The sequence below is a fragment of the Streptomyces lasiicapitis genome (assembly GCF_014646335.1).
Classification (GTDB): domain Bacteria; phylum Actinomycetota; class Actinomycetes; order Streptomycetales; family Streptomycetaceae; genus Streptomyces; species Streptomyces lasiicapitis.
This window is the reverse complement of sequence record NZ_BMNG01000001.1, coordinates 1-57,671: the sequence shown is the minus strand read 5'-3', so window position 1 is coordinate 57,671 and position 57,671 is coordinate 1. Positions and strand designations below refer to the sequence as shown.

Here is a 57,671-nt window from a genome sequence, read left to right as displayed (position 1 = left end):
GGCGGCCAAGGGCTCCACGTCCACGATCCGCAAGGGCGACACGACGATGTACACCGAGCGGATCTCCGGAAACCTCTTCGGTCTGATCCCGATCACGTTCGACCCGGAGCACCCGCCGCCGCTCAACCTGCCGTTGATCTACTTCACCAACGTGAAGGTCCAGCAGGCGGGCCAGTTCGGCGGCGAACTCACCATCCCCGGCCTGCACCAGTCGATCACCGACTGAGACCGGAGACCCGAAGACCCGTTCCGGGAGCCGCACACCATTGAGGGCGCCCCCTTGCACAGGGGGCGCCCTCAATGTCGTACCGGTACGGAGCCGGACCGGCTCCGTACCGGATCAGTCGCGGTCGCCGCCGCCCAGGTGGTGGACCCGGACCATGTTGGTGGTGCCGGGGATGCCGGGGGGCGATCCTGCGGTGATGACCATCGTGTCGCCGTCGTTGTAGCGCTGGAGCTTGAGGACCTCGGCGTCGACCAGCTCGACCATGGCGTCCGTGTTGTCCACGTGCGGCACGACGTAGGTCTCCACGCCCCAGCTCAGGGCGAGCTGGTTGCGGGTGCTGGCGTCCGTGGTGAAGGCCAGGATCGGCTGCGCCGCGCGGTAGCGGGACAGACGGCGGGCCGTGTCACCGGACTTGGTGAAGGCGACGAGGGCCTTGCCGTCGAGGAAGTCGGCGATCTCGCAGGCCGCGCGGGCCACCGAACCGCCCTGCGTGCGCGGCTTCTTGCCGGGCACCAGCGGCTGCAGGCCCTTGGAGAGCAGCTCGCCCTCCGCGGCGGTGACGATCTTCGACATGGTCTTGACCGTCTCGATGGGGTACGCGCCCACGCTCGACTCGGCGGACAGCATCACCGCGTCCGCGCCGTCCAGGATCGCGTTGGCGACGTCGGACGCCTCGGCGCGCGTGGGGCGGGAGTTGGTGATCATCGACTCCATCATCTGGGTCGCGACGATCACCGGCTTGGCGTTGCGGCGGCACATCTCCACGAGGCGCTTCTGCACCATCGGGACCTTCTCCAGGGGGTACTCGACGGCCAGGTCGCCGCGGGCGACCATCACGCCGTCGAAGGCCGCCACGACGGCCTCCATGTTCGCCACCGCCTGCGGCTTCTCCACCTTGGCGATGACGGGGACCCGGCGGCCCTCCTCGTCCATCACCTTGTGGACGTCCTTGACGTCGCCCGCGTCCCGCACGAAGGACAGCGCCACCAGGTCGCAGCCCATCTTCAGCGCGAAGCGCAGGTCCTCGATGTCCTTCTCGGACAGCGCGGGCACGTTCACGGCCGCGCCGGGCAGGTTGATGCCCTTGTGGTCCGAGATGACGCCGCCCTCGATGACGATCGTCTTCACGCGCGGTCCTTCGACCTCGGTGACCTTCAGCTCGACGTTGCCGTCGTTGATGAGGACCGGGTCGCCCTTGGCCACGTCGCCGGGCAGACCCTTGTAGGTCGTGCCGCAGATCGACTTGTCGCCGGGCACGTCCTCGGTGGTGATGGTGAACTCGTCACCGCGCACCAGCTCGACGGGTCCCTCGGCGAAGGTTTCCAGACGGATCTTCGGGCCCTGCAGGTCGGCGAGGACACCGACCGCGCGGCCCGTCCGCTCGGCCGCGGCACGGACACGGTCGTACCGGCCCTGGTGCTCGGCGTGCGTGCCGTGGCTGAAATTGAAGCGGGCCACATTCATGCCGGCCTCGATCAGCGAGACGAGCTGCTCTTCGGTGTCGACGGCGGGGCCCAGCGTGCAGACGATTTTGGAACGGCGCATGGGGCGATCCTATCGGTTTGTTTCGCTACGGAATATTCCGTCTGGTGGAATCTACAAATGGGCGTACCGGTGCTCAGCTGTTCTTTCCTGCCAGTGCATAAGTCTGCGTCGCGATTTCCAGTTCTTCGTCGGTCGGCACGACGGCGACCTTGACCCGGGCGTACTCCGGCGAGATCAGCCGCGGCTCGTCACTTCGTACGGCGTTGAGCCCGCCGTCGACCGCGAGGCCCAGCTCCTCCAGGCCCGCGACGGCGGCCTCGCGCACCGGCGCCGCGTTCTCGCCGACACCCGCCGTGAACGCGATGGCGTCCACGCGGCCGAGCACGGCGTAATAGGCGCCGATGTACTTCTTCAGACGGTGAATGTAGATGTCGAAGGCCAGCAGCGCACTTGAGTCGCCCTCGTCGATGCGGCGGCGGATCTCCCGCATGTCGTTGTCGCCGCACAGGCCGACAAGGCCGCTCTTCTTGTTGAGGAGAGTGTCGATCTCGTCGATGGACAGACCGCCGACGCGCGCCAAATGGAAGATGACGGCCGGATCCAGATCACCGGAGCGCGTGCCCATCACGAGCCCCTCCAGCGGGGTGAGGCCCATGGAGGTGTCCACGCAACGGCCGCCGCGCACGGCGGACGCGGACGCGCCGTTGCCGAGGTGAAGGACGATGACGTTGACGTCCTCGGGAGCCTTGCCGAGCAGCTTCGCGGTGGCACGCGAGACGTACGCGTGCGAGGTGCCGTGGAAGCCGTAGCGCCGCACGCGGTGCTCATCGGCGGTGGACACGTCGATCGCGTAGCGGGCGGCCGCCTCCGGCATCGTCGTGTGGAAGGCGGTGTCGAAGACGGCGACCTGGGGCAGGTCGGGGCGCAGCGCCTGAGCCGTGCGGATGCCCGTCAGGTTGGCCGGGTTGTGCAGCGGGGCCACCGGGATGAGGCGCTCGATCTCGGCGAGCACGGCGTCGTCGATGACGGTCGGTTCGGTGAAGTGCTTGCCGCCGTGCACGACGCGGTGGCCGATCGCGGCCAGCTCCGGCGAGTCCAGGCCGAGCCCGTCGGCGGCCAGCTCGTCGGCGACGGCCTTCAGCGCGGCCTCGTGGTCGGCGATCGGTCCGGTGCGCTCGCGCTCCGCGCCGCCGCCCGTCAGCGGGGTGTGCTTCAGGCGGGAGGTCTCCTCGCCGATGCGCTCGACGAGGCCCATCGCGAGCCGGCTGCTGTCGCTCATGTCGAGCAGCTGGTACTTCACCGACGAGGAGCCGGAGTTGAGGACGAGGACGCGGGACGAGCTCACTGGGGGATTGCCTTCTCGGTGGGGGACTGTGCGGGGGTCTGGGACTGGATCGCCGTGATGGCGACGGTGTTCACGATGTCCTGGACGAGCGCGCCCCGGGACAGGTCGTTCACGGGCTTGCGCAGGCCCTGCAGGACCGGGCCGACGGCGATCGCGCCGGCCGAGCGCTGCACGGCCTTGTAGGTGTTGTTGCCGGTGTTGAGGTCCGGGAAGATCAGCACGCTGGCCTGGCCCGCGACGTCGGAGCCCGGCAGCTTGGTGGCCGCGACGGACGGCTCGACGGCGGCGTCGTACTGGATCGGGCCCTCGATCTTCAGGTCCGGGCGCTGGCCGCGCACCAGCTCGGTGGCCTCGCGGACCTTGTCGACGTCGGCGCCCGATCCTGAGGTGCCGGTCGAGTACGACAGCATCGCGATGCGCGGCTCGACGCCGAACTGGTCGGCGGTGGCGGCCGACTGGACGGCGATGTCCGCGAGCTGCACGGCGTTCGGGTCCGGGTTGACCGCGCAGTCGCCGTACACGAGGACCTTGTCGGCCAGGCACATGAAGAAGACGGACGACACGATCGACGCGTCCGGCTTCGTCTTGATGATCTCGAAGGCGGGACGGATGGTGGCGGCGGTCGAGTGCACGGAACCGGACACCATGCCGTCGGCCATGCCGCCCTGCACCATCAGCGTGCCGAAGTAGTTCACGTCCGCCACCACGTCGTACGCCAGCTCCACGGTCACGCCCTTGTGGGCGCGCAGGCGCGCGTACTCCTCGGCGAAGCCCTGGCGCAGCTCGGAGGTGGCCGGGTCGACGAGCTGGGAGTCCGCGAGGTCGACGCCGAGGTCGGCGGCCTTCTTGCGGATGGTCTCCACCGGGCCGAGCAGCGTCAGGTCGCACACGCGGCGGCGCAGGAGCACGTCGGCGGCGCGCAGCACGCGCTCCTCGGTGCCCTCGGGAAGCACGACGCGGCGGCGGTCGGAGCGGGCCCGTTCGAGGAGCTTGTGCTCGAACATCATCGGCGTGAGGCGGTCGCTGCCGGAGACCGAGAGGCGCTTGAGGAGGTCGGCGGTGTCGGTGTACCGCTCGAAGAGGCCGAGCGCGGTCTCCGCCTTGCGCGGCGTCGCCGCGTTCAGCTTGCCCTCCAGGGCGAACAGTTCCTGCGCCGTCGGGAAGGAGCCGCCGGTCACGGCGACCACGGGCGTGCCGGGCGCGAGCCGGTCGGCCAGGCGCAGGATCTCCTGGCCCGGCTGCTCGTTCAGGGTCAGCAGGACGCCCGCGATGGGCGGGGTGCCCGCGCTGTGTGCGGCCAGCGAGCCCACGACCAGGTCGGCGCGGTCGCCGGGGGTCACGACGAGGCAGCCCGGGGTCAGGGCGTTCAGGAAGTTCGGCAGCATGGCGCCGCCGAAGACGAAGTCGATGGCGTCGCGGGCCAGGCCCGAGTCGTCGCCGAGCAGCACCTTGCCGCCGAGGGCGTGGGTGATCTGCGCGACGGTCGGCGCCGAGAGGGCGGCTTCGTCGGGGAGCACGTAGCAGGGCACCGGGAGGTGGGCCTCCAGGCGCTGGTGTATCTCGTCGCGGTCGGCCGGGGCGACGCGGTTGGTGACCATCGCGAGGACGTCGCAGCCGAGGGTCTCGTACGCGCGGTAGGCGTTGCGGGTCTCGGCGCGCACCGACTCGGCGGTCTGGTCCTTGCCGCCGACCACGGGGAGCACGGAGGCGCCGAACTCGTTCGCGAGCCGGGCGTTCAGCGCCAGCTCGTCCGGGAGCTGGGTGGCGGCGAAGTCGGTGCCGAGGACCAGGACCACGTCGTACTCACGGGCGACGGCGTGAAAGCGGTCGACGAGCTGGGAGACCAGCTCGTCGGTGCCCTTCTCGGCCTGCAGCGCGGACGCCTCGTGGTAGTCCATGCCGTACACGGACGCGGGGTCCTGGGCGAGCCGGTAGCGGGCGCGGAGCAGCTCGAAGAGGCGGTCGGGTCCGTCGTGGACGAGCGGGCGGAAGACGCCCACGCGGTCGACCTGACGGGTCAGGAGCTCCATGACTCCCAGCTCGACGACCTGACGGCCGTCGCCCCGGTCGATCCCGGTCACGTACACGCTGCGCGTCACGCGTGCTCTCCTTCTCTGTCTTCGCTGGTGAGGAGGGGGGAGGGCAGCTCCGGCAGCGCCGAAATACACCCGATATTGTTGGCTGTGCCCTCTTGACAATACCTCTGTGGCTGGCTAGGCCGCAGGCCGGACGAAAGACGGCGGCCCCTCCGGGACCGTGGAACAATCGGATCGGCTCACAAGGAACAGCAGCGAGCAGGAGACTCAGCGCGATGCGTATCGGAATTCTCACCGCGGGCGGCGACTGCCCGGGCCTCAACGCAGTGATCCGGTCGGTCGTGCACCGAGCGGTCACCAACTACGGCGACGAGGTCATCGGCTTCGAGGACGGGTACGCGGGCCTGCTCGACGGCCGCTACCGGACCCTGGACCTGAACGCGGTCAGCGGCATCCTGGCCCGCGGCGGAACGATTCTCGGCTCGTCCCGCCTGGAGCGCGCCCGCTTCCGCGCGGCCTGCGACAACGCCAAGGAACTGATCGAGAAGAGCGGCTTCGACGCGCTCATCCCGATCGGCGGCGAGGGCACCCTGACGGCCGCGAAGATGCTGTCGGACGCGGGCGTCCCCGTCGTCGGCGTACCGAAGACCATCGACAACGACATCTCGTCCACGGACCGGACCTTCGGCTTCGACACCGCCGTCGGCGTCGCCACCGAGGCGATGGACCGCCTGAAGACCACCGCCGAGTCCCACCAGCGCGTCATGGTCGTCGAGGTCATGGGCCGGCACGCGGGGTGGATCGCCCTGGAGTCCGGCATGGCCGGCGGCGCCCACGGCATCTGCCTGCCCGAGCGCCCGTTCGACCCCGCTGACCTGGTCAAACTGGTCGAGGAGCGGTTCTCGCGCGGCAAGAAGTTCGCGGTGATCTGCGTGGCCGAGGGCGCGCACCCGCAGGAGGGCACCATGAATTACGGCGTGGGCGCCATCGACCAGTTCGGCCACGAGCGCTTCCAGGGCATCGGCACCGCCCTCGCCTTCGAGCTGGAGAGCCGCCTCGGCAAGGAGGCCAAGCCGGTCATCCTCGGCCACGTCCAGCGCGGCGGCACCCCCACCGCGTACGACCGGGTGCTCGCCACCCGCTTCGGCTGGCACGCCGTGGAGGCCGCGCACCGCGGTGACTTCGGCCACATGACCGCGCTGCGGGGCACGGACGTCCAGATGGTGCCCCTCGCCGAGGCGGTCACGGAGCTGAAGACGGTCCCGAAGGACCGGATGGACGAGGCGGAGTCGGTCTTCTAGGGCAACTGTGCGTCCGACCGTGCCGGTCGGTGGGTGGTTGTCGCCCTTCGGGCTCGTCCTCAAACGCCGGACGGGCTGATATTCGGCACCGTGGGCCAGAAGTGGTCCAGGATCCGGTCCAGGAAGTCGCGGCCCGCGTGCCCCGACGCGTCCGCGCCCGCCCCGCTGCCCCAGCTCAGGGTGCGCACCATCCGCGCCTGGTACTCGTCGTGGAGCTTGCGCAGCGGGCCCTCGATGTCACGCTTCTCCACGGCGAGCAGCTTGCTGACCGGGCGTACGTAGCCCTGCCAGCGGGTCGTCACCGCGCTGCGGAGGAGTTCGGCGAGCTCGTCCGCGCGGCCCGTCACCGTGACGAACTCGGGCAGGGAGAGCCGCAGCGTGCGCGCGAGGCCCGCGGACTGGCGCTCGGTGCCGCGCCACTGGTCGGTCTCCTCCATGCGCAGATACGTCTGGATCTCCACGCCCGCCCCGCGCGCCACGTCCTCCGGGGCGAGGCCGCGGGCCAGGCGGTGCTCGCGCAGCGTCGTGGCGGCGCCCATCAGATCGCCCGGCGAGCACCACAACGTCGCGGCGAGCGCGGCCAGTTCGGCGGACGTCGGAGAGGAGAGGCCGCGCTCCCACGCCATGATCGTGTCCGGAGTGATGTGGGCGAGGCCGTAACTGGCCCGCATGCCGTACGCGACATGGCCCGGCGCCATCCCCAGTGCTTCACGGAGGCGGCGCGCTGCGGGGAAGTTGAACGGAGGCGTGGGCTGGCTCGGTTGCACGGGCACACGCTATGGGCGCGTGGGTGCGGCGACTACGGTTTGTTCACACAGGGTTGCGCCTCGTACGAAGCTACGGCTGGCGGGGCGCCCTCCATGTGCTTCTCGCGCCCCCCCGGTGAGGAACCTACGCCGCCGCGGCCCGGCGGCAGACCGGGCAGACCATGCGGCGGCCGGGAACCGGCCCGGTGGACCGGCCCATGCCCGCCGCGCGGTGCACCAGGCGCGGGACCGCGGTCACGTGCTCAGCGCAGGCCGCCGCGCCGCAGTCGGTGCAGACGGCCGACGCGGGGGCGTCGCGGCCGAGTTCGGAACAGTCGAAGCAGCGCATCAGCACACTCCCGGTACGCGTGGACGGCTCATGCGGCTGTCTCCGCACGCTCGCCCTTGAAGAGGAAGTTGGGGCCCTGGGCGTAGGAGTCGACCAGATCGTAGAAGCCCTTGATGGTCTCCGCCCGGCAGTGCGCGTCGAACGCCTCGCGGCTCTCGTACACCTCGTCGAGGTAGAAGCGGTTCGGGTTGTTCTCGTCGCGGATGACCTCGAAGCGCAGGGTTCCCGGCTCGTTGGCGAGTGAGCCCCGGGCGTCGAAGAGCGCGGCGGCGACGAATTCCTCGCGCTTGGCGGGCGGGACGTCGAACTGGACGAGTACGTGGTACGTCATGGGAATTCCTCCGGTGGTCTCTGTTTCTTCCTTGCGGATGAAGACCACCGTGCCGGATCCTTTTCATGCCGCACAGGTCCGCTGTGAACCAGGAATGCCATTCCTGGTAATGCCATGACCACCCTCGCCGCCGGGGAAGCGGCGCTCAGCCCTTGGTGGCGAGCAGCCGCAGCTCGCTAGCGGCCCTGGAACCGGGAGCGGCGAGGTAGACGACGACCGCCTGATCCGGTTCGTCGGGGAGGCCGAGGGTCTCGAAGGAGACGTCCAGGGTGCCGACCAAGGGGTGGTAGAGCGGCTTGTCGCCGTAGGTCTTGTCGCGGACGTTGTGGTCGTTCCACAGGCGGCGGAAGTCCTCGCTCTGCTCGGTCAGTTCCTCGATCAGCGAGGCGAGCCGGGCGTCGTCCGGGTGGCGTCCGGCATCCAGGCGCAGGAAGGCGACGGTGTCGTCGGCCTTCTGCTGCCAGTGGACGTACCGCTGACGGGCGGATCCGTCCAGGAAGGTGAGGCGGGCGAGGTTGCGGTCCTCGGGTGCCAAGGCCGGGAAGTCGGCGATCAGGATCCGGGCGAGGTCGTTCCAGGCCAGGATCTCCAGGCGGCGGCCGACCACGTAGGCGGGCGCGTACGCGAGCGTGTCCAGGAGGCGGCGCACCCCGGGACGCACCTCCTGAGGGTGCCCCGCCAGGGGGCGGCTGTCCTCGCCGCGTACCAGTGAGTACAGGTGTGCCCGTTCGTGCTCGTCGAGGCGCAGTACGCGCGCGATCGCGTCCAGGACCTCGGCGGAGGCGCTGCCGCCCCGGCCTTGTTCCAGGCGTACGTAGTAGTCGACGCTGACTCCGGAGAGCTGGGCGAGTTCCTCGCGCCGCAGGCCCGGAACCCGGCGACGGCCGGTGAATCCGGTGTCCCGGGCGACGCCGGCCTCTTCCGGGCTCACCCGGGCCCGTCGTGACCTGAGGAATTCACGTAGTTCTTCGCGCCGGTCCATTGCTCTCGCCCTCATTACCGCGTTCAGCCGCTTCGCATTCCGATACGCCTGAAGAGCCTATGCTCCTTGGCGCTCGTTTCCGTGACGCTGAATACGGCTGATCCGGGCCGGGCGCGGTTCGGATCAGCCGGAGCTCAGCCCTTGACGGCACCCCCCAGCGCGAACCCGCCGCCAAGGCGCCGTGCGATCAGGACGTACAGCAGGATCACCGGCGTCGAGTAGATGAGTGAGAACGCCGCGAGCTGGCCGTAGACGATCGCGCCCTTGCTGCCGAAGAAGTCGTTGATGCTCACCGCGGCCGGCATCTGGTCGGGGGAGAGCAGCAGCATGAAGGGGACGAAGAAGTTGCCCCACATCATGACGAAGGAGAAGACCGTCACGACGGCCACGCCCGGACCCATCAGGGGCAGCACGATGCGGATCAGGGACTGGAAGGGCGAGGCGCCGTCCGTCCAGGCGGCCTCCTCCAGTTCCTTGGGGACGCCGTCCATGAAGTTCTTCATCAGCCAGATGGCGAACGGGAGTTGGGAGGCGGCGAAGAAGAAGATGGTGCCCTGCATCGTGTCGATGAGGTCGACGCGTACGAACAGCGCGTACACCGGAACCATGATGGCGGTGATGGGCAGGCTCGTCGCGAACAGGATCGTCAGCATGAACGGGCGGTTCAGGCGGGACTTGTAGCGGGAGAGCGGATAGGCCGCGAGGGCCGCGCTCACCACGGTCAGGAGGGTGCCGCCTCCGCACAGCAGCAGGCTGTTGAGCATCGGCGTGAACGTGATCTCGTCGGTCAGGACCGCGTCGAAGTTGTCGAGCGTGATGCCGTCGGGGGCCTTCACGCCCACGTCGGCCTTGGGGTCGAGGGCGGAAAGGACCACCCAGGCGAGCGGCACCGCGAAGGTCGCGGCGACGGTCAACAGGCCGATGTCCGCGGCCAGTTTGCGGCTTCTCGTACGGCGTGCGGACACCTCAGACCTCCGTACGCAACAGGCGCATGTAGACGAGCGAGAACAGGGATCCGACCAGGAGCAGGAGCAGGGCCACCGCGGTGCCGTAGCCGATCATGCTCTTCTGGAAGGCCTGTTCGTACATGAAGAGTGGGAGCGTCTGGCTGCGGTTTCCCGGGCCGCCGCGCGTCATCACCCAGATCAGGCCGAAGACCGACAGGGTCTGCAGGGTGTTGAGCATCAGGTTGGTGCCGATGGAGCGGCGGATCATCGGCAGCGTGATGTGCCACATGCGGCGCCAGCCGCTCGCGCCGTCCACCTGGGCCGCCTCGGTGATCTCCTTGGGGATCTCGTTGAGGGCGGCGGAGTACACCAGCATCGAGAACGCGGTGCCGCGCCAGACGTTCGCGAAGGACACCGCGAGGATCGGCAGCGTGTACAGCCAGTTCTGGGACGGGAGATGGAGGAAGTCCAGGACGGAGTTGAGCGTGCCGTCGCGCCGGAAGAAGGCGTACAGCAGGAAGCCCGCCACCACCTCCGGCAGCACCCACGCCGTGATCACCACGGCGCCCGTGATCGTACGGACCGGCTTCGACGCGCGCTGCATCAGGCTCGCGAGCGCCAGGCCCAGCGTGTTCTGCCCGACGATCGACGACAGGAACGTGAAGACCAGCGTCAGCCAGACCGCGTTGATGAAGTCCTCGTCGCCGAAGGCCGTGCGGAAGTTCTCGAAGCCCACGAACGACTCGTGGGCCTGGCCGGTGAGTTGGAGGTCTGTGAAGGCGATGTACGCGCAGTAGCCGATCGGGCCCGCGAGGAAGAGCAGCAGCAGGACGACCGCGGGCGACACCGGCAGGGCCCGGGCCAGCGAGCGGGCGAGCCGCCGGTGGCCCGGGGGAGCCGTCACTTCTCGATCACCTTGCCGTCGGTGGCCGACTCGACCTCTTCGTCATAGCCGCTCGCCGCCTTGTCCACCGAGCCGTCCCCCGTCGTGACCAGCTCCATCGACTCCTGCATCGCGGTGGACACCTTCGGATACGCGGGGAAGGCGGGGCGATAGTGCGTCGAGGCGACCAGGTCGGTGAAGAACTTGATGCCGGGCTGCGCCTGCACGTACGCGGGGTCCTTGGCGACGTCCTCACGCACCGAGATGCCGGAGTTGGCGATGTACCACTTCTTCGCGTTCTCCTTCGTCTGCATCGTCTCGATGAACTTGAACGCGAGGTCGGGGTTGCCCGCCTTCGACGGGATGGCCCAGGTCCAGCCGCCGGACATGCTCACCTTGCCGGGCGCCTGGCCGTGCTGCGTGGGCATCGCGGCCAGCCCCAACTCCTTTGACCACTCGGGCCATTCGTGCCCCGAGCCCGGCAGCCAGTCCTGCGGCAGCCACGACCCGTCGAGGTTGATGCCGAGCTTGCCCTTGGGCAGGAACTCGCCGCGCACCCGCGTGGCCATGTTCGGGTCGAGGGCGTCCTCGACGTCCGGGCCGAGCTTCTCCTTGTAGACGGTCTCCACGAACTTCAGGGAGTCCTTGAAGCCCTGGCTGCCCACGACCCACTTCTTCGCCTTCGGGTCGTACAGCGGGTTCTCGCCCGTGCCGTACAGCAGCATCTCCAGGCCCTGCATGGAGGAGGTCTCACCGCCGGGTTTGCCCGTGTACACGTTCAGCGGGACGACGTCCGGCACCTTCTCCTTGATGGTGCGGGCCGCGTCCAGGATCTCGTCCCAGTTCTTCGGCTGCCAGTTCGCGGGCAGGCCCGCCTTCTTGAAGATGTCCTTGTCGAACCAGAGCCCGCGCGTGTCCGTGCCGTCCGGCACGCCGTACGTCTTGCCGTTCTCCGCCTTCGCCGCCGCCTTGGCCGTCCCGATGAACTTCGGCCACTCCTTCCACTTGTCCAGATAGGGGTCGAGCGGCTTCAAGTACCCGCTGGTGATGTCGGAGTTGATGAGGAAGGTGTCCTCGTACACCAGGTCGGGCGCGGTCTTCGGGGAGCGCAGCATCTGCTGCACCTTCGTGTAGTACTCCGCGTCCGGCGCCTTGATCGGCACCAGTTTGACCTTCTTGCCGGGGTTCGCCTTCTCGAACTGCTTCTTCATGGACTCCAGGTAGTCGTCCATCACCTGGATCTGGTTGTCCATGGACTGCTTGTACGAGACCTTCACGGTGTCCGGGTCGTCACCGGAGCCGCCGCCGCACGCGGTCAGGGTGGAGGCGGCGAGCACGGCTGCCAGGATCAGAGGGGCGGGAGCGGTGGGGCGCACGGGCACGACCTCCTACGGTCCGACGCGGCACGCGCGGCGGTGCGGAGGCGCTGCCGCGCGGGGCTGCTGCCGGTGAACGTAAGCGCGTGCTCGGACCAAGGTCAATGCCCTTGCAACGGGCTTGCCGCCGCTGTGCGTTGACGCTTGTCGGTAACGTGACAACGTTGTTATGGGGTGGGGGTTTGGGGGTCCCGGGGCGTCGGTCAGGACGGCTGCAGCCAGCGGTAGATCAGCTCCGGGCGGCCCACGTGGCCGTACTGCGGGCTGCGGGCGGCGCGGCCCGTCGTCACCAGGTGCTCCAGGTAGCGGCGGGCCGTGATGCGGGACAGGCCCGTGGTGTCCGCCGTGGCCGCGGCGGTGAGGCCGTCGGGGGCGGCGTCCTGGAGCGTGCGGGTCACCCGCTCCAGGGTGGGGCCGCTGAGCCCTTTGGGCAGGGCGGCCGGGGCGGGGGAGCGGAGGGTGGCCAGGGCGCGGTCCACCTCGTCCTGGCCCGTCGCCTCGCCCGCGGCGGTGCGGAACTCCGCGTAGCGGGTGAGGCGGTCGCGCAGCGTCGCGAACGTGAAGGGTTTCAGTACGTACTGGACCACGCCGAGGGAGACGCCCTCGCGGACCACCGCCAGGTCCCGGGCCGACGTCACCGCGATGACGTCCGCGCGGTGGCCCGCGGCGCGCAGGCTGCGGGCGAGGGCCAGGCCGTGGCCGTCGGGGAGGTTCAGGTCCAGGAGGATCAGGTCGACGGGGGTGCGGTCGAGGGCGCGGCGGGCCTCCGCGGCGGTGTGGGCGGTGGCGGTGGCCTCGAAGCCCCGCACCCGGTTCACGTAGAGGACGTGGGCGTCGGCCGCGACGGGGTCGTCCTCGACGACGAGGACCCGGATGGGCTGGGGGTCGGTCATCTGTCGGCCTCGTCTTCTGTACGTACGCCTCGTTGCGCGCCTGCATTATCGGTGCCCTCGGCCCGGGACACGGCGCTCGCGGCCAACGGCAGCGTCGCCGTGAACTCTGCCCCGCCCTCCTCCGGTTCCGTCAAGGTCAGCGTGCCGCCGTGGCGCGTCACCGTCTGGTGGACCAGGGAGAGGCCGAGGCCCCGGCCCGAGGGGGCCTTCGTGCTCCAGCCGTGCTGGAAGACGGACTCCCGCTGGGAGGGGTCGACGCCGGGGCCGGTGTCCGTGACGCGCAGGAGGAGGCCGCCGGAGCCCGCGCGGGCCGTCACCGTGACGCGGGCGGCGGGGGAGCCCTGGGCCGCGTCCACGGCGTTGTCGATGAGGTTGCCGAGGATGGTGACCAGGTCGCGCGGGGGCAGCCCTGCGGGGAGCATGCCGTCGTCGATGCTGGTGTCGTCCGAGACGACGAGCTCCACGCCGTGCTCGTTGGCCTGGGCGGCCTTGCCGAGGAGCAGGGCGGCGAGGACGGGTTCGTTGACGGCGGCGACGACCTGGTCGGTGAGGGCCTGCGCCAGCTCCAGCTCGGCGGTGGCGAACTCCACGGCCTCGTCGGCGCGGCCGAGCTCGATGAGGGACACCACGGTGTGCAGCCGGTTCGCGGCCTCGTGGGCCTGCGAGCGCAGCGCCCGCGTGAAGCCGCGTTCGGAGCTCAACTCGCCTGCCAGGGCCTGGAGTTCGGTGTGGTCGCGCAGGGTCACGACGGTGCCCCTGCGGTCGCCGCCCGACACCGGCGAGGTGTTCACGACGAGCACCCGGTCGGCCGTCAGATGCACCTCGTCCATCCGCGGCTCGGCGTCGAGCAGCGCGCCGGTGAGCGGCGCGGGAAGCCCGAGGTCGGTGACGTACCGACCGACGACGCCCTCGGGCACGCCGAGCAGCTCGCGCGCGCCGTCGTTCATGAGGGCGACGCGCCGCCGCCCGTCCAGCATGAGCAGCCCCTCGCGCACGGCGTGCAGCGCGGCCTCGTGGTAGTCGTGCATGCGGCTCAGCTCGGCGGCGTTCATGCCGTGGGTGCTGCGGCGCAGGCGTGCGTTGATCACGTACGTACCCACCGCGCCGAGCACGAGTGCGCCCGCGGCGACACCGAGCAGCGCCACGAGCTGGCCGCGCGCCTTCTCGCTGATCGCCTCGATGGTGATGCCCGCGCTGACCAGGCCCACGATGCGGCCGTTCTCGCCGCGCCGGTCGTCGCCTCCGTCGTAGACGGGCGTGACGACGCGCGCGGACGCGCCGAGGGTGCCGGTGTAGATCTCGGTGAAGGTCTGGCCGCGCAGGGCCTCCGCGGTGTGGCCGAGGAAGCGCTCGCCGATGCGGTCGGGGTCGGGGTGGGTCCAGCGGATACCTCGCGGATCCATGATCGTCACAAAGTCGACGCCGGTGTGCCGCTGCACGTCGGTGGCGTACGGCTGGAGCCTGCGGGACGGGTCCTCGCCGCGGATCGCCTCCCGCACCGAGGGCGCGTCCGCCACCGCGCGGGCCGCCGCCGTGGCCTGCCGGAGCGCGGCCTCCTCCGCCTGATGCCGGTCACTGAGGTACGTGAAAAGGGCGCACCCCGCGACCACGACCGCCACCAGGACCACCTGCATCGCGAAGAGCTGCCCGGCGAGGCTGCGGGGGCCGCGGGGCCGGCGGGGCGGTCGGGGGACCTGGGGCATGGTCCCAGTCTGCCTTGACGGGTTGTGTACGAACTAAATGAACGTAACCGTGACGGCCGTCACAGGCCGGGAGATAGTCACCCGGAATCGCCAGGACGTGAGCCGCACGACTAGCGAGACGCAGACACCGGACGCAGACGCCAGTCGTACGCAGGTACGTAGCCCCAGGAGGCACCCGTGGCACAGGGACAGACGGCGGCCGACACCGCCGGAACGGGCAAACCGCCCGCGAAGCGGGACCGGACGCACTATCTCTACATCGCCGTCATCGTCGCCGTACTGATCGGTATCGCCGTCGGCTTCATCGCGCCGGACTTCGCCAAGGAGCTCAAGCCGATCGGCACCGGCTTCGTGAACCTGATCAAGATGATGATCTCGCCGATCATCTTCTGCACGATCGTCCTCGGCGTGGGCTCGGTCCGGCAGGCGGCGAAGGTCGGCAAGGTCGGCGGGCTCGCGCTCGCCTACTTCGTCGCGATGTCCGTGGTCGCGCTCGCCATCGGCCTGATCGTCGGCAACATCCTGCACCCCGGCGACGGCATGGACCTGTCCAAGTCGGACAAGGACGCGGGCCACACCGCCGCCGACGAGGCGGACAAGGGCCTGGTCGACTTCGCGCTCGGCATCATCCCCAAGACGATGGTCTCCGCCTTCACCGAGGGCGAGGTGCTCCAGACCCTCCTCGTGGCCCTCCTCGTCGGCTTCGCCCTGCAGGCCATGGGCAAGACGGGCGAGCCGGTCCTGCGCGGGGTGCAGCACATCCAGAAGCTGGTCTTCCGCGTGCTCGGCATGATCATGTGGGCGGCGCCGATCGGGGCGTTCGGCGCGATGGCCGCGGTGATCGGCGAGACCGGTACGGACGCCTTGCGGGCGCTCGCCACCATCATGATCGGCTTCTACATCACCTGCGCCCTGTTCATCCTGGTGGTGCTCGGCACGCTGCTGCGCCTCGCCACCGGCGTGAACCTCTTCAAGCTGCTGCGCTACCTGGGCCGCGAGTTCCTGCTGATCCTCTCCACGTCCTCGTCCGAGTCCGCGCTGCCGCGTCTCATCGCGAAGATGGAGCACCTGGGCGTGAGCCGCCCCGTCGTCGGCATCACCGTGCCGACCGGCTACTCCTTCAACCTCGACGGCACGATGATCTATCTGACGATGGCCTCGCTGTTCATCGCCGACGCGATGGACCAGCCGCTGGGCATCGGCGAGCAGATCTCGCTGCTGCTGTTCATGATGATCGCGTCCAAGGGCGCGGCGGGTGTCTCCGGTTCGGGCATCGCGGTCCTGGCGAGTGGCCTTCAGTCCCACAAGCCCGCCCTAGTCGACGGCGTCGGCCTGATCATCGGCGTCGACCGCTTCATGAGCGAGGCTCGTGCGCTGACGAACTTCGCGGGTAACGCGGTGGCTACGTTGCTGATCGGTACGTGGACCAAGGAAGTTGACCGGGAGCGGGTCGCGCTTGTCCTGGAGGGGAAGTTGCCCTTCGACGAGCGGACGTTGCTGGACGACGACCACGATGCCCCCGCCGCGTCGGCGGATACGGTGCCCGCGCCGGCACCGGTGCCGCTGGAGAAGGCGGACGCGAAGGTGTAGGTACCCGACGCCGACAAGTGGCCCGCCCCGCCGGCCGCCCGGTCGCCGGAGGATGCCTTTCGAGCCGAAGTTCCCTGCGGGCAACCACTGCTGGTCTGGGAGCAACCAGGCATCCACACGCGTCGGGCGGCCGGCCACTTGTCGCTTTATCGGCAAGGACTTGTCGCTTTCGCGGTAATGATCAGGGCCGAAATGCCGCGCAACCAAGGTGAAAGTCTGTGCGATTCCTGTGGGGTGCTGCATAGCGTGCGAGCACCCAGTGACCGTAGGGGTCACCGGGGTGCCTTCCTGAGGGAGAAGCATGTCTTCACGCACCACAGGAACACCGCACAGACATAGGCAGATTCGCGCGAGACGCACCATCGTGGCGGCTTCGGCAGCCGTGGCGCTCATGGCCGGAGCCATTCCGGCGGCCTTCGCCCAGGCCGGGCCGGACGGCCCGTCCTCGGCCTGGGGCAAGCGCGGCGCCAAGGCCGAGATGCCCCCCGTGAAGGTCGGCGAGACCAAGGCGCCGGGCTCGGTCCGTGAGCGTGAGCCGTCGCCGGAGTTGGCGGCGTGGCGGGCGGCGCAGAAGGAACGGGCCGGTACGCCGACCGGGAAGCGGGAGCGCGTCGCGAAGGCAGTCGCGGCAGTCGTGCCCAAGGGGCAGGGAGACGTGCCCTGGCACCAGATCTCCGATGTCCGGGTCACCGATTCCCTGGTGGCCCGGATCAATTACTCCACCGGCAACCTGATGCTCGCCGCGACCGACTTCCAGGTCGCCGGGGTCGGCAAGTCCCTGCAGCTGACCCGCACCTACAACTCCCTCGACGCGCCGTGGGGCAAGGTGTCGCAGCGCTGGTGGCAGAACTACGAGCGCCATCTGCAGATCGAGGACAGCCAGGTGGTGCTGTACGACGCCACCGGCGGGGCCGTCACCTTCACCAAGAAGGCGGACGGCACCTACAGCACCCCCAAGGGCTACCGCTTGGACCTGAAGAAGTCCTCGAACGGCGAGTACACGGTGACCGAGCGCGGCTCCGGCAGCCAGGACACCTACAGCGCCTCCGGCACGCTGGTGAAGGTCTCCGACCGCAACGGCGGCCACATCCTCGTCGACCAGCACGACGAGGGCAGTGAGCACAAGGGTCTCAAGCTCACCGATTCCCGTTCGGGCCGCTTCGTCGATCTGGTCAAGACCGACGCCTCGCAGTGGCAGGCCAAGGACAATGCGGGCCGCACCGTCGTCCACGACCTCAATGCGGCCGGCGACCTGGCGAAGGTCACCGACACCGAGGGCAAGGCCACCCAGTTCGGCTACGACTCCTCCCGCCGCCTGACGAAGATCACCACGCCCGAGGGGCGGGTGACGGTCTTCACCTACGACAGCGACAACCGCGTCACCTCCATGAAGCGGGCCACGCACTTCGACGGCTCGGGTGAGACCGGACCGACGTACAACTACGTCTACACCGCCGGTGAGGGCAGGGCGGGAACCACCAAGGTCACCGACCCGGCCGGGAACACGTCGACCTACGCGCATGCCGCCGACGGCGAGATCACGAAGGTCACCGACGCGCTGGGCCGCAATCGTGCGAGCACCTACGACGCCAACCTCAACCTCGAGACGGCCGTGGACGCGATGGGCGTGGGCGGCACCCCCGGCAACGTCACCGCCTACGGCTGGGACACCCGGTCCAACCCCACCTCCGCCAAGCTGCCCACCGGCGCCACCTCCACCCTCACCGGCTACAAGACCATCGCCGGCGCGGATGTCCCCGGCAAGATCACGTCCGCCGACGGCATGGCCGTCACGTACGACTACGACACCGCGGGCAACACCACCAAGGAGACCGTCGCCGGAGCCGAGGGCGGCACCCGCACCTTCACCTACAACCCCACCGATCCCACCTGCGGCGGCTTCAAGGGCCAGCGGTGCGAGGTGACCGACGCCAACGGCAAGACCACCAAGGTCACTTACGACGCCAAGGGCAATCTCTCCAAGGTCACCCCGCCGAACCCGCTGGGCGCGAGCACCTACACCTACGACGGCCTGGGCCGTGCGGAGACCAGCGTCGACAGCCGCGGCATCAAGACCGTGTACGTGTACGACAACCGCGACCGGATCAAGAAGGTCTCCAGCACGAACATGACCGTCACCTACGAGTACGACGGTGACGGCAACCTCAAGCAGCGCTCGGACGCCACCGGTGTCACCAAGTACGACTTCGACCCGCTGAGCCGGGAGACGATCCGTACCTTGCAGGACGGCTCGCAGACCGTCCTCACCTACTACCCCGAGGGCAACGTCGAGACGTACAAGGACCCGTCGGGCACGGTGAAGTACACCTATAACAAGGTCAACAACCTCGAATCCCTCACGGATGCGCAGGGCAAGAAGACCGGCTACGAGTACAACGCGAACGACTTCCGCACCAAGACCAGCTTCCCCGGCGGCACCGTCGAGACCATCACGCCGGACAAGGCCAACCGTGCGGAGCGCATCAAGGCGACCTCACCGGCGGGCACGCTGGTCGACCTCGCCTACGACTACGCGTACACCAGCGGCGGCACCACCAAGGACGGCACCCAGATCCGCACCGAGACCGATGTCGTCGCCGGACTCAAGCGTGCCTACACCTACGACTCGGCAGGCCGTCTCACCTTCACCAACGAGACCAAGGGGTCGACGGTCAACGAGAGTTGGCTGTACTGCTACGACAAGGCGGGCAACCTCACCTCGCAGGGCCGCAAGGCGGGCTGCCCCGGCGGCACCACCTACAGCTACAACGACGCCTCCCAGCTCACCGGCAAGGACGGCGTCACCGACGGCTGGTCCTACGACAAGGCCGGCAACGAGACCGCGGCCGCGCCCACCCCGGAATCCGCACGCACCGGTGGCCAGTGGAACGACTTCTCCCAGCAGACCTCCCTCACCCAGGGCGGCCAGGAGTTCAAGGGGCGCTACGCCTCCACCGACCAGTCCGAGCGCCTGCAGTTCGGCGACACCACGTTCCACCACGGTCCGGTCGGCCTGTCCTCCAGGACCACGGCCGGGGTGGACATGAATTTCACCCGTGAGCCGAGCGGCAACCTCAACTCCTTCCGCACGGAAGGCCCGTCGAGGTCGCAGAGCACGTACTACTACCTCACCGACGCCCTCGGATCCACCCGGGTCGTCGTCGACGGCCAGGGCGCGAAGGTCAACACCTACGATTACAGCCCGCGCGGCGTCACCCGGAACATCAGCGAGAAGGTTCCTCAGCCATACCGCTTCGTAGGCGGCTACCAGGACCCGACCGGGCTCTACCACAACGAGGCCCGGTACATGGACCCGCGCACCGGCCGCTTCACCCAGCCCGACCCCTCGGGCCTGGAAGCCAACCCCTACCTGTACGCCTCCGGTGACCCCACCAACATGATCGACCCCAATGGACTCTGGGGCATACCCGGGTGGGGGAAGGTGAAGAAGGTCTGGAAGAAGCACAGCGGCGCCATCCTCGGAATCGGGGTCGCCGCCGGGTGCAGCTTCGCCACCGGCATGACCGCGACAGCCGGTTGCGTCATCGTCGGAGCGGGTGTGGCCGGTGCGGTGTCCAACCGCTTCTCGGGGCAGGACCGGAGCCTCGGCGGGTATTGGTCGGCCACCTGGCAGCCCATGGCGTGGGGGGTCGCTGGTAGCTTCGCGGGGAAGCTCGGCCCCGCGGTCAACCGGTGGAGGGCTGACCGGAACCTCCCCAACTGAGTGGAGGGGACGAGCTGATGGGATCTCCGAACCCGAGGAGCTGGATGGCTCGCATCGCTGACGCCTACTGGCGCTTCGAAAAACGCTTCAGCCGTCCGCCCACCAGAAGCCAGAGATTCTCCGCGAGGCACCCCGTGCTGATCGGGACATACGCAGGGGTGGCCATGTCTGCGGTCTTGCTTCCTGCATCCCTGGGTGCGGGGAATGGAGTCGCCTACAGCATTCTGGTCTCTCTCCTGGGGGGAGTCCCCCTGGGCGCGGTCTTCTGCGGCTTCTGCTTCCTGGAAAGAAAGCGCCAGCAGAAGCTGTTCGGAGATCGCTGACCTCGATCGACCATGAGGGTCCGCCGACGGAGCCGGCGGACCCTCATGCGCGGTCGCTACACCAGCACAGGGGGACACGACCGCTGGCCACCGGCAGGGCCTCGGGTTTTCAGGAGGGGTACAGGTCGACCTTTTGGCCTTCTGGGACCTTGTAGCAGCCGGAGATGAGGTCCAGGCTCAGCTTTGGGGTGTCGTTTTTTGACATTTTGATGATATTTACGCTGACCTTCTTCTTGTCATTGTCGGCGGTCAGGTTCAGATTCTTGTTCCTGCTGGTGTCCGGCCCGTATTCGACAATCTTCCATCCGTGCTTCGGAAGTGCCCGCTTGAGTCGCTCCTCACGTTCGCGTATGGCTCGGGCGGCGGCTTCAACTTCACGTCATCCTCCTGCCCGACCACCACCAGGCCTTGGTTCAGCAGACTTCTGGAGCCTTCATCCCAGTAACCGCTGTGGCCGTGAGTATCCGTGGTCATTTGATTGGCGCCGAAATTCTCATCGCTGGGAATGATCCACATGTCACCGCCGTGTCCGTAGCGGCCAAGGTCCGGGACCGGGTCTGTCGTGGCCTGCCTTGGCCCAAGCTGCCTTGTTCGACACCAGAGTTCCGGTGTCGACACCGGAGTCGGGCTCCGCCTGGTTCAGTTGCATTCGTGCGGTGGTACGGCGTCCTCGGGTTTGCCCGCTGGGTTTCAGTCACTGCGGCCTCAGAGGCCGTTGCCGGCTGCTCGCTGCTGCGCGACGACTTGGATCAGGGCTTCTCGGGGGCGAGTTCGGGTGCGTTGTCATGTGTGGTCATTGGATAGAGCGTTCGTTCTAGCTGGGGGATGAATCGTGGAGTGGGCTCGGAGGGAGCACCTCGTTCACCACGGTCCCTCGTCGTGCTGAATCGGTGGTCCGGAGATCGGGTGCTCGGCATGCTTTGAGCCATGGATGCGGGGATGCGGGGTGGCGGCGGGCTGCGGTGGCTGTTCGGGGGTGGGGTCGCGGTTCTGGTTGTCGGGTGCGGGTGGGCTGCCGTGGTCGTGCGGCGTGACGTGCTTGAACCGCAGGACGTGGCCGGGGTGTTGGGGCTGCCGCTCGGGATCTTTGGGATTCTGGTCGGTGCTGCCGTCAGCCTTCGCGCGCTCCGGCTTCAGCAGGCCACCGACGCCCGTGCGGTCGCGCTCGAGCGGCTTGCCCGTGCCGTCCAGGACGTGGAGGTCGCCGAGCGCACCCACATGCTGGGGACCGGCGGGCACCTCATCGACCTTCCCGTGGACGTGACCCCGCGGCAGGGCGGCGCCGAGCCCGCCGGGCGGCAGCGGCTCTCCGATGTGGCCCGGTGGTACTCCGCCGACCCGGGGCGCCTCGTCGTGACCGGTGAACCCGGCGCCGGGAAGACCGTGTTCGCGGTGCACCTCGTGGTGCGGCTGCTCCACGCGCGTGCGGCGACCGATCCCGTGCCGGTCCGGCTCGCCATCCGCGATCTGCCCCCGGCGCGCACCCGTCGCCGCTGGTGGGGCGGCCTGCGGACCGTCGGCGGCTTCGAGCACTGGCTGAAGGACAGCTTGGTCAAGGCGTACGAGGTGCCGGAGGCGGCTGCGGCGGATCTGGTCGCGCGACGCCTCGTCGTACCCGTACTGGACGGCCTCGACGAGATGGACCCCGACGACGAGGAGCCGACCCGCGCGAGCCAGGCCCTCGCTGAGCTCAACGCCCACCAGGGGGTGGGCGGCAGTGCGCCCCTCGTACTCACCTGCCGAGGGGCGCGGTACGAGGAGTTGTCCGCGCGCCATGCTTGGTTGCGCGAGGCGACGCTGCTTTGTGTCGGGGGCGTCGACGCCGAGCAGGCTCGGTGTTACGTCAACCTCCGCTCCGACGGGCGGACTTCGCCGATGGACGCTGTGGTCGACGCCATGCGGGACGGGACAGCGGGCGGGGCTGTGGCCGAGGCGTTCAGTTCTCCGTTCTATTTGGGGCTTGCCTTCGCTGTGTACGGGGAGTCTGCGGACGTGGCGCCGCCCGCCGATGGTGCGACAGCCGGGGAGATCCGCGAGCAGTTGCTCGCGCGTTATGTACCGGCGGCTACCCGGTCCGCCAACGCGGCGGTGCGGCGGGCTCGGCGGAGTTTGAGCGGGGACCGGACTGTGTGGGGGCGGTTGCGGGAGTACGAGGCTGAGCGGGTGCACGGGTGGTTGGAGCGGATGGCGTGGGCGGCGGAGGCCGACGGCGTGACGCTCGGGCGCGTGGTCGGCCGGCCCCTGACCGCTGTCGCGTCGGTGATCGTCGCCCTGGCTGCTGCCGCCTGTGCGCTGTGGGTGGTGCCGGATGCCATCAGGGGCCTGGTGCCCGACCACTGGTGGGTGCACCGGGAGAACCTGGCCACGAGCCTGTGGATTGCGGTCCTTGTGGCGTTCGGCATGGGCCGCGCGCACGAGGCCGCGCTGTGTGAGTGGACTCCGTTGGCGTCGTCGGAGCGGGTGCGCCAGCCGTACCCCGGGTGGCCGGGACGGCTGCGCAAGGCATTGCTGCGTGCCGTGTCGCGGAACGCCGTGGCGGTGGCGGGCATGGGTGTCCTCGTGCTGGGCGCGGCGGCCCCGTTCACCGCCGCGTACGAGGCCGTGCCGCAGCCGGGCTGGTATGTGCTGGGAATGGTGCTCGTGCTGTCGGGGTGCGTGATCTACGCAGAGAACACGCGGTTCGTCGCGTACACCGACAGGCGGGGCCTGATCGCCTGCGTGCTGGTGCCGTTGTTCTTCTGGCCCGTGGCGTGGGCCTTCGCGGAGGTCCACCCCCTGCTGCGGGCGGTCTGCCTCCTCCCGTTCGTGACCGTCGTACTGCTGCTGTGGCATCGCGGCGTCGTGCCGGGAATCGCCCTGCTGAGCGGGGGCGGTGCGGTCGTCCTCGGCTGGTCGCGCGCGAGCCTCGCCCCGAGCGGGGGCTTCGAATCCGGGGCCGAGGTCGGGCTCCTCGCCTTCTACGTCTTTGCGTGCGGCTTCCTCACCCCGGGTTCCGGGCCGCGCGTTCTGGACGCCGTGGGCCGCTTGCGCCGACGCACCGCGTGGCTGACACGGCCGGTCGGCTTCGGCCTCGCGTTCCTCGCGGGCGTGGCGGGCGAGGCGTGGCTCGGCTTCGCCGGAGTTGTGTACGTCGCCGTCGTCGCGACCGCCGCGGAGCTGGCCGTGGGCCTTGCCACCGCGCTCACCGTCCTGGCGGGCGCCGCGCTGGGCCGCGTGCCCCCGAGTCCCGGTGCCTTCCTCGCCTGGGCGTACCACGCGGGCCTGCTGCGAGTGGTGGGCGGCGAATATCAGTTCCGGCACCGGGAGCTTCAGGAGTGGCTGGCGCGTGGTCCCCGCTAGCGGAGGCCAGCTAGGAATGCCTTCCAGGCGGGGAGGCCCAGGGTCAGGGCGGGGCCCTGGGGGTTCTTGGAGTCACGTATCCCGACGTCGTCGCCTCCGGCGTGGTGTGGGGTGAGGTCGGCGACCTCGACGCAGCTCTGGCCCTGACCGTCGCTGTACGACGACTTGAACCAGGCCTTCTCGGGGGCGAGTTCGTATGCGTTGGCGTGTGTGGTCATGGGATCAGAGCTCTCGTTGTAGTTGGGCCATGAATTGGGGCGTGTCCTCGGGAGGCAGGGCGGAGGCGGCCATGGCGTCGTACCGGCGGGTGAAGCGGTCGACTTCACGGCGCTTGTCCGAGGTGTGCACCGCGCCCCAGGCGCTGTCGATCTGCACCCGGGGCGGTAGCCGGTCGCCGAGGTCGAGAATCCCGAAGTCGTTCGTCGAGCGGTAGGCGTTGCGGAAGGGCAGTACCTGGAGCGTGATGTGCTCCCACGCCGCCAGCTTGGCGAGCTTCTCGTACTGTTCGCGCATCACTTCTGCCCCGCCGACCGGGTAGCGCAGAGCGGCTTCGCCGAGGATGGCGCGCAGCTCGACCGGGTTGTCCCGGGTGAAGCATTCCTGGCGCTTCATCCGCAGCTCCACGCTGTTGCGGATGAACTCCGACGTGGTCTCCTCCACTGGCTTGTTCAGGTCGTGGAGCGCCTGCGCGTACCGCCGCGTCTGGAGCAGGCCGTGGATCAGCGTCGGGTGGTAGATCCGCATGCTCCGGGCCTCTGGTTCGAGGCCGACGAAGCCCGGCATTCCGGCTGGCATCAGCCCGCGGAACTGCGTCAGCCAGTCCTGGCGGGACGACTCCCGGTTGAGGCCTACGAACGACTCGACGACGTCCTCGTCGGTAACGCCGTACTTGGTCAGCACCTTTCGGAGGTCGCCCACGTTGCGGAAGTTCAGATACCCGCTCTCGATCCGCAGCAGCGATGCCTCGGAGATGCGCAGCCCTTGAACCGCTTGCCTGCGTGTCATGCCGTACTCCTCCCTCAACTGTCGTAGCTGAAGGCCGAGTTCAAGCCTCTGTCCGGTCCGTCCACGCTTGGCTGCCATGTGCACCGCCTGCGTTCCCTAGTGCGTGTCACCTGCCCTTGCGTTCGGAGTGTGACACCTCATGCTCGGCCCGCGCAGACGGTTGTGCAGATTCCTGCATAGTCCAATCCTCGCTTCCCTGAAATTTCAGGGAAGTTCGATTGCGGCTGAACGGGCCAGCCCGCAACCGTAGTTGCATGACAAGCAGCCCCCTCGCACTCCCCTCCCCACCGCTCCCCACCCACGACTGGTCCTCCAGCTACCCCATGACCCCCGCGTCCGCCCGCCTCGCACGCACCCACACGCGCCGCAGGCTCACCTCCTGGCAATGGCAGGGCGACATCGACGACGCGCTACTCGTCGTCTCGGAACTCGTCGCCAACGCCGCACGCCACGGCAAGGTGGCCGGCCACCACCTCTGGCTACGCCTCGCCCTCGCCGAGGACGGCGGGCTCATCGTCGACGTGTCGGACCCCGTCCCGGAGTTTCCCGGGTTCGGGACCGGGGTGTGGGCGGGAGTCGCCCCCGGCGAGGGCGGCCGCGGCCTCCTCGTCGTACGTCAACTATCCCGCCACGTCGGGTGGTTCCCGCGGCACGAGCGGGGCAAGACCGTGCGCGCCCGGCTCGCGGGACCGTGACACCCCGTCCCCCCGCAGCAGCGCCGAGCCGAGCGGCGTCAGCGCATGCCGTACCGCGTTGCTCTGCCGGACGCTGGACACCAGGCCCGCGCGGCGCAGGACGGCGGCGTGTTCGCTCGCCGAGGAGAGCGAGACACCGGCGCGGTCGGCCAGTTCGGTGGTGGTCGGGTCGCCGCCGAGGGCCTGGAGGACCGCGGCCCGGGTGTGGCCGAGCAGCGGGGCCAGGCACCGCGGCGGACGCGAGGCGTCGTCGGACCCGCGTGCGCGGGCCGGATAGACGAGCGTCGGCGGCAGCGCGGCGTCCGCGAGGGCGACCGGGCTGCGGGCGAAGTACGACGGGACCAGGAGCAGCCCACGGCCGTCGAGGTGCAGGTCGCGGTCGACGGGGTACGCGACTTCGAGCACCGGCGCGTGCCATCGCATGGCCGGTCCGTACGTCCGCAGCATCGCCTCCGCGCCGCCGTGCCACAGCGCGTGCAGGCGCAGGGCCCGGTCGCTGTGCGTCCGGCGGCTGACGTGGGGCCAGTTGGGGCCGAGCGTCTCGTGGTGGTACGTCCGTACGCAGCGGGCGAGCCGGCGCAGCACCGCGGGCTCGCCGTCCGCCAGGGAACGGGTCCAGGGCGGCAGTGGGTTGCGGCCGCCCAGGACGGTGAGTTCGGCGCGCAGCCGGGTGCGCGACGTGGACATCAGCGCCTCCAGGCCGTGCTCGATCCCCGCCGCCGACTCCGGTGGGGTGAGGAAGTCCGGGAAGTACCCGCGCGGCGGTACGAGCGGCAGGAGCATCCCGAGCGATCGCCCGTGCCGGGCGCCGACCCCCGTGCGACGCCCGGCGGCGGCCAGGACCGGGTCGGGCCTGCTGTCCCGCAGGCGGTGCAGGCTCAGGACGGTCTCCCAGAGCGGATCGGCTCCGTCCGAGACCCGGGTGCGGACGAGGTCCGCGGCGGTGAAATGGACACGCAGCACTTGTGTTTCCCCCGATGCGTCGAGCGGTCGCCGATCCCCCGAACGGCGACACGGACGACGATCTCGACGCGGCGTGTCCCTGGCAAGCGGGGACGTGTCCCGCTGGGACGATGGGACGCCCGAATACGCCCTGCCTGCTATGTTCTGCCGCTGTGGGACGGACACCGGGGGCGAATTGATGAGTGAACGTCACCAACTGGGTGAACTCTTACAGGAGTTGAAGGAGCGCAGCGGCCGCAGCTACACCGCGCTCGCGAGCCGCACGGGCCTGAGCCGCTCCTCCGTACACCGCTACTGCCAGGGCCTGACCGTGCCCGCCAGCTTCGGCACGGTCGAGCGGATCGCGCGGGTGTGCGGGGCGGGGCAGGAGGAATTGGACAGCCTGTACGAGGCGTGGGCGCGGGCGGACGCGGCGGCGGGGGTGGGGGAGCGGGACGAGCGCGAGGAGGGTGAGCAGGGTGCGGAGGGCGAGCAGGGTGCGGAGGGTGAGGTCGCGGCTCCGCAACAGCCCGTACACGTGCGGAAGTTGAGCAGATTCGGTCTGCCGGGGCGACTACCCCGCCCGCGCCTGCGCACCATCCTCGTAGCCGCCCTCGTCATCGTGACAGCGCTGGTGAGCACCCTCACCCTCACCCTCGACCCGTTCTCGGGCTCGGACCCGGACCCCGCCCCGGGCGGAAGCGGAAAGGGCAGTGGCGGCCCACGCGGCGGCGGCACTTCGGGTCAGCGGGTCGAAGGACCGTACTGGGCCCTGGCGCCCAAGCCGCTCGACCGCGAGTTCTTCGGCGTCACGATGAACACCAACACCGGCCTCATGCCGGATTTCGACGTCAGCAGTGTCCGGCTCTGGGAGTCGGAAACGCGCTGGGCCCAAGTCGAGCCGGAAAAGGGAGAGTTCGACTGGGGGATCCTGGAGCGTTCGGTGCGTGGCGCCGAGCGCAAGCGCCTGCCCGTTCTGTTCGTCTTCGGCGGCACTCCCGGATGGGCGGCGCCCGGCGGCCCGAAGACCCCCTACTCGGACGACTCGCGCGCCGCGCCACCCGACGACCTGGCCGACTGGGACCGCTTCGTGGAGAAGGTCGCCACCCGCTACCGCTCCCGGATCGGGGCGTACGAACTCTGGGACCACGTGGGTGCCACCTCCCACTACGACGGGAACATGGCCACGCTGGCCAAGATGGTGCGCAGGGCCGCGGCCATCATCAAGCGCGCCGACCCGGAAGCGAAGGTGGCGTGCCCCTCCTTCGGGAATCTCTGGGAGCCCGCGGGCAGGGAGCTCCTTGAGGAGTTCGTACGCACCGGCGCCTACGAGTTCTGCGATGTCGCGGCGCTCAAGCTGCACCCGCGCAGGGCCGACGGCCCACCCGAGGAGATCATCGAGCTCGCTGCCAAGGCCGAGGGGATCTTCCGCAAGTACAGCGAGGGCTGGCGCATGTGGAACACCGGTCCCGGTGCGGAGATCGACGACGGGGCCAAACTCTCCGACCGACGCGCCAACGACTATGCCGTGCGCTTCTATCTGGTCGGTCTCTACAGCCGGAAGTCGTTCGTCGACCGGATGTACTTCTACGCCTGGGGCGGCAGGAACATTCCGCTGGTCGTCCAGCCCGTGGGCGGCCCGCCCACGGAGGCGGGCCGCCGTATCGGGCGGCTGCACGGGTGGCTCGCGGGTCGGCGGATCACCTCCTGCGGGCAAGGGCGCGGAGTCGGCCTCCCGGACGGCGTCTACGAGTGCGTGTTCCGGCGCGACAGGGACCGCGACCCCGGCACGGCGGGCCCCTGGTTCGCCGTCCGCTGGACCCAACACGGCCGGGCGAGCGGCGAGTTGGGCGAGGAGGCCCGCCTGCTGCGCCGGATGGACGGCAGCAGCGAGCGGGTTCGGCCGGGGGAACGGGTGGCGTACGGGGAGACGCCGGTGCTCGTGGAGTACCGGGCGTAGGCGGGGTGCGGAGCCGGGTGTGAACAGCCGGGTGCCCGGCCCCCGACGATCGAGGGCCGGGCATCCGGCTTGGCCGACCGGGTCACCCGGTCAACCGGTCAGGCCTTGGGGTTCTTGTGCCACTTGCCGTTCTTGCAGGTGTCCCAGCCCCAGTCGGACTGGCACACCACGACGCGGCCGTGGGTGATGTTGAAGTTGTCGCTGAACTTGGGGCCGTTGCGCGTCTGGCCCTTGCCCCTGCAGCGGCTGTCGCTGTTCCAGTAGTAGTTGTCCCCGTCGACGATCTGCCCAGTGGCGCGCTTGAACTGCATCTTGGCGTAGACGCTGTATCCGTTGCAGTCCTGGTCGTCGACGTACACCTTGACCTTGCCGGTCGAGCCCGCACCCTTCCACTTCCACGTGGCCTTCGCATAGCCCCACGAGGCGTTGGCCTTGGAGGTCGCCTTGACGCCGCGGGCATCCTGCCCGCCGAGGCCGTCCTGCGCCACCGCAGTCGCCATGCCGCCGGTCGTGAGCAGTACGGCGGTACCGATCCCCACAAGGGCCTTCTTGGCCACCAACATTTCTCTCCCCGATCCGCACCGAGTTGGTCGGGTCCGGTGCACCCCGCTGACTCACCCAAGGTCGCCGAGGTGGACGGGGGCGCACGAGGTGTTCCGGGCGTGCCCGAAACATGAGGGAGGGGCTTCTCAGGCGCCCCGCGCCGCGTCGACCTCCGCCACCAGCGCCGCCGCCTCCGCCGGAGGCATCCCCGCCGCGCACAGGAAGCTGACCGCCGCGGCCCGGCCGCCCTCCTCCGCCTCCAGGACGCCCTCGTTCACCGCCTCCATGAGGCCGAACATGGTGTTCTCCAGGACGTAGACGAGAGCCCGCGCGGGGAGCGGGGAGACGAACCTGCCCGAGTCCAGGGCGCGTTGGAGCATCTCCGTGCCCGCCGCGTGCACGGGGGCGAGGCGTTCGCGGATGCCCTCCATCGTGACGGCGCGCTGCGCGAGCGAGAGCAGCAGGCGGTAGCGGTCGGTGACGTGCCAGATGCTGAGCATCGCCGAGGCGACCGCCCGCGGCGGATCCTCGGCCGCGCTCGCGTACGCGGCGGAGTGCGCGGCCGTCACCGCGGCTACGGCCTCGTCGAGGATCGCGCCCACCAGGGCCTCGCGGCTCGGGAAGTGGCCGTACACGGTCCGGCGCACGACGCCCGCGGCGCGCGCGATCTGGTCCATCGTCGCGTCCGGGTCCCGGGTCAGCTCCGTGAAGGCGACGTCGAGGATGCGGCGGCGGTTGGCGTCGGCGCGGGCGGTCGCGGCGGTCGCGGGTGCGGCGGCCGCGGGTGCGGAGGGCGAGGGCGCGTCGGTCGCAGGCGGCGGCGTCGGCTTCGTACGGCTCATGAGGGCATTCTGCCGCGCGCACCCGCACTTGCACATCGGTGTGCAAGATGGCTCGTCGTCGCGTACATTGCACAGTGGCGTGCAATTGCACAGCGATGTGCAAGATCCTGAAACGAGGGGTGGACCCGATGCCTTTGCTGATCAAGGAGCCGGTCGAACGGATGGACCGGCCCTATGCCCGCCGCTGGTGGGCGCTGGCCGTCCTGTGTCTGAGCCTGCTGATCGCCGTCATGGCGAACACGGCGCTCACCGTGGCGGCCCCCGACATGACCCGTGACCTGGACCTGTCCAGCTCCGACCTGCAGTGGGTCATCGACGCGTACACCGTTCCGTACGCCGCGCTGATGCTGCTGCTCGGCGCGATCGGCGACAAGTACAGCCGCCGGGGCGCGCTCGTGCTCGGGCTCGTCGTGCTCAGCGCGGGCGCGGGGGCGGGCGCGCTGTCCGACAGCTCGACTGCCGTCATCGTGTCGCGCGCGGTCATGGGCGTCGGCGCGGCCATGATCATGCCCGCGACGCTCTCGCTGCTCGCGTCGACCTTCCCGCGCGAGGAGCGGGCCAAGGCGATCACCCTGTGGGCGGCGACGTCCGGCATCGCCATCGCGGCCGGGCCGCTGATCGCGGGCGCGCTCCTGGAGGACTACGGCTGGGCGTCGACGTTCCTCATCGACATCCCCGTGGCGGTCCTTGCCATCATCGGCGCGTTCGTCCTCGTACCGCCGTCGAAGGCCGCCGATCCCGGGCGGATCGACTATGTCGGCGGGCTGCTGTCCGTCGTCTGGATCGGTGCGCTCATCTACATGATCATCGAGGGTCCCGGCTTCGGCTGGGGCGCGAGCGCGGTGGCCGCCGCGGTGATCGCCGGGGTGGGGCTCGTGCTGTTCGTCGTGTGGGAGCTGCGGCATCCGCGGCCCGTTCTGGATGTACGGAAGTTCGCGCAGCGCGGCTTCTCGGGGTCGAACCTCGCCGTGGCGCTGTTCTTCGTCGCCGTCTTCGGCGCCTTCTACTACCTGACCCAGCACCTCCAATTCGTCCTGGACTACGACCCGTTGGAGACGGGTGTGCGGATGCTGCCGCTGGCGGGAGCGGTGTTCGTCGGCTCGGCGCTCACCGGTGTGCTCACTCCCCGCCTCGGCGCGAAGGTCATGGTGACGGCGGGCATGGTGGGCGGCACGACGTCGCTCGCGCTGCTGACGGCGACCTCCGCCACCTCCACGTACGCGGACTTCGTCGCGCCCCTCGTCATCCTCGGCCTCTCCCTCGGCTTCGCCGTCTCGCCGTGCACGGACGCGATCATGGGGGCGTTCCCCGAGTCGGAGCTGGGCGTCGGCGGCGCCGTCAACGACACCTCCCTCGAACTCGGCGGCTCCCTCGGCATCGCGGTCCTCGGCTCGCTCCTCGCCAGTTCGTACGCCAACGGGCTCGCGGACGAGACGAAGGGCTCCAAGCTGCCCGCGTCCGCCCTCGAACAGGCACAGGACTCCGTCGGCGCGGGCGGCGGCGTGGCCCAGGCGATCGGCACGCAGGCGCGACAGCTCGCCGAGAAGGCCGGGGCTCCCGGCACCTCGCCCGAGAAGGCGGCCCAACTGAAGGCGCAGGCGAGCGAACTCGCCCAGGGTGCCGAGCAGATGAAGCACGCGGTCAGCTCGTCCTTCTCGGACGCGGTGGCCCACACGAGCCTGGTGGGCGCGGTGATCCTCGGGGTGGGGACGGTGGTGGTGGCGCTGCTCCTGCCGAGGAAGGGCGAGGCGACGAAGCCGGACCGGGGCGCGGCGCCGACACCGGACGAGGCCGACTCCGCGACCGACCTTGCGAAGGAGCCGGTGGGCCGGGTCAGTTAGGCTCGAAGGAGTCATATTCGGCGCCTGACCTGCGCCGATGTCAGGAAGTCCGAGGGGGGAGTCCGCTATGGCGGCCAAGCCGGTGCGCGCGGCGGGCGGGGGCGCGTCGCCCCCGCCCCCGTGCCTGGCCTGCGGGCTCACGGACGGCTCCGTACCGCTGCCGGGCGGGGCCGTGCTGCGCACCGCGCACTGGGCTGTCGAGCACTGCGTGGGCCCGCTGGGCGTCGGCACGTTCGTCGTCAAGCCGCTGCGGCACGTGACCGGCGTGCACGAGCTGTCCGCCGAGGAGGCGGCCGGGTTGGGGCCACTGCTCGTGCGGGTCGCCGACGCCGTTCGTGCCGTCGTCGGCGACTGCGAGCAGGTGTACGTCTGCCTGTGGTCGCACGCCGGGCGCGTGCCCGGACACATCCACTTCGTGGTCCAGCCCGCCCGCACCGGCGACCTGGACCGGCATGCCGCGCACGGCCCCGCGCTGCAGGTGGCGATGTTCGCCGAGGGGGCGGGGCCGGACGCGGACGCGGTGGTCGAGGTCTGTGGGCGGATGCGGCGGGAGTTGGGGGAGGGTGATTCGTAGGTGACTCCGGGTCGGCGGTGGCTCCGGGGTGGCTCGGGGCGTCACGGGCCGTAGATCAGTGTCCAGCGCTGGTTCGGCCGTCCGTCGTAGTCGTTGGTCACGACGGGGGACTCGTTGGCGCCGCCCCAGCCGCGGTCGGGCTCCAGGGCGCGGCCGAAGAGGTTCGCGATCCGCTCGGGGTCGGCCGAGTGGGCCGGGTCGACGTACCAGAGCTGGTCCACGTTGGTGAAGGTGCGGTCGCAGTCCGACAGCCAGGTGGCCCAGCCTGCCGGGCCGTTCGCGTGGCCCGCGAGGCAGCGGCCGTCCCTGCGGGTCGCCATGTGATAGCGACCTCGGCCGTCCGCGATCAGGTCCCAGAGTTGGTAAGGCTCCGAGGTGCAGTTCCACACCCGCATCCGGTCGTCCCCGGGCGGCATGCCCATGCAGCGGCCGATGCCGTGGTTCCTGACCTGGAAGGGGCCGACCGCCGGTGCCGCGGGAGGTGCGGCGAGCTTCGGCTTCGGGGCTTCCGGCCGCGCGGCCTCCCCGCCCGGTGCGGCCGCCGCCGACGATGCGGGCAGTGCGGCCGCCACCAGGGCCACCAGGGCTGCGAGGGCCACGAGCGGTGCCCGGCGCGAGTGCGGAGTTGCCGGACGTGTGCGTGGAGATGTCATGGGGTCTCCCTGAGTGGTCCGAGTCATGAGCGTCCCCCGAAGTCACGACCGGGTGCCATGCTCGCCGGGACGGGACCGTTCCAGACAGGGGTTCGGTGTCAAACACCCCGTTCGGGTGCTGCGGGAGCCGCCGGTGTGATCTGGGTCAGCACGCACTCCCAGCGGCCGGACCGCCGCACGAAGACGTCCGTCGTCCACTCGTCCGCGTCGAAGCGCTGCCCCTGGTAGTGGGCGGTGTTCGTCACCCGGGCCGTGAACAGGGCGGTGTCGCCGTGGACGCGGATGCGGGCGGGGCCCACCCGGTCCATGGCCGAGTGGGTGAGTTCGCCGGATGCCACCACGGAGAGGAAGTCGGCCTTGGGGGAGACGCCCGACTCGGACACCATCACCCACTCGTCCGCCATGAAGCCGGCGATCCCGTCGGCGTCGTTCGCCACGATCGCCGCCGCCCAGCCCTCGGCGACGGCGATCAGTTCGGCGTGCGCGCGGTCGGTGTCGTTCACCGCACCAACGTAACCGCGGGGTACCGCTACCGCGCGGCGCCCGAGCTGTACGGGATCCGGACGACCGACTGGTTGCCCGTGCCGACCGTGCTGGACGCGTTCCCGATCGCGTTCCACACCTCGACCCGCACCGTGCCGCCCGCCATCGTCCCGTGCGCGCCCGTCGCCGACTTCAGGCCCTTGGCCTGCGTGTAATGCTCATAGCCGGGCACGGGATCGGTGGCGAAGTACTGATACGTCTCCGTACGCTCCCACGACCCGTCGCCCGTACGGTCGTAACTCACCCGCACCTGCTGCCCGTTGGCGACCGAAGAGCCCGCGTCGACGAACAGGTCGAAGTCCGTGGACCCGCCGTTGTACGTGCCGTTCACACCCGTCGCGGTGAAGGTCTGGGCCGCGTGCGGCGTGCCGTCGTGGTTGGCGCCGCCCGCCGAGGCGAGCGTGGTGGCCGCCGCGGAGCCCGCGGGCGCGCCGAGCGTGCCGCCGGGGCGCAGGTGCAGCGACGACGGCGTACCGGGGTCGGGGTCGCCGCCCCCGCCGCCCCGCGTCCACACCGCGACGTAGTCGACGGCCATCGCCCGCCCCGGCACGGTGGCCGGGACCGGCGTGGCACGCCCGGCGACCCCGTCCGGGAACGCGCCGCCCATCGCCACGTTCAGGAGGATGAAGTAGCCCGCGTGGTTCGTCATGTTGTTCCACGCCTCGGCGCCCACCCGGTTCTGGTCCACGCTGTGGTAGAGCTGCCCGTCGACGTACCAGCGCAGGACGTTGGGGCTGGCGGACCGGTCCCACTCGAAGCGGTACGTGTGGAAGGCGGACTGGCACGAGGCCCCGGGGCAGGCGCGGTTGGCGCCGATGCCGTTGGTCTCGTTGCAGGGGCCCCCGGGGTTCACGCCGCAATGCAGCACGCCCCAGACCGAGTTGATGCCGTTGACGTTCTCCATGACGTCGAACTCGCCGATGGACGGCCAGTTCCAGTAGTTGCCGCGGTAGGGCGCGCCGAGCGCCCAGAAGGCGGGCCAGTAGCCGAGCGCCTGCTCGCCGGTGACGTTCGGCATCTGGATGCGGCCCTCGATGGCGAGGGTGCCGCCCGTCGGCGCCTTGAAGTCGGCGCGCTTCGTCTCGATGCGGCCCGAGGTCCAGTTCCCGGAGCCGTCCCGCAGGGGCGTGATGCGCAGGTTCCCGTTGCCGTCCAGGCTCAGGTTGTCGGGGGACGAGGTGTAGTTCTGGATCTCGCCGGTGCCCCAGTTCCCGGGCCCGCCCGGGTAGTTGTGGCCGGTGTCGATCTGCCAGTTCGCGGCGGAGGGCAGCGAGCGGGCGGGGCCGTTGAAGTCGTCGCTCCACTGCAGGGTCCAGCCGGGGGCGGGGGGTACGTCACCCCGGGCCTGGCCCGGCGTCATCAGGGCGGCCATCAGGCCGACGGCGGCGAGTCCGGCGAGGAGGGGGGTGCGGTGTCTGTACCTGAAGAGGGCGTCGCGGAAGGTGGTGCTCATGGTGCACCTCCGGGCAGGGGACGGGGGTGAATTCCTGAGAGCGCTCTCAGGGTTTTGTAGTTGTGGACGGGGGTGCCGTCAATGGCTGTACGTCGTCAAGTTCCCGAAGCCACGGGGGAGTTGGCCGCGAGCCGTTCAGGGGGCGGCAATACGGTTGCACGGCACCCCCGCCGCCGCCCACGCTGAGAGACCGGAAATACCGGCGCCGCATGACCAGCGGCAAGCGTTGCGCGGAGAGGACGACCATGGACCAGGGGGACAAGGTGACGGAGATCGCGAAGGCGGGACCGTCCGACGGCGGAGGTGCCGACCTGACGCGCGTGAGCCAGCTCTTCGAGGAGTTCCTGGAGGCGGTCGCCCGCCCGCCCCGGACCAACGGCTCGGACCGCGACCTCACCGCCCGCCTCCGCGACCACCTCGGCATCGAGCCCGGCGACGCCCCCGTGGTCAAGGCCACGTACGCGGCGTACGACCACCCGAACGTCCACCTCGCCCTGGAGCACTGGTTCACCGCCGACTCACGCACGTACGAACTGATCGGCATGACGGGCTCCGACCACCGCAACCACTACGCGCTCTCGGAGATCATCGAATCCGCAGACCGCTACGACAAGTTCGTCATCGGCGCCGTCGACTACACCCACCTGCCGATCTCGCCGGACGACGAACTCGCCTGCGTGTCCTTCGGGTTCTACCTCGGCTCGGAGCGCACCGCCGACGGCGCCGAGGAGCGCTGCGTCGTCCTCCTTCGCGGCACGAGCGAGGACTACGGCCGCGAGAAGATCCAGCTCGAAGTCCTCGCCGCGTCCCGCGACACCGCCCGGCGGCTCATCGCGGGCATCGACGCGTTCCTGCGGGAGCACAACATCTACCGCGGCCAGGTCCTGTCCTTCGAGGGCGACGCCTTCGGCGAAGGCCTCGGCCCGTTCCGCTTCCACCGCCGCGCGGGCCTGACCCGCGACGGCATCGTGCTGCCCGACGGACTGCTCGACCGGGTGGAGCGGCAGGTCGTCGGCGTCGCCCGGCAGCGCGAGCGGCTGCGCGCGGCGGGCCAGCACCTGCGCCGCGGACTGCTCCTGTACGGCCCGCCCGGCACCGGCAAGACGCACACGATCCGCTATCTCCTCTCGGACCTGCCGGACTTCACCGTCGTCCTGCTGTCCGGCACCACCATCGGCGCCATCGGCCCGGCCTGCGCCCTCGCCCGCATGCTCCAGCCCGCCCTCGTCATCCTGGAGGACTGCGACCTCATCGCCGAGTCGCGGGACTACGGCGGCGGCGAACAGCCCCTGCTCTTCCAGGTGTTGAACGAGATGGACGGCCTCGGCGACGACGCCGACGTGGCCTTCCTGCTCACCACCAACCGCGCCGACCTCCTGGAGCCCGCCCTCGCCCAGCGCCCCGGCCGCGTCGACCTCGCCGTCGAGATCCCGCTGCCGGACGCCGTCGGCCGACGTCGTCTCCTCGATCTGTACGGCGGCGGGCTCGGCCTCGGCGACGAGGTCACGGAGGAGATCGTCGAGCGCACGGAGGGCACGACGGCGTCGTTCGCGAAGGAACTGGTGCGGCGCGCCGTCCTCATCGCGGCGGAGCGCGACGCGGACACGGCCGCTGAGGACATCCGTGCGGCGGTCGATGAACTCCTGTCGGACCAGGACCAGTTGACGCGGCGGCTGCTCGGCGTCGCGGGCGACGAGGACCCCGATGACCTGGAGGACGGGTTCGACGACGACGATGACGATAGCGACGGCGACGGTGGTGGCCGTCCACGCGGCCCGCGCCCCGGCCGCCTCGGTGAGAACGGCGGCGGGTTCTTCACGGCGGGGTCGTACCGTCCGATGCGGTGAGGTGACGGCAGGGCGGAGCGTCGGTCGCTCACCGCACCACCGGCCCCGCAGGGCCGTCGCGCCGCAGCAGCCGCGCGATCGCGGGCACGGGGAACAGCAGCAGCGCCAGGTTCGGGATCCACCACGTCGGGGACCAGTCGCCGCGCAGCGCCCAGAAGACGACCGCCTGCAGGCCCGCGGTGCTGGTGAGGGTGAGGGAGACCAGCATGAGGGGGCGCCAGGCGATCCGGTGCGGGCGGCCGTCGCGGCGCTCGCGGCGGCACAGGTACAGGGAGGCGAGCCCGGTCGCGCTCGCGGCGACGTCCAGCGGCAGGAACGAGTAGTTCCAGTCGCTCATCACCGGGTCGCCGTAGTCCTTGTACGCGTACTCGGCGGGGATCAGGGCGAGCAGCGCGGCGCTCCAGTACGCGAGGAAGCCGAGGTCGGTGACCAGCATGGCGATCTTGACGGCGGCGAGCCCATGAGTGTGCGGAAGGTCGGTGCGGGGCTTCGGTGGTGCCTGGGCCATCAGTGCTCCAGGCCCCCGCCCACGTACATGACCGCTACTCCCGCCACTATGAGCAGCGCGCCCGCGACCGTCGCCAGCCGCACGTTCTCGTCGAACAGGAGCACGCCGCCGGCCAGGGCGCCGACCGTGCCGAGCCCGGACCACACCGCGTACACGGGCCCGACGTGCAGGGTCTTGAGGGCCTGCGCGAGCATCACGAACGCGGCCGCGTAGCCCACGACCACCAGGATGCTCGGGCCGAGGCGGGTCAGGCCGTGCGAGGCGCGCAGCGAGAGGGTGGCGGCGATCTCGGAGACGATGGCCCCGGCCACCAGGACGATGCCCATCAGGCCGACTCCTTCGCGTTCGTCGTCGAGTTCGGTTTCGTCATCGCGTTCGATTTCGTCTGTCCGTCCGCGTACTGCTCGGTCAAGTCATGGACCAGGCGCCGTAGTTGGACGTGCTGTTCGCCCTTGGGGTCGGCGAGGCCGAGGAGGCGGGCGGTCCACCAGCCGTCGACGGCCATGCGGACGAGGGTGGCGACGCCGGGCGGCAGGCCGTCCCGCTCCAGGCGTTCCTGCCAGACCTGGTAGCGCCCCTGGAGGATGCCGAGCACCTCCGGGCCGTTGGCCGCCGCGAGGAGGGCGACGGGGACCGAGTCGGAAGGGGTGGACTCGCCCTCGGGGGCCTCGGGTGGGATCGAGGCGTCGAGCCACGCGCGGGCGTACGCGCCCGGTGGTGCGTCCGGTCCCGGCAGCACCTCCTCGAAGCGGTCCGCCAGGCGCTCGACCACGCCCTGCACGAGGGCCAGCTTCGTCGGGAAGTGGTAGAGCAGGCCGCCCTTGCTCACCCCGGCCTCGGCCGCCACCGCTTCCAGGCGGATGGCGTCCACGCCCTGCTTGACCAGGAGTCTCTCCGCCGCGTTCAGGAGCCGGTTGCGCACGCTTCACACCGTCTTTCGGTCGTCGCCGGGGCTTGAGCCGTAATTGATCTCTATTAGCGATCTTTACGTTTCCGAGTTTCCGACCGTCCGGACGGTCGAATGCAGGCTAGCATGGCGCATGACGTGGTGCGACGGGCATTCAGGGGGGGGCGCACGGAAAACGGAACGGTTAATTCTGGATTTCGTCACACCGGTTACGTCAAGAGATTGGTTGACGCTTTCGACGAAAGTTGTCTAAAGTCGCTGCCTGGCTGATTCGGTCGACGAATCCCGGCCAGAACTGATCATCAATCGGGGGCCTCATGTTCGAGTCATCTGCGTATTAACTCTCTGTGTTCACCGGTCGGCGGGCCCTGCGCGCCCGCTGCCCGCGGGGCTTCACGCTGCCCGCAGGGGCCGGTATCCGTCCAGGTCAAAGGCGACCTTTCCCGGTCCGCGGCGGCAGCGGCGGGCTCATGCACCGGTTCGCTCCCATGCTCCCGACACCCTCCGGCGGCGCTTGCGCCTGCCCGTTCCCAGGGGAATCCGGCGGCATGCAAAGTCCTGCGCGCATCCCTGAATCCCGGGCCGCTCGAACGCGCCCAATTCTTCACGGGAAGCGCCTGAATTCACAGAGGGAAATAAATGTTCAATGCATCGGAACCACCCGACCTCTTTTCTCGCTTCGCGGGCTATACCGCGGCATCCGACCTGATGAAGGCCGGTCTCTACCCCTACTTCCTGCCCCTGGCCGGGCAGGAGGGCGCGACCGTACGCAGGAGCGGACGGGAACTGATCATGTGCGGCTCGAACAACTACCTGGGCCTCACCGCCGACCCCCGCGTCCACGCCGCCGCCCGCGGCGCCCTAGAGCGGTACGGCAGCTCCAGCACCGGCTCCCGCTTCCTGAACGGCAACACCGATCTGCACGAGGAACTGGAGGCCGAGCTCGCCGACTTCCTCGGCAAGCCCGCCGCCGTCGTCCTGTCCACCGGCTACCAGGCCAACCTCGGCGCCCTCGCCGGACTGCTCACCGCCCGCGACTACGCCGTAGTCGACCGGGACGCGCACGCCTCCCTCGTCGACGGCGTCCGGCTCAGCGGCGCCAAGCTGCGCAGGTTCCCGCACAACGACGCCGAAGGCCTGCGCCGGACCCTGGAGCAACTGCCCGACGACGCCGCCCGGCTCGTCATCGTCGACGGCGTCTACTCGATGGAAGGAGACATCTGCGACCTGCCCGCCCTCACCGCGGTCTGCGCCCAGTACGGCGCGCGGATCCTGGTGGACGACGCGCACGGGCTCGGCGTCCTCGCGGGCGGCCGCGGCACCGCCGCCCACTTCGGCCTCACCGACCAGGTCGACCTGATAACCGTCACCTTCAGCAAGTCCCTCGCCTCGCTCGGCGGCGCGGTCGCCGGCAGCGAGGAGGCCGTCCACTACCTCAAGCACAAGGCCCGCAGCCTGATGTTCAGCGCCTCCATGACCCCGGCGAGCACCGCCGCGGCCCTCACCGCGCTGCGCATACTGCGCGCCGAACCGCACCTCACCACGGCCGTGCGGGCCAAGGCCGACCGCGTACGGCGCGGGCTCGCCGAAGCAGGCGTCGGCACCGGCGACAGCACCACGCCGATCATCCCCGTCCCGGTGCCCGACGCCCAGGGCACCCTCGCCATCTGGGAACGCCTGATCCGCGCGGGCGTCTACGTCAACCCGGTCCTGCCGCCCGCCGCCACGCCCCGGCTGCGCACCAGCTACATGGCCACCCACACCCACGACCAGCTCGACCGCGTCGTCGAAGTCCTCGGCGCTGAGCCGGAGTTGCGGCGCGCCGCCGAGCGGGTCGCCTCCTCGGCGAGCGCGGCGTGAACCTCTCGGCCGCCGGGGGGCGTTCGGGCCGTCCGGGCCGCTCGGTCCGTTCGGGACACGTCGATGCCGCCCGGCCCGCGGACGCCGACCCCGCGGGCCCGGCACTCGCCCTCGTCGCGGCTGCGGGCGCGGGCGGGGTGTCCGCCGTGGCCTGCCTCGCCCCGGCGGGCGGGGTCGACTTGCCCCGGGGCACTCTGCTCGCCTGGGGCCTCTCGCTCGCCGTGGGCGCGGTTCTCGCGCGCCGCGGTGGCCGCGGGTGGCGTGGCGGTGACCCTCGCCCCGGGGTCGCCGCCGCGTTGCTCGTTCTCGGTACGGCTTTGCTGTGCAGCGGCGCCGGGGGAGTGGCCGTGGGGGCCGTGGTGGCGCTTTGTGGGTGCGCCGGGGCGGCCGCGTTCGCGGCGGTCCGGGGTGTGTACGCCGCCTCGGCCGCCGTCGGTCTGCCCTCGGCCGCCCTGGCCGTGGCCTCCCTCGCGACGGGCGGTCTTGCCGCCGCCTGTTGGCTGCCGCAGGCGCGCGGGGCGGTGGGGGCGTTCGCCTGTGCGGCGGGGCTGTTGTGCCTTGCCCGCACGGTGCGTACTTCCCTGCCGGTCGGGTGAGTTCTCACGGGGGCTTCGCCCCCTTGCCCCCCTTTTCGCCGCTTCGCGGCTCGTCCTCAATCGCCGGACGGGCTCATACCTGCCGGCTGAACGCGGCTCGGTACGCGCCGAGCGGCTGAACGCGGCTCGGCACGCGCCGACCACCGAACACCGACCTGTTAGCCGCGACCACCCAAGGAGCCGCCACATGTCCCGTATACGCCTCGCCGCCCGTGCCCTGCGTCTCGCGCTCAATCGGGCGCACGCCGATCCGACTGCGGACTACGACGCGGCCAGTTCTGACTACGACACGTTCTTCAGCCCCGTCATGGGGGGACACTCCACCGCCGCGCTCGACGAGGTACCCATCGCGCCCGGTGACAGCGTCGTCGAACTCGCCTGTGGTACCGGGCACTTGACGGCTGAGATCATACGAAGGCTCGACGGCCGGGGCGTCGTGCGGGCCGTCGACAAGTCGCCCGGCATGCTGGACGTCGCCAAGAGGAAGGTGCACGCGCTCACCGCGGGCACGCCCGGGGTCGGCGTCGAGCTGTCCGTGGGGGACATGGACTCGTTCATCCGCGGGCTTCCCGACCGCAGCGCCGACCTGGTCGTCGTCGGCTGGGCGATCTGCTACACCAAGCCGCCCAAGCTGCTCGCGGAGATCGTGCGGGTGCTGCGGCCCGGCGGGCGCGTCATGGTCATCGAGACGCGGGCCGACGCCCACCAGGCGCTCACCGAGGGCCTGGAGAAGGTCTTCGCCGACGACCCCTCGCTGCTCACCAGCCTCATCAGGGTGGCGCTGCCGAAGAACGCGGCGACGGTGGCCCGCTGGTTCGGCAAGGCGGGCCTGACCGTCACCGGGCAGCGGGACGGCGCCCAGGTCATCCCGGCCCACACGCCCGCGGCCGTCCTGGAGTGGGTGCAGCGCTCGGGCGCGGCGGCCGGGTTCAAGACGGCCGTGGACAACGAGCGCGAGCAGCTCGTCCTCGACCGCGTCGAGGCAGGGCTCGCCGAACTCCTCGAGAAGAAGGGCGCGTTGGAGATCCAGCACACCTTCGTCGTGGTCACCGGCGCCAAGCCCGTCACGCCCCGCGCCCGGCACGGGGCCCGCGCCGGCGAGGAGGCCGGCGTCGCATGACGAACCCGACCAGGGCCGCCGATCCGCCCGCGCCGACGCCGCCGGGCGACGGCTCCCGGGTGCCGCCAGGCGCGGCGCGCGGCGCCGTCCAGCGGGCGCTGCACCGCTTCGCGGAGAGGCTCGCCAGGCGGCCCAAGACCGTGATCCTCGCGTGGGCGGTGCTCATCGCGGTGTGCACGCCGTACGCGATGGGGCTCGACGACGCCCTCACCGACCAGGGCGCGTCCAAGGTCGTCCCCGGCACCAGCAGCGCCCGCGCCGACGAGCTGACGAAGAAGGCCTTCCCGCACCGCTCGGAGCGGGAGGTGACCGTCGTCGTCGAGGCGCCCGACGTGCGCGACGGCGAAGTGCGGTCCCTGTTCGCCCAGTTGGACGCCCGGCTCGCGAAGCTGCGCGCGGACGGCGAGGTGGAGCGCACGTCGTCCGCGTACACGCTGTACCGCGACGCGACCGCCGCCTTCCTCACCGGCGTACGCGACCGCGCGCGGGCGGCGGCGGACGACCCCGCCGGGCAGCGCGCCTTCGTCGACCGCGAGGTGGCCGCCGAACGCGTCCCCGCCGCGCTCGCCGCACCCGCGCGCGAGGCCGCGACGGCGCCCGACGCGGCGGCCGTGCCCCGCGTCGCGGGCAAGTTCGCGGCGGACACCGACTGGCGCGACTTCCCGCTGCCCGTGCCGGGCGACGCCGTGGCGCGGCTGATCTCCGGCGACGGCAAGTCCGCGCTCGCGTCGGTCAGTTACACGGACAAGGCCGGTGCCGACCCCGACGTGGAGTGGCTGCGCGACACCGCCCGCGACCTGCTCGCCGAAGGCGGCGGCAGCGCCAAGGGCGCCGAGGTGCACGTCACCGGAGAGCTCGCGCTCATCCACGACACGTACGAGAAGGCCGAGGCGGACAACTCGCTGATGGAGTCGGTGGCGTACGTCATCATCTTCGTCATCCTGCTGGTGTTCTTCCGCGCCCTGGTGCCCGCGGTCCTCACGCTGGCCGTCATCGGCCTGTCCATGAACGTCAGCCAGGCGGGGCTGCACGCGCTGGGCGAGCATGTGACGCTCACTCAGTTCACCGTCACCATCATGACGTTCGTGATGCTGGGCGCGGGCGTCGACTACAGCATGCTGCTGTCCTCGCGCTACCGGCAGGAACGCCTCGCCGGACGCGATCCGAGGGAAGCCGCCGTGCACGCCACCGTGCACGCGGGCGAGAGCATGCTGCTCGCCGCGGGCGCGGTGGCCCTCGCCTTCGGCGCGACGCTGCTCTCGCCCGTGGACTGGATCCCGCCGCTCGGCTACGGCGGGCTCATCGGCATCCCCATCGTGCTCGCCGCCGCGCTCACCCTCACGCCCTGCCTGCTCGTGCTGCTCGGCGACCGCTTCTTCGCGGTGGGCCGCGGGCCGCTCGCCGACCTCGAACACACCGGCGCGATGGGCAGACACCTGCGCCGCACCGCCGAGTTCGCGCGCCGCCGCAAGGTGTGGATCGTGGTGGCGTTCCTCGCCGCGACCATCCCCTTCGCGCTGCTCGTCGCGGGCAACCGCTCGACGTCCGACCCGGTCGCGCTGAGCCCGGCGACCGACTCCCGCGAGGGCTTCGAGGTCGTCGCGGACCAGTGGGGCGACGCCGCCGTCATGCCGACGATCGCCGTCGGCCGCGCGGACCCCGGCGTCGTACGCGACGGCGTCCTCACCGCCGAAGGGCGGCAGGCGGTGTCCCGGCTCACCGAACGCCTGAACGCCGTCCCCGGTGTCGCGTCCGTGGACTCGGCCACCCACCCCTTCGGCAAGCGCTGGTCCGACGGGCAGCTCGCCGACGCGGGCCGCCCCCTCCTCGACGACTACGTCTCCCGCGACGGCACCCTGCGCTTCGTCGTCGCCCTCGACGACGATCCGTACGCGAAGGAGGCCGCCGCCACGGTCAGCCGCCTCGAACGCGTCACCGAACAACAGGGCGGCGGGGTTGCCGAGTTGGAGATCGGCGGCACCACGCAGGTCGACCGGCAGTACGGGAACGCGCTCAGCTCCAGCTTCTGGCAGATGGTCGCCCTCGTCAGCGTCGGCGTCTTCGTGATGCTGATGTTCACGCTGCGCTCGCTGCTCGTACCGCTGCGGCTGATCGCCACCATCATGCTCAGCAACGTCTGGGCCGTCGGCCTCACCGTGCTGATCTTCCACCACTGGCGCGGCGAGGCGATCATCGACGATCTGCCGATCTTCCTCACCGTCCTGATGATGGGGCTCGGCATGGACTACGAGATCTTCCTCGTCACCCGCGTCCGCGACCTGCTGCGCAGCGGTCTGTCGCAGGAGGAGGCCACGATGCGGGCCGTCGTCGACACCGGGCGCGTCATCAACGCGGCGGGCCTGGTGATGGCGGGCAGCCTCGGCACGATGGCGCTCTCGTCCACGCTGATGCTCCAGGAGTACGGCGCCGGGCTCGGGCTCGCCGTGCTGCTCGACGCCACCGTCATCCGCATGCTCTTCGTCCCGGCCACCCTGCTGCTCCTGCGCAAGTACAACTGGTGGCTGCCCAGCTTCGGTGTGCGCGGGCGCCGCCTCGACAAGGTGCCGGCGGGGTGACGCGCATGACGCTGGAGATCCACGACGAGCCGGGCACCCCGGGATCCGGCACCCCCGCACCCGGGGCGCCCGAGCCCGGCCCGGCCCGCCCCGGCAGGCTCGACCGGCTGCGGCTGCACCACGCCGCGTACCCGGTGACCTCGGCCGCCGCGCTGTTCGCGGTGCTCGCGGCGGTGCGCGTCGCCGGGGCCTTCACCTTCGTGGTGATGGTCCTGTCCGTGGCGCTGAGCGCGGCGGTGCTCCTGGTCCTTCCGCGCACGGACTGGGCCGCCGCCGGGGTGCGCCGGTCCGCCCTCGTGCCCGCCGTCCTCGGCACCGCCCTGGTGGCCGTCGTCTACGGCCAGACGTTCCTCGCCACCCGTGACGCCTTCGGCGACGGCGACGACAACTGGACCACGTGGATGCCCAAGCTCTTCGAAGGCATGGTGCCGGGGGCGCCCTGGGCCGACGTGGTCGCGATGGTCCTCGCCCTCGGCGTGCTCGTGCCGCTGGTCGAGGAGGTCTGCTACCGCGGCGTCCTGTACCGCGCCGTCGAGGTCCGCTGGGGCGGCTACGCGGCCGTGGTGACCACGGCGGCCGGCTGGGCGGCCGTCCACGTCGGCGACTACGGCCTCAACCCCTTCAACCTGAAGGTGCTCTGTGGGCTGCTGCCCTCGGTGTTCCTGATGGGCCTCGCCCTCGGCGTCTGCCGCGCCGTCACCGGCTCCGCCCTCGCCTGCGCCGCCGCACAGGGCGTCTGCAATCTGCTGCTGCTCGGGGCGGCGGCCGCGTGGCTGTGACGGCCCTGCTGCTCGACGTACTGAACCGCCGCACCGAACCGCCGTACCTGAACTGCCCACCCGCACCACAACTGCCACCACAACTGACGCCACAACTGACAACTGACAAGGACGAGTTGATGCCACGACGCCTGTTCACCTCCGAATCCGTCACCGAAGGCCACCCCGACAAGATCGCCGACCGGATCAGCGACACCGTCCTCGACGCCCTGCTGAGCGCCGACCCCACGGCCCGCGTCGCCGTGGAGACCATGATCACCACGGGGCTCGTGCACCTCGCGGGCGAGGTCACCACCACCGCGTACGCCCCCATGCCCCAGCTCGTCCGCGACGCCATAGTGGAGATCGGCTACGACTCATCGGCGAAGGGCTTCGACGGCACCTCCTGCGGGGTCTCCCTGTCGATCGGCGCGCAGTCGCCCGACATCGCGCAGGGCGTGGACACCGGCGGCGCGGGCGACCAGGGGATGATGTTCGGGTACGCCACCGACGAGACGCCGTCGTACATGCCGCTGCCCATCCAGCTCGCGCACCGCCTCGCCCGGCGCCTCACCGAGGTCCGCAAGAACGGCTCGGTGCCGTATCTGCGCCCGGACGGCAAGACCCAGGTGACCATCGAGTACGAGGGCAGCCGGCCTGTACGTCTCGACACCGTCGTCGTCTCCTCCCAGCACGCCGCCCACATCGACCTCGACGCGCTGCTGCTCCCCGACATCCGCAAGTTCGTCGTGGACCAGGTCCTTGAGGAACTGCGGGAGGAGGGCACCGAGTTGGGCACCGAGGGCTACCGGCTCCTGGTGAACCCGACGGGCCGCTTCGAGATCGGCGGCCCGATGGGCGACGCGGGCCTGACGGGGCGGAAGATCATCATCGACACGTACGGCGGGATGGCGCGGCACGGCGGCGGCGCGTTCTCCGGCAAGGACCCCTCCAAGGTGGACCGTTCGGCGGCGTACGCGATGCGCTGGGTGGCCAAGAACGTGGTCGCCGCGGGGCTCGCGCGGCGCTGCGAGGCGCAGGTCGCGTACGCCATCGGCCGCGCGGAGCCGGTGGGCCTGTTCGTGGAGACCTTCGGCACCGCGACGGTGTCCCAGGCGCGCATCGAGCAGGCCATCACGGACGTCTTCGACCTGCGCCCGGCCGCGCTCATCCGCGACCTGGACCTGCTGCGGCCGATCTACGCGCAGACGTCGGCGTACGGACACTTCGGCCGTGAACTGCCGGACTTCACCTGGGAACGCACGGACCGGGCGGACACGTTGCGCGCGGCGGCGGGGGGCTGAGGTGGTGTCAGAGATCCGGCAGGTGCCGGGACTTGATGTGGACTCCGGAGCGATACCCGTGCCGGAGCTCGACGTGGCGTTCGGAGCGCCCGCCGCCCGGATCGCCGTCACCGGCTCCCTCGCGACCGACCATCTCCTCACCTACCCGGGCCGGTTCACCGAGCAGCTCGTCCCCGACCGGCTCGACCGCGTGTCCCTCTCCTTCCTCGCCGACGAACTGGAGGTGCGGCCCGGCGGCGTGGCCGCCAACATCGCCTTCGGGCTCGGGCGCCTCGGCCTGCGGCCGTTCCTGGTGGGCGCCGCCGGGCGGGACTTCGCCGAGCACGCGGCCCGGTTGCGCGCGGCGGGCGTCGACACCCTGGGCGTCCACATCAGCGAACGCCGCCACACCGCGCGCTTCGTCTGCACCACCGACCGCGACCAGAACCAGATCGCCACCTTCTACGCCGGCGCGATGGCCGAGGCCCACACCATCGACCTCGCCGCCCTCGCCCCGCGCGCGGGCGGCTTCCTGCTGGTCCACATCGGCGCGGACGACCCCCGCGCGATGCTCCGCCACACGGCGTCCTGCAAGGCCATGGGCGTCCCGTTCGCGGCGGACCCCTCCCAGCAGCTCGCCCGCCTCGACGGCGAACAGACCCGCCAACTCGTCGACGGCGCGAGCCTGTTGTTCACCAACGCGTACGAGGCGAGCCTGCTCCTCAAGCACACCGGCTGGACCGAGGACGAGGTCCTCGCCCGCGTCGGCTCCTGGATCACCACGCTCGGCGCGGACGGTGTGACCGTCGCCCGCGCGGGCGACGCACCGCTGCGGCTGCCCGCCGTGCCCGCGCGCACCATCGCCGACCCGACGGGCGCGGGCGACGCCTTCCGTGCCGGCTACCTCGCGGGCGTCGTACGGGGATGGCGGGCCGAACGCTCGGCACGGCTCGGCTGCGCGCTGGCCTCGCTGGCGCTGGAGACGGTGGGCACGCAGGAGTACGAGGCCTCACGCGTACGCGAGGCCGTCGCTTGCTTACCTTTTGGTGAGTACCTCACAAAATAGTAGGTACTTGTTACGAGGGGTGTGTCGATCAACGATGGACGCATGGCAACCACGACGAAGTCGGAAAACTCCGCGAACCCCACGACCACCACCCCCACCACCACGCCCGTCACCGTGATCGGCCTCGGCGCCATGGGCCAGGCCCTCGCGGGGGCCTTCCTCAAGGCCGGTCATCCGACGACGATCTGGAACCGTACGGCGGGCAAGGGCGATGACCTGGTCGCCGGGGGCGCGACGCGTGCAGCGACCGCGGCGGAGGCGGTGCGCGCCGGTGAGGTCGTGGTCGTGTGCGTCGTCGACTACGACGCCTCCCAGTCGATCCTGGAACCCCTCGCCGCCGACCTCGCCGGGCGCGTCCTGGTGAACGTCACCTCGGACTCCCCGGAGCGCGCCCGCGAGGCGGCCGAGTGGGCGGCGGGGCACGGCATCGCCTACCTCGACGGCGCGGTCATGATCCCGACCATCATGATCGGCACCCCGGAGGCGCTGATCTTCTACTCCGGTGACGAGTCCGCGTACAAGAAGCACGAGGACGTGCTCAAGTCCCTGGGCGGCCAGTCCGCGTACGTCGGCGCGGACCACGGCCTCGCCGCCGTCTACGACCTGTCCATGCTCGACTTCTTCTGGACGTCGATGTCCGGCCTGGTGCACGGGTACGCGCTCGCCGCCAAGGACGGCGTTCGGGCCGAGGCCCTCGCCCCGTTCCTCAAGGCCCACATCTCGCTGCTCGACCTGGTGATCGACGAGACGGCGAAGGAGATGGACGGCGGCGAGTACCCGGGCGCCGAGGGGAATCTGGCCGTGGAGCTGGCGGGCGTCGAGCACATCCTGCACGCCGCGGAGCGCCGCGGCCTGGACGTCTCCGTGCTGCGGGGCGTGCGGGACGTGGCGAAGCGGGCGGTGGACCTCGGGCACGGGGCCGACAGCTGGACGGCTGTCGTGGAGGGCGTCCGCAACCCCGCGTGACGTCTTGGCCGCCTGGCCCCTGACCCCGGACAGGAACTTGCCCGGACAGGAAATGTCTTGGACTCCGGCCCTGGCGTTGACGCCGACGTCAAGGATTACCGTCGAGGCATGCGAATCGGCGAGCTCGCGCGGCGCGTGGGAACCACCACGCGGACGCTGCGCTACTACGAGTCGCGCGGGTTGCTGCCCGCGCGGCGCGACGGCAACGGTTATCGCGCGTACGGCGACGACGACGTACGGCTCCTTGAGCAGATCAGGACCTTGCAGGACTTCGGGTTCGAGCTGGAGGAGACCCGGCCGTTCGTGGAGTGTCTGCGGTCGGGGCATCCGGCGGGCGATTCGTGTCCGGCGTCCGTCGCCGTCTACCGCCGCAAGCTCGGTGAACTCGACGCGCTGATCGGCGAGTTGAGCGCCGTGCGGGCGCAGGTGGGCGCGCAGTTGGCGCGTGCCGAGGAGGCGATGGCGGGGCTCGCCGCCGACGCGGGGGCGGCTCCGGGTGGTCCGGAGCCGCGGTGCGAACTGAGGGGTACGGCATGAGCGTGATGAAGGCGGACGGGCTGGGCGAGGTGACCGACGGGGACTTCGGGTTCGAGGTCCTGGGGGTGGACCGGCCGGTCCTGGTGCAGTTCACGGCGGAGTGGTGCGGGCCGTGCCGGCAGCTCACGCCGGTCCTCGGCGAGATCGCCAGGGACGAGGCGGAACGCCTGAAGGTGGTGCGGCTCGACGTGGACAGGAACCCGGAGACGACGGTGGCGTACGGGGTCCTGTCGACGCCGACGCTGATGGTGTTCCGCGACGGGGAGCCGGTGTGGCAGAGCGTGGGCGCGCGGGCGAAGCGGCGGCTGCTCACGGACCTGGAGGGCGCGGGCGTGCTCTGAGCGCCGTGCTCTGAGCACGGCGGGCGCCCGAAACGGGCGCGCGAATGGAGAAAAGCCCCGGACGCATTGACGTCCGGGGCTTTTCTCTGCGTATATTGGATTCTTTCGCGAAGCCCTGCCCAAATGCGTACTCGAATGCGCAAGGGGGCAACGCGGGAATCTGTATAAGAGCACTGTAACTGGCGAGGGGCTGAATTGTCAACCGAGGAATTGCGGGAAGAGCAGCAATTCGTCTCCGGGCTGTACGCGCGCCTCGACGCGCTGCGCGAGGAGGCCGAGTCCACCGTGCAGGCGTCATTGGCGCAGGTGGGGAACGGTCTGCAGGCGCGTCTGGAGCGCGATGTCATGGTGGCCGAGCAGTCCGGGGTGCTCGCCGCCCTGGACGCGGGCGAGAACGGTCTCTGCTTCGGACGCCTTGAATTCCGTGACGGGCGGGATCACCGCATCGGGCGCATCGGAATCCGCGCGTCCGACACCGAGCGCACTCCGCTGGTGATCGACTGGCGTGCGGAAGTGGCGCGGCCCTTCTATCTGGCGACCGGCCACACCCCGATGGGTCTGCGCAGGCGCCGGCACATCACCACCGAGGGCCGAGAGGTCACGGCCCTGCACGACGAGATCCTGGACCTCACCGACACCACCCGCACCGGCCATGAGGCCGCGGACGCCGACGAGGTGCTGCTCGCGGCCCTCGACTCCGCGCGCACCGGCCGCATGCACGACATCGTGCAGACCATCCAGGCCGAGCAGGACCGCATCATCCGCGCCCCGCACCGGGGTGTGCTCGTCGTCGAGGGCGGGCCCGGCACCGGCAAGACGGTCGTGGCGCTGCACCGCGCCGCGTTCCTGCTGTACGCGCACCGGGAACTGCTCGCCAAGCGGGCCGTCCTCGTCGTCGGCCCGAACCCGGCCTTCCTCGGCTACATCGGCGAGGTGCTGCCCGCGCTCGGCGAGACCGGTGTGCTGCTCGCGACGCTCGGCGAGCTGTTCCCCGGGGTGACCGCGACCGGCACCGACTCGGCCGCGGCGGCCGAGGTCAAGGGGCGGGCCGGGATGGCCGACGTGCTTGCGCGGGCGTTGCGGGACCGGCAGTTGCTGCCCGAGCCCGGTGCGCCGCTGATCATCGAGCACGACGACGGCGACCTGATCCTGGACTGGGAGATCGCGTACGAGGCGCGGGCCGCCGCGCGCGAGGCGGACCTGCCGTACAACCTGGCGCGGCCCACGTTCGCCTTCCACGTCATCGACGCGCTCACCCGCCAGCTCGCCGAACGCATCGGCCACGACCCGTACGGCGGGCCCAACTTCCTCGGGCCCGACGACATCGCCCAGCTCGGCAAGGGTGTCGCCGTCAGCGCCGAGGTGCACGCGGCCCTGGAAGAGCTGTGGCCCACGCTCACGCCGGAGCGCTTCGTCACGGATTATTTGGCCGAGCCCGCGCACCTGTCCGCCGAGGACGCCGCCGCGATCCGGCGCGCCCCGGGGGCCGCGTGGACCCCGGCCGACGTTCCGCTCCTCGACGAGGCCGCCGAACTGCTCGGCAAGGACGACAGCGCGGCGCGGGCCCGCGCGGAGGCGGAGCGGCAGCGGTCCGTCGCGTACGCGCAGGGCGTGCTCGACGTCTCGTACGCCTCCCGCACCTACGAGTTCGAGGACAAGGACGACGAAGATGCCGAGGTACTCCTCGCGCACGACATCATCGACGCCGAGCGGATGGCCGAGCGCCAGGAGGAGGCCGACCACCGCAGTGCCGCCGAGCGGGCCGCGGCCGACCGGACCTGGGCGTTCGGCCACATCATCGTCGACGAGGCGCAGGAGCTGTCCGCGATGGCGTGGCGGCTGTTGATGCGGCGGTCGCCGACGCGGTCCATGACCCTCGTCGGCGACCCGGCCCAGACCGCCGAGTCCGGCGGGGTCGGCTCCTGGCAGGACATCCTCACTCCGTACGTCCAGGACCGCTGGGAGTACGCCCGCCTCGGCGTCAACTACCGCACGCCCGCGGAAATCATGGACGTCGCGGCGGAGGTCCCGCGCGCCGCCGGGGTTCCCGGCTTCGAGCCCCCGTCGTCGGTACGGTCGACCGGGGTGCGGCCGTGGGCGCGGAGGGTGGACGATCTCGCGGCGGCGGTGGCTGAGGCGGTGTCCGCTGACGCGGTGTTTGGGGGCGGGGTGTCCGCGGACGCGGGGTCCGAGGAGAGCGCTGCCGTGGGGCGGCTCGCCGTCATCGCCCCGCGCGAACTCCACGCCGTCCTCGCGGGCAAGCTCCCCGACGTCCCGCCGCCCGGCGCAGGCGTCGACCTGACGCGGCCCGTCGTCCTCCTCGACCCCCGCGAGGCCAAGGGCCTGGAGTTCGACACGGTGCTGGTGGTGGAACCCGCTCTGTACGGCACGAGTGACCTGTACGTCTCCCTGACCCGGGCCACACAGCGCCTGGGCATCCTCCACACCGGGCCCCTGCCCTCGGCGCTGACGCCGCTGCACCAGCCCACCCGCTGACGCGGCGGGACTTCCCACCCGCCCGCCCGTGACGGCAAACGGGTGGGCGGGTGGGAGATTCCCGCCGCGGTAGCGGCGGGCACCGCCCACGGACCCGCAGACGAAGACGGCTAGGCCGGGCGCAGCCACACCGTGGCGAGGGGCGGCAAGGTGAGGCGCAGGGAGGCGGCACGCCCGTGTGCGGGGACGGCGTCCGGCTTTAGGGTGCCGGGGTTGCCGACGCCACCTCCGCCGTATCGGACGGCATCCGTGTTCAGGACCTCCTGCCACGCGGCGTACTCCTCCGGCACCCCCAGCCGGTAGGCGCTCCGCACCACGGGCGAGAAGTGGGACACGGCAAGAAGCGGCCAGCCCTCCGTGTCGTAGCGCAGGAAGGCGAAGACGTTGTCCTCGGAGGCCTCCCCGTCGACCCAGGCGAACCCGCCGGGGTCGGTGTCGCGCTGCCAGAGCGCGGGCACCGCCCGGTAGGTGGCGTTGAGGTCGCGGACGAGGTCCCGAACCCCCCGGTGATCGGCCTCGGCCCCGTACGCGGGGTCGAGCAACCACCAGTCGGGCCCATGCCCCTCCGACCACTCGGCGCCCTGCGCGAACTCCTGCCCCATGAAGAGGAGTTGCTTGCCGGGGTGGGCCCACATGAATCCGAGGTAGGCCCGGTGGTTGGCCCGCTGCTGCCACCAGTCGCCGGGCATCTTCGAGACCAGCGACTGCTTGCCGTGCACCACCTCGTCGTGCGAGATCGGCAGGACGTAGTTCTCGCTGTAGGCGTACACCATCGAGAACGTCATCTCGTGGTGATGGAACTTGCGGTGCACCGGCTCCTTGGACACATACCCCAGCGAGTCGTGCATCCAGCCCATGTTCCACTTCAGCCCGAAGCCGAGGCCGCCGAAGCCGCCGGGCCCGGTGTGGTGGGTGGCCCGCGTCACCCCGTCCCAGGCAGTGGACTCCTCGGCGATGGTGACGACGCCGGGGCAGCGCCGGTACACGGTGGCGTTCATCTCCTGGAGGAACGCCACCGCGTCCAGGTTCTCCCGCCCCCCGTGCTCGTTCGGGCTCCACTCACCGTGCTCACGCGAGTAGTCGAGGTAGAGCATCGAGGCGACGGCGTCCACCCGCAGCCCGTCGATGTGGAACTCCTCGCACCAGTAACTGGCGTTGGCGACAAGAAAGTTGCGGACTTCCTTCCGTCCGTAGTCGAACTCCAGGGTGCCCCAGTCGGGATGCGCCGCCCGCGCCGGGTCCTCGTGCTCGTACAACGGCCGCCCGTCGAACTCGGCCAGCGCCCAGTCGTCGCGCGGGAAGTGCGCGGGCACCCAGTCCATGAGGACGCCGATGCCGGCCCGGTGCAGGGCGTCGACGAGGTACTTGAAGTCGTCGGGGGTGCCGAGACGGGCGGTGGGCGCGTAGAACCCGGTGACCTGGTAGCCCCAGGACCCGCCGAAGGGATGCTCGGCGACCGGCATCAGCTCCACGTGCGTGAAGCCCAAGTCGGCTACGTACGCAGGAAGTTGATCGGCGAGCTGCCGGTAGGTGAGACCGGGGCGCCACGACGCGAGATGCACCTCGTACACCGAGAACGGCGCCTCATGAACGGGTACGTCACCACGCCGCCGCATCCACTCCCCGTCCCCCCACGCGTGGTGCGAGACGTCGACGACGGAGGAGTTGGCGGGCGGCACCTCGGTGCGGCGCGCCAGCGGGTCCGCGCGGAACGTCATGCCGCCGTCGGGCCGCGTGATCTGGAACTTGTACAGCTCACCCGCGCCGACCCCCGGCACGAACAGCTCCCACACACCGGTGCCGCCGAGCGAACGCATCGGGAAACCGCTGCCGTCCCAGTAGTTGAAGTCCCCGACGACCCGCACGCCCTGGGCGTTGGGCGCCCACACGGTGAAGCGGGTGCCGGTCACGCCCTGGTGCGTCATCGGCCGCGCGCCGAGCGCGTCCCACAGCCGCTCGTGCCGCCCCTCACCGATCAGATGCAGATCGAAATCACCTACGGAGGGCAGGAATCCGTACGCGTCCGGGACCTCCTGCAGCGCCTCTTCGTACGCGACGCGCAGCAGGTAGCCATCCGGCACGGCGCGCAGCGGCACCACCGAGGAGAAGAACCCGCCGCCGTCATCGATGAGCTCGGCGCGCAGCTCACCGGCGACGACGGTCACGGCGCGCGCGTACGGGCGCAGCGCGCGGAAGGCGACGCCGTCCGGAGTGAGATGCGCGCCGAGCACGCCGTGCGGGTCGTGATGCGTCCCGGCGAGCAGCCGCGCACGGTCTGCCTCCGGCACGGGGGAGCGGGGCGGGGACGCCGCCCGCCCGGGCGTCGCCCCATCCGCGACGGCGGAAGCCGCCCTGGCCTTCGGCACGGCAGCAGCAGCGATCTTCTTCCCGCCACCGACCGCTTTCCGGGGCGCGTTGGCGGCGGCCGCCGCAACCTCGGCCTTCGCCGCCGCCGACGGCACGGCCTTCGCCGACTCGGCGCCCGCGGAGCCCTTCGCGGGCGCCGCGTTCTCCGCTGCGCCTGCGGCCTTCGTTGCCTGCGTAGCCTTCGTGGGCTTCGCAGCTCTCGTGCCCTTCGCGGGCGCCGCCTTGGCGTTGGTCGCCGCCTTGGCGGGTGTCTTGGTCTTGGCGGTCTTCGATGCCTTCGCGGGCGCCGTGGCCTCAGCGCTCGGCGCAGGCTTCGCGGGCGTCGTGGTCCTGGCAGCCCGTGGCGGCTTCGCGGCCTTCGACGGTCGCGCAGGCTTCGGGGTCTTCGCGCCTCGCGCACTCCCCGTCCCCCGAGGTGTCTTCGCGGCCTCGGCCGCCTCGGCCGACTCCGCCGCCTCGGCGGCGCGCGCGGCAGCCTGCGCGCTGGCCCGCGCGGACTTCACCGGCCTGGGCGCCACGCCCGTCTTCGTCGGATCCGGTTGCGGTGACGTCGGCGTGACCTCGGGTGCGGGCTCTTGCGGCGGGGTGCTGGAGGTGGGGCGGCGGGTCACGGGGGAGGCCTCCTGTCAGGGGGTCGGGGGTCAGAGGGAGGCGTCGGTCGCCAGGCGGTCGAGGGCGGCGAGGGGCACCGGGAGCCAGTCGGGGCGGTGGCGGGCCTCGTACACCGCTTCGTACACCGCCTTGTCGGTCTCGTGGGCGCGGAGGAGGACCGGGGACATACGCGGGTCATGGCCGTCGGCGTCGGCGTAGCCGGCGCAGTACGCGGCGCGGCAGGTGTCGGCCCACTGGGAGGACCAGGCGGACGTAGCCGCCCCTGCCCGAGGGGCATCGAGGGCGTCGAGGGTGGGCTGAGCGCTGCGGGACGCGTAGTCGAAGGAGCGGAGCATTCCCGCTATGTCGCGCGCGGGCGGCTGCGGCATGCGGCGTTCCGCCAGGGGCCGCGCGGGCTCGCCCTCGAAATCTATGAGGGTCCACTCGCCGGAGGGCGCGCGCAGGCACTGCCCCAGGTGCAGATCACCGTGCACGCGCTGCGCCGTCAGCCCGGTACCGCCTTCGGAGGCCAGATCGGCGAGCGCCTCGTACGCGGTACGTAACGCGGGAGCGTACGGCCGCAGCGCGGGGACGGCCCGCGCGGCCGCCTCCAGGCGTTCCGTCATGCGGCACGCGAGCAGCTCCACCTGTGCGCGGCCGAGCGTCACCGTCGGCAGCGCCGCGGCGAGCGCCGCGTGCACCTCGGCGGTGGCCCGCCCGAGCGCCCGCGCCTCCTCGCTGAAGTCGGCGCCCTTGGCGAGGACTTGGAGGGCCAGCTCCCACCCGTCCGTCGCCCCGGCCACGTACGGCTGAAGCACCCCGAGCACCAGCGGCTCGCCCGCGCCGTCCCCGCCGCCGGCGCCCTCAGCCGTGATCCACGCCGCCGGCGGCGGCACCCGCCGGCAGTCCTGCCGGGCCAGCGCGAGCGGCAGCTCCAGGTCGGGGTTCACGCCGGGCACCACCCGACGGAACAGCTTCAGGATGAACGAATCCCCGTACACGAGTGAGGAGTTGGACTGCTCCGCGCCGAGCGCGCGCGGCGCGAGCCCGGACGGGATGTCGACCGTCGGGCCCCCGGAGGGCCCCTCGGCGCGTGCGAACCGCAGCACACCGAGCCGCCCCGGCACCCGCAGCCGCTCCAGGAGCAGCGCGGCGAGACGCGGGTCGTGCAGCGCCTCGTACACCGTCCGCCCGGCCAGCGCGCCGCCGGTGACATGGCCGATCAGCGCGGGCGCGAGCCGGGGCGGGAGTTCGGTACGTACGCCGATCAGCAACTGGTAGCAGTCGGCGGGGAGTTCACGGTCTCCGGCGGTGGACGGTTGATGCACGCGGATGAGCAGATGAAGCAGTCCCGGCTCGGCACCGGGCGGAAGCAGTTCGGTCGCCGCCACCAGGTCGAATCCCGTGATGGGCCGCCCCTTGCCCGCGAACCACCGCTGCCGCGGCAGCCAGCCGCGCAGCAGCGGATCGAGCGACGCGAGGAGCGCGCCGGCGTTGGCACTGGGGCGGGTGGCGGCTTCCGACATGATGTCCCGTCCTTTCCGCGGCGCGGACAAGTCAGGTACGGAGGGAGGTGCCGAGCAGGGGGTGTGCCGAGCGGGGAACGTACCGGGCAGGGAACGTATCGGGCAGGGGAACCCACCCAGTAGGGATCGTGCCCGTGTACGCGTGCCCTGTGTCGGCGACCTTACGCCGAGTCGTCGCGCAGCCGGAACCAGTAGAACCCGTGCCCTGCGAGGGTCAGCAGATACGGCAGTTCACCGATGGCCGGAAAACGTACCCCGCCGATCAGCTCCACGGGGTGGCGGCCGTTGAAGGCCTGCAGGTCGAGTTCGGTGGGCTGGGCGAAGCGGGAGAAGTTGTGGACGCACAGGACGAGGTCGTCGCCGCTTTCGCGCAGGAAGGCGATCACGGCCGGGTTGGTGGAGGGCAGTTCGGTGTACGAGCCGAGGCCGAAGGCGGGGTTCTGTTTGCGGATCTCGATCATCCGCCGGGTCCAGTGGAGCAGGGATGAGGGGCTGCTCATGGCGGCTTCGACGTTGGTGACCTGGTAGCCGTAGACGGGGTCCATGATGGCGGGGAGGTAGAGGCGTCCGGGGTCGCAGGAGGAGAAGCCGGCGTTGCGGTCGGGGGTCCATTGCATGGGGGTGCGGACGGCGTCGCGGTCGCCGAGCCAGATGTTGTCGCCCATGCCGATCTCGTCGCCGTAGTAGAGGATCGGGCTGCCGGGGAGGGAGAGGAGCAGGGCGGTGAAGAGTTCGATCTGGTTGCGGTCGTTGTCCAGGAGGGTGGCCAGGCGGCGGCGGATGCCGATGTTGGCGCGCATGCGGGGGTCTTTGGCGTATTCCGCGTACATGTAGTCGCGTTCTTCGTCGGTGACCATCTCCAGGGTGAGTTCGTCGTGGTTGCGCAGGAAGATGCCCCACTGGCAGCCCGAGGGGATCGCGGGGGTCTTGGCGAGGATTTCCGAGACGGGATAGCGCGATTCACGGCGTACGGCCATGAAGATGCGCGGCATCACGGGGAAATGGAACGCCATGTGGCATTCGTCGCCGCCCTCGGCGAAATCACCGAAGTAGTCGACGACATCCTCCGGCCACTGATTCGCCTCCGCAAGGAGAACCGTGTCCGGGTAATGCGCGTCGATCTCCGCGCGCACCCGCTTCAGCAGCTCATGGGTACGCGGCAGGTTCTCGCAGTTGGTGCCCTCCTCCGCGTACAGATACGGCACGGCGTCCAGGCGGAAGCCGTCGATGCCGAGGTCGAGCCAGAACCGCAGGGCCGAGACGATCTCTTCCTGCACGGCCGGGTTCTCGAAGTTGAGGTCGGGTTGGTGGGAGAAGAAGCGGTGCCAGTAGTACTGCTTGCGGACGGGGTCGAAGGTCCAGTTGGAGGCTTCGGTGTCGACGAAGATGATGCGGGCGTCGCTGTACTGCTTGTCGTCGTCGGCCCAGACGTAGTAGTCGCCGTACGGGCCGTGGGGGTCGGCGCGTGATGCCTGGAACCAGGGGTGCTGGTCGCTGGTGTGGTTCATGACGAAGTCGATGATCACGCGCATGCCGCGCTGGTGCGCGCAGTCGACGAACTCCACGAAGTCGGCGAGGTCACCGAACTCGGGCAGCACGGCGGTGTAGTCGGAGACGTCGTAACCGCCGTCGCGCAGGGGGGATTTGAAGAAGGGGGGCAGCCACAGGCAGTCGACGCCGAGCCATTGCAGGTAGT

47 protein-coding genes (1 of these 47 running past the window's edge) are annotated in these 57,671 nt (G+C 70.7%); 21 read left to right on the top strand and 26 right to left on the bottom strand.

Annotated elements, in window-relative coordinates; translation table 11 throughout:
• A protein-coding gene (locus IEY91_RS00240) for a hypothetical protein (RefSeq protein WP_189172404.1) crosses the window boundary here: on the top strand, window positions 1-226 show its 3' portion. Its footprint begins 1,223 nt before the window's first position; 226 of the gene's 1,449 nt are visible here — the last part of the coding sequence; its start codon lies off the left edge, out of view; it ends in the stop codon at window positions 224-226.
• 114 nt (window positions 227-340) lie between these two features.
• Here the strand turns inward: IEY91_RS00240 and pyk are convergent, their stop codons facing one another.
• From pyk to pta, 3 genes are all read right to left on the bottom strand, one after another.
• Window positions 341-1,771, bottom strand: coding sequence for a pyruvate kinase (gene pyk / locus IEY91_RS00235; RefSeq protein WP_164320519.1), 1,431 nt, complete (start codon window positions 1,769-1,771; stop codon window positions 341-343).
• A gap of 73 nt (window positions 1,772-1,844) precedes the next feature.
• Window positions 1,845-3,056: an acetate kinase gene (locus IEY91_RS00230; protein WP_189172403.1), complete on the bottom strand. Its 1,212-nt coding sequence runs from the start codon at window positions 3,054-3,056 to the stop codon at window positions 1,845-1,847.
• Entirely contained in the window at window positions 3,053-5,155 is a 2,103-nt protein-coding gene (gene pta / locus IEY91_RS00225) for a phosphate acetyltransferase (protein WP_189172402.1), read from the bottom strand. Before pta ends, IEY91_RS00230 begins: the two co-directional genes overlap by 4 nt.
• A 212-nt stretch (window positions 5,156-5,367) precedes the next feature.
• On the opposite strand from pta, the gene IEY91_RS00220 reads away from it, so the two are divergent.
• Window positions 5,368-6,393 carry a 6-phosphofructokinase gene (locus IEY91_RS00220; protein WP_164320513.1) on the top strand — a complete coding sequence of 342 codons (1,026 nt, stop codon included), beginning with the start codon at window positions 5,368-5,370 and terminating at the stop codon, window positions 6,391-6,393.
• 59 nt (window positions 6,394-6,452) lie between these two features.
• Here the strand turns inward: IEY91_RS00220 and IEY91_RS00215 are convergent, their stop codons facing one another.
• The 9 genes from IEY91_RS00215 to IEY91_RS00175 form a co-directional block, all read right to left on the bottom strand.
• Window positions 6,453-7,091, bottom strand: coding sequence for a helix-turn-helix domain-containing protein (locus tag IEY91_RS00215; protein ID WP_164328181.1), 639 nt, complete (start codon window positions 7,089-7,091; stop codon window positions 6,453-6,455).
• A gap of 193 nt (window positions 7,092-7,284) precedes the next feature.
• A complete protein-coding gene (locus tag IEY91_RS00210; protein WP_189172400.1) occupies window positions 7,285-7,488 on the bottom strand; it encodes a DUF2180 family protein in 204 nt (67 codons plus the stop codon).
• Between the two features lie 28 nt (window positions 7,489-7,516).
• Window positions 7,517-7,819: a heme-binding protein gene (locus IEY91_RS00205; protein WP_164320509.1), complete on the bottom strand. Its 303-nt coding sequence runs from the start codon at window positions 7,817-7,819 to the stop codon at window positions 7,517-7,519.
• 145 nt (window positions 7,820-7,964) lie between these two features.
• A complete protein-coding gene (locus tag IEY91_RS00200; protein ID WP_306309844.1) occupies window positions 7,965-8,801 on the bottom strand; it encodes a helix-turn-helix transcriptional regulator in 837 nt (278 codons plus the stop codon).
• 134 nt (window positions 8,802-8,935) lie between these two features.
• Window positions 8,936-9,766, bottom strand: coding sequence for a carbohydrate ABC transporter permease (locus IEY91_RS00195; RefSeq protein WP_164320505.1), 831 nt, complete (start codon window positions 9,764-9,766; stop codon window positions 8,936-8,938).
• Window position 9,767: 1 nt separating this feature from the next.
• On the bottom strand, window positions 9,768-10,652 hold the full coding sequence (locus tag IEY91_RS00190) for a carbohydrate ABC transporter permease (protein WP_164320503.1): 885 nt from the start codon (window positions 10,650-10,652) through the stop codon (window positions 9,768-9,770).
• The gene (locus tag IEY91_RS00185; protein WP_189172398.1) at window positions 10,649-12,013 is read right to left on the bottom strand and encodes an extracellular solute-binding protein; all 1,365 of its coding nucleotides are present in this window, start codon (window positions 12,011-12,013) and stop codon (window positions 10,649-10,651) included. The genes IEY91_RS00190 and IEY91_RS00185 overlap by 4 nt, the downstream gene beginning before the upstream one ends.
• Window positions 12,014-12,210: 197 nt before the next feature.
• Entirely contained in the window at window positions 12,211-12,900 is a 690-nt protein-coding gene (locus tag IEY91_RS00180) for a response regulator (protein WP_189172397.1), read from the bottom strand.
• Window positions 12,897-14,603, bottom strand: a complete 1,707-nt coding sequence (locus IEY91_RS00175) for a sensor histidine kinase (RefSeq protein WP_229696605.1) — start codon at window positions 14,601-14,603, stop codon at window positions 12,897-12,899. Before IEY91_RS00175 ends, IEY91_RS00180 begins: the two co-directional genes overlap by 4 nt.
• Before the next feature lie 177 nt (window positions 14,604-14,780).
• Between IEY91_RS00175 and IEY91_RS00170 the strand changes: the two genes are divergently transcribed.
• The 3 genes from IEY91_RS00170 (at window position 14,781) to IEY91_RS00155 (ending at window position 23,579) form a co-directional block, all read left to right on the top strand.
• Window positions 14,781-16,193: a cation:dicarboxylate symporter family transporter gene (locus tag IEY91_RS00170; protein WP_164320495.1), complete on the top strand. Its 1,413-nt coding sequence runs from the start codon at window positions 14,781-14,783 to the stop codon at window positions 16,191-16,193.
• A 364-nt stretch (window positions 16,194-16,557) separates the two neighbouring features.
• Window positions 16,558-19,917 carry an RHS repeat-associated core domain-containing protein gene (locus IEY91_RS00165; RefSeq protein ID WP_373287861.1) on the top strand — a complete coding sequence of 1,120 codons (3,360 nt, stop codon included), beginning with the start codon at window positions 16,558-16,560 and terminating at the stop codon, window positions 19,915-19,917.
• 1,250 nt (window positions 19,918-21,167) lie between these two features.
• A complete protein-coding gene (locus IEY91_RS00155) occupies window positions 21,168-23,579 on the top strand; it encodes an NACHT domain-containing protein (protein ID WP_194492280.1) in 2,412 nt (803 codons plus the stop codon).
• On the opposite strand, the gene IEY91_RS00150 is transcribed toward IEY91_RS00155, so the two are convergent.
• Window positions 23,576-23,797, bottom strand: a complete 222-nt coding sequence (locus tag IEY91_RS00150; RefSeq protein ID WP_189172394.1) for a DUF397 domain-containing protein — start codon at window positions 23,795-23,797, stop codon at window positions 23,576-23,578. The two genes, IEY91_RS00155 and IEY91_RS00150, sit on opposite strands and share 4 nt — an antisense overlap.
• Window positions 23,798-23,801: 4 nt before the next feature.
• Window positions 23,802-24,662, bottom strand: coding sequence for a helix-turn-helix domain-containing protein (locus IEY91_RS00145; RefSeq protein WP_189172393.1), 861 nt, complete (start codon window positions 24,660-24,662; stop codon window positions 23,802-23,804).
• A 176-nt stretch (window positions 24,663-24,838) separates the two neighbouring features.
• Between IEY91_RS00145 and IEY91_RS00140 the strand changes: the two genes are divergently transcribed.
• Window positions 24,839-25,279, top strand: coding sequence for an ATP-binding protein (locus tag IEY91_RS00140; protein WP_164320479.1), 441 nt, complete (start codon window positions 24,839-24,841; stop codon window positions 25,277-25,279).
• Here the strand turns inward: IEY91_RS00140 and IEY91_RS00135 are convergent.
• Window positions 25,205-26,242, bottom strand: coding sequence for an ArsR/SmtB family transcription factor (locus IEY91_RS00135; protein ID WP_189172392.1), 1,038 nt, complete (start codon window positions 26,240-26,242; stop codon window positions 25,205-25,207). The genes IEY91_RS00140 and IEY91_RS00135 overlap by 75 nt on opposite strands.
• A gap of 178 nt (window positions 26,243-26,420) precedes the next feature.
• Between IEY91_RS00135 and IEY91_RS00130 the strand changes: the two genes are divergently transcribed.
• The gene (locus IEY91_RS00130; RefSeq protein WP_189172391.1) at window positions 26,421-28,181 is read left to right on the top strand and encodes a helix-turn-helix domain-containing protein; all 1,761 of its coding nucleotides are present in this window, start codon (window positions 26,421-26,423) and stop codon (window positions 28,179-28,181) included.
• A 98-nt stretch (window positions 28,182-28,279) separates the two neighbouring features.
• On the opposite strand, the gene IEY91_RS00125 is transcribed toward IEY91_RS00130, so the two are convergent.
• Window positions 28,280-28,720 (bottom strand): hypothetical protein, encoded by a 441-nt coding sequence (locus IEY91_RS00125; RefSeq protein WP_189172390.1) that lies wholly within the window; start codon window positions 28,718-28,720, stop codon window positions 28,280-28,282.
• 150 nt (window positions 28,721-28,870) lie between these two features.
• Entirely contained in the window at window positions 28,871-29,566 is a 696-nt protein-coding gene (locus IEY91_RS00120) for a TetR/AcrR family transcriptional regulator (protein WP_189172389.1), read from the bottom strand.
• A gap of 128 nt (window positions 29,567-29,694) precedes the next feature.
• On the opposite strand from IEY91_RS00120, the gene IEY91_RS00115 reads away from it, so the two are divergent.
• Window positions 29,695-31,407 (top strand): MFS transporter, encoded by a 1,713-nt coding sequence (locus IEY91_RS00115; protein ID WP_189172388.1) that lies wholly within the window; start codon window positions 29,695-29,697, stop codon window positions 31,405-31,407.
• Between the two features lie 67 nt (window positions 31,408-31,474).
• On the top strand, window positions 31,475-31,981 hold the full coding sequence (locus IEY91_RS00110) for an HIT family protein (protein WP_164320468.1): 507 nt from the start codon (window positions 31,475-31,477) through the stop codon (window positions 31,979-31,981).
• A 41-nt stretch (window positions 31,982-32,022) separates the two neighbouring features.
• Here the strand turns inward: IEY91_RS00110 and IEY91_RS00105 are convergent, their stop codons facing one another.
• From IEY91_RS00105 to IEY91_RS00095, 3 genes are all read right to left on the bottom strand, one after another.
• Complete coding sequence (locus IEY91_RS00105; protein WP_164320466.1) at window positions 32,023-32,634, bottom strand: RICIN domain-containing protein; 612 nt, start codon at window positions 32,632-32,634, stop codon at window positions 32,023-32,025.
• A 98-nt stretch (window positions 32,635-32,732) separates the two neighbouring features.
• A complete protein-coding gene (locus IEY91_RS00100) occupies window positions 32,733-33,137 on the bottom strand; it encodes a nuclear transport factor 2 family protein (RefSeq protein ID WP_189172387.1) in 405 nt (134 codons plus the stop codon).
• Window positions 33,138-33,163: 26 nt separating this feature from the next.
• Window positions 33,164-34,630: a glycoside hydrolase family 16 protein gene (locus IEY91_RS00095; RefSeq protein ID WP_189172386.1), complete on the bottom strand. Its 1,467-nt coding sequence runs from the start codon at window positions 34,628-34,630 to the stop codon at window positions 33,164-33,166.
• Window positions 34,631-34,839: 209 nt separating this feature from the next.
• Here IEY91_RS00095 and IEY91_RS00090 point away from each other — a divergent pair, with 209 nt between their 5' ends.
• The gene (locus tag IEY91_RS00090) at window positions 34,840-36,477 is read left to right on the top strand and encodes an AAA family ATPase (RefSeq protein ID WP_189172385.1); all 1,638 of its coding nucleotides are present in this window, start codon (window positions 34,840-34,842) and stop codon (window positions 36,475-36,477) included.
• A gap of 28 nt (window positions 36,478-36,505) precedes the next feature.
• On the opposite strand, the gene IEY91_RS00085 is transcribed toward IEY91_RS00090, so the two are convergent.
• Genes IEY91_RS00085 through IEY91_RS00075 form a run of 3 tightly spaced genes read right to left on the bottom strand, consistent with a single transcriptional unit; the run spans window position 36,506 to window position 37,907 of the window.
• Window positions 36,506-36,985, bottom strand: a complete 480-nt coding sequence (locus IEY91_RS00085; protein ID WP_204328004.1) for a DUF5360 family protein — start codon at window positions 36,983-36,985, stop codon at window positions 36,506-36,508.
• The gene (locus IEY91_RS00080; protein WP_164320458.1) at window positions 36,985-37,311 is read right to left on the bottom strand and encodes a DMT family transporter; all 327 of its coding nucleotides are present in this window, start codon (window positions 37,309-37,311) and stop codon (window positions 36,985-36,987) included. The genes IEY91_RS00085 and IEY91_RS00080 overlap by 1 nt, the downstream gene beginning before the upstream one ends.
• Window positions 37,311-37,907, bottom strand: coding sequence for a TetR/AcrR family transcriptional regulator (locus tag IEY91_RS00075; RefSeq protein WP_164320456.1), 597 nt, complete (start codon window positions 37,905-37,907; stop codon window positions 37,311-37,313). The genes IEY91_RS00080 and IEY91_RS00075 overlap by 1 nt, the downstream gene beginning before the upstream one ends.
• Window positions 37,908-38,531: 624 nt before the next feature.
• Between IEY91_RS00075 and IEY91_RS00070 the strand changes: the two genes are divergently transcribed.
• The 11 genes from IEY91_RS00070 (at window position 38,532) to IEY91_RS00020 (ending at window position 51,491) form a co-directional block, all read left to right on the top strand.
• A complete protein-coding gene (locus IEY91_RS00070; RefSeq protein WP_189172384.1) occupies window positions 38,532-39,752 on the top strand; it encodes an aminotransferase class I/II-fold pyridoxal phosphate-dependent enzyme in 1,221 nt (406 codons plus the stop codon).
• Entirely contained in the window at window positions 39,749-40,348 is a 600-nt protein-coding gene (locus IEY91_RS00065; RefSeq protein ID WP_189172383.1) for a hypothetical protein, read from the top strand. The genes IEY91_RS00070 and IEY91_RS00065 overlap by 4 nt, the downstream gene beginning before the upstream one ends.
• Before the next feature lie 187 nt (window positions 40,349-40,535).
• Window positions 40,536-41,468, top strand: coding sequence for a class I SAM-dependent methyltransferase (locus tag IEY91_RS00060; RefSeq protein WP_189172382.1), 933 nt, complete (start codon window positions 40,536-40,538; stop codon window positions 41,466-41,468).
• Window positions 41,465-44,044 carry an MMPL family transporter gene (locus tag IEY91_RS00055; protein WP_229696603.1) on the top strand — a complete coding sequence of 860 codons (2,580 nt, stop codon included), beginning with the start codon at window positions 41,465-41,467 and terminating at the stop codon, window positions 44,042-44,044. The genes IEY91_RS00060 and IEY91_RS00055 overlap by 4 nt, the downstream gene beginning before the upstream one ends.
• Window positions 44,045-44,049: 5 nt before the next feature.
• On the top strand, window positions 44,050-44,823 hold the full coding sequence (locus IEY91_RS00050; RefSeq protein WP_229696668.1) for a CPBP family intramembrane glutamic endopeptidase: 774 nt from the start codon (window positions 44,050-44,052) through the stop codon (window positions 44,821-44,823).
• Window positions 44,824-44,942: 119 nt separating this feature from the next.
• Window positions 44,943-46,106 (top strand): methionine adenosyltransferase, encoded by a 1,164-nt coding sequence (metK, locus tag IEY91_RS00045; RefSeq protein ID WP_189172757.1) that lies wholly within the window; start codon window positions 44,943-44,945, stop codon window positions 46,104-46,106.
• Between the two features lie 100 nt (window positions 46,107-46,206).
• Window positions 46,207-47,151 (top strand): carbohydrate kinase family protein, encoded by a 945-nt coding sequence (locus tag IEY91_RS00040; RefSeq protein WP_164328177.1) that lies wholly within the window; start codon window positions 46,207-46,209, stop codon window positions 47,149-47,151.
• 42 nt (window positions 47,152-47,193) lie between these two features.
• Window positions 47,194-48,117 carry an NAD(P)-dependent oxidoreductase gene (locus IEY91_RS00035; RefSeq protein ID WP_189172381.1) on the top strand — a complete coding sequence of 308 codons (924 nt, stop codon included), beginning with the start codon at window positions 47,194-47,196 and terminating at the stop codon, window positions 48,115-48,117.
• A gap of 108 nt (window positions 48,118-48,225) precedes the next feature.
• On the top strand, window positions 48,226-48,654 hold the full coding sequence (locus IEY91_RS00030; protein WP_189172380.1) for a MerR family transcriptional regulator: 429 nt from the start codon (window positions 48,226-48,228) through the stop codon (window positions 48,652-48,654).
• A complete protein-coding gene (locus IEY91_RS00025; RefSeq protein ID WP_373287860.1) occupies window positions 48,651-48,995 on the top strand; it encodes a thioredoxin family protein in 345 nt (114 codons plus the stop codon). The genes IEY91_RS00030 and IEY91_RS00025 overlap by 4 nt, the downstream gene beginning before the upstream one ends.
• A gap of 195 nt (window positions 48,996-49,190) precedes the next feature.
• The gene (locus IEY91_RS00020; protein ID WP_189172379.1) at window positions 49,191-51,491 is read left to right on the top strand and encodes a HelD family protein; all 2,301 of its coding nucleotides are present in this window, start codon (window positions 49,191-49,193) and stop codon (window positions 51,489-51,491) included.
• A 110-nt stretch (window positions 51,492-51,601) separates the two neighbouring features.
• Here IEY91_RS00020 and glgB read toward each other — a convergent pair whose 3' ends face one another.
• The 3 genes from glgB to treS form a co-directional block, all read right to left on the bottom strand.
• Complete coding sequence (gene glgB / locus IEY91_RS00015; RefSeq protein ID WP_229696602.1) at window positions 51,602-54,469, bottom strand: 1,4-alpha-glucan branching enzyme; 2,868 nt, start codon at window positions 54,467-54,469, stop codon at window positions 51,602-51,604.
• A 30-nt stretch (window positions 54,470-54,499) separates the two neighbouring features.
• The gene (locus IEY91_RS00010) at window positions 54,500-55,975 is read right to left on the bottom strand and encodes a maltokinase N-terminal cap-like domain-containing protein (RefSeq protein ID WP_189172378.1); all 1,476 of its coding nucleotides are present in this window, start codon (window positions 55,973-55,975) and stop codon (window positions 54,500-54,502) included.
• 161 nt (window positions 55,976-56,136) lie between these two features.
• Window positions 56,137-57,671, bottom strand: a 1,535-nt coding sequence (gene treS, locus IEY91_RS00005; protein WP_189172377.1) for a maltose alpha-D-glucosyltransferase, incomplete at its 5' end; no start/stop codon positions are given.

What these genes read in the sequence shown, in the direction of transcription:
- pyk (WP_164320519.1), bottom strand. Translation starts at nt 1,771, where the DNA reads ATGCGCCGTTCCAAAATCGTCTGCACGCTGGGCCCCGCCGTCGACACC.
- IEY91_RS00220 (WP_164320513.1), top strand. Translation starts at nt 5,368, where the DNA reads ATGCGTATCGGAATTCTCACCGCGGGCGGCGACTGCCCGGGCCTCAAC.
- IEY91_RS00215 (WP_164328181.1), bottom strand. Translation starts at nt 7,091, where the DNA reads ATGGCGCCGGGCCATGTCGCGTACGGCATGCGGGCCAGTTACGGCCTC.
- IEY91_RS00210 (WP_189172400.1), bottom strand. Translation starts at nt 7,488, where the DNA reads ATGCGCTGCTTCGACTGTTCCGAACTCGGCCGCGACGCCCCCGCGTCG.
- IEY91_RS00205 (WP_164320509.1), bottom strand. Translation starts at nt 7,819, where the DNA reads ATGACGTACCACGTACTCGTCCAGTTCGACGTCCCGCCCGCCAAGCGC.
- IEY91_RS00200 (WP_306309844.1), bottom strand. Translation starts at nt 8,801, where the DNA reads ATGGACCGGCGCGAAGAACTACGTGAATTCCTCAGGTCACGACGGGCC.
- IEY91_RS00180 (WP_189172397.1), bottom strand. Translation starts at nt 12,900, where the DNA reads ATGACCGACCCCCAGCCCATCCGGGTCCTCGTCGTCGAGGACGACCCC.
- IEY91_RS00175 (WP_229696605.1), bottom strand. Translation starts at nt 14,603, where the DNA reads ATGCCCCAGGTCCCCCGACCGCCCCGCCGGCCCCGCGGCCCCCGCAGC.
- IEY91_RS00155 (WP_194492280.1), top strand. Translation starts at nt 21,168, where the DNA reads ATGGATGCGGGGATGCGGGGTGGCGGCGGGCTGCGGTGGCTGTTCGGG.
- IEY91_RS00150 (WP_189172394.1), bottom strand. Translation starts at nt 23,797, where the DNA reads ATGACCACACACGCCAACGCATACGAACTCGCCCCCGAGAAGGCCTGG.
- IEY91_RS00145 (WP_189172393.1), bottom strand. Translation starts at nt 24,662, where the DNA reads ATGGCAGCCAAGCGTGGACGGACCGGACAGAGGCTTGAACTCGGCCTT.
- IEY91_RS00140 (WP_164320479.1), top strand. Translation starts at nt 24,839, where the DNA reads ATGACAAGCAGCCCCCTCGCACTCCCCTCCCCACCGCTCCCCACCCAC.
- IEY91_RS00130 (WP_189172391.1), top strand. Translation starts at nt 26,421, where the DNA reads ATGAGTGAACGTCACCAACTGGGTGAACTCTTACAGGAGTTGAAGGAG.
- IEY91_RS00120 (WP_189172389.1), bottom strand. Translation starts at nt 29,566, where the DNA reads ATGAGCCGTACGAAGCCGACGCCGCCGCCTGCGACCGACGCGCCCTCG.
- IEY91_RS00115 (WP_189172388.1), top strand. Translation starts at nt 29,695, where the DNA reads ATGCCTTTGCTGATCAAGGAGCCGGTCGAACGGATGGACCGGCCCTAT.
- IEY91_RS00110 (WP_164320468.1), top strand. Translation starts at nt 31,475, where the DNA reads ATGGCGGCCAAGCCGGTGCGCGCGGCGGGCGGGGGCGCGTCGCCCCCG.
- IEY91_RS00105 (WP_164320466.1), bottom strand. Translation starts at nt 32,634, where the DNA reads ATGACATCTCCACGCACACGTCCGGCAACTCCGCACTCGCGCCGGGCA.
- IEY91_RS00095 (WP_189172386.1), bottom strand. Translation starts at nt 34,630, where the DNA reads ATGAGCACCACCTTCCGCGACGCCCTCTTCAGGTACAGACACCGCACC.
- IEY91_RS00090 (WP_189172385.1), top strand. Translation starts at nt 34,840, where the DNA reads ATGACCAGCGGCAAGCGTTGCGCGGAGAGGACGACCATGGACCAGGGG.
- IEY91_RS00085 (WP_204328004.1), bottom strand. Translation starts at nt 36,985, where the DNA reads ATGGCCCAGGCACCACCGAAGCCCCGCACCGACCTTCCGCACACTCAT.
- IEY91_RS00080 (WP_164320458.1), bottom strand. Translation starts at nt 37,311, where the DNA reads ATGGGCATCGTCCTGGTGGCCGGGGCCATCGTCTCCGAGATCGCCGCC.
- IEY91_RS00070 (WP_189172384.1), top strand. Translation starts at nt 38,532, where the DNA reads ATGTTCAATGCATCGGAACCACCCGACCTCTTTTCTCGCTTCGCGGGC.
- IEY91_RS00060 (WP_189172382.1), top strand. Translation starts at nt 40,536, where the DNA reads ATGTCCCGTATACGCCTCGCCGCCCGTGCCCTGCGTCTCGCGCTCAAT.
- IEY91_RS00055 (WP_229696603.1), top strand. Translation starts at nt 41,465, where the DNA reads ATGACGAACCCGACCAGGGCCGCCGATCCGCCCGCGCCGACGCCGCCG.
- IEY91_RS00050 (WP_229696668.1), top strand. Translation starts at nt 44,050, where the DNA reads ATGACGCTGGAGATCCACGACGAGCCGGGCACCCCGGGATCCGGCACC.
- metK (WP_189172757.1), top strand. Translation starts at nt 44,943, where the DNA reads ATGCCACGACGCCTGTTCACCTCCGAATCCGTCACCGAAGGCCACCCC.
- IEY91_RS00035 (WP_189172381.1), top strand. Translation starts at nt 47,194, where the DNA reads ATGGCAACCACGACGAAGTCGGAAAACTCCGCGAACCCCACGACCACC.
- IEY91_RS00030 (WP_189172380.1), top strand. Translation starts at nt 48,226, where the DNA reads ATGCGAATCGGCGAGCTCGCGCGGCGCGTGGGAACCACCACGCGGACG.
- IEY91_RS00025 (WP_373287860.1), top strand. Translation starts at nt 48,651, where the DNA reads ATGAGCGTGATGAAGGCGGACGGGCTGGGCGAGGTGACCGACGGGGAC.
- IEY91_RS00010 (WP_189172378.1), bottom strand. Translation starts at nt 55,975, where the DNA reads ATGTCGGAAGCCGCCACCCGCCCCAGTGCCAACGCCGGCGCGCTCCTC.